Origin of the sequence: Humibacter sp. RRB41, from assembly GCF_022761015.1 — a bacterium.
In the GTDB taxonomy this organism is placed as follows: Bacteria; Actinomycetota; Actinomycetes; order Actinomycetales; family Microbacteriaceae; genus Humibacter.
The window spans coordinates 1-56089 of the sequence record NZ_JAKWJQ010000007.1; the positions used below are offsets into that span (position 1 = coordinate 1).

Below are 56089 nucleotides of genomic sequence, written 5' to 3' on the forward strand. Positions count from 1 at the left end.
ACTTTAAGCACAGCGACACGGTTCTTCGACACCCGCCAGCCTGTCGCATATGTCGCGACTCACCTGTCACGTATCACCTGTCACCTATGTCGCGACCCCCGGCACCTTCGGGCGCACACTGTGTTGAGACAGTAGAAACCCCCGGAATCATGCGGAAGTTGCACGTGAACCGGGGGTTTCGTTTTGCCCTGTGATAGGTCGATTACTCGGCTTATAGGCAAGAACGTGTGGATGGTCCGGGCGTGTCATGTGCGTCCTGCCCAGCCGGTTCGGTGCCAGAGGCCTTCTTCGGCGCTGAGAGCGGTGTCGTAGAGCGCGGGCCGGATGGGTTCGTCTGCCGGTGATTCGATGCGCTTCGGTGCGGGCTGGTGGGCGTGCTTGTGTGCCTGATCGATGGGGATCTCGTGGAGCAGCAGGTACCATTCCACGGCTCGGCGGCGGTGCTCGATGGGCATGCCTCGGTGGTGGCGGAGGAGGTGTCGGATCTGGGAGTTCAACCCTTCCAGGCGTGAGGTCGCTCGCGGGTTGCCGTGCTCGAGGTTGGTGAAGGTGTGTCCGGCTTGCACGGTTCGGTGCAGCACGGCCCAGGCTTTTCGGAGCCTGTGGTGGGTGTACCCGAATTGGCCGTTGTCGTACATGCTCCGCTCCCGGGTGAGGTGCCCATATTTCTGCCACCATGCTTCGAGTGTGAGCCGCCAGGTGATCGCGTCATCCACGCTGTGGACATCTGTCAGGGCGAGCGCGATCTGTCGGAGCGCCTTACCGGCGTGCAGGCGTGGTTTCCGTGTCAGTTCGCGGGTCACGTTCAACTGCAGATGGAAGATGCAGCGTTGGACCTTCGTGTCCGGCCAGGTTCGGGCGAGCGCGGAACGGATCCCGGAGCCGCCATCGGTGACCACGACCAGCGGTGGCGGGATCTGGGCGAACAGGGCTTCCCACGCGGCCGTGGACTCCCTCGCGGCCCACTGCCAGGCGATCACCGTTCCGGTCGCGGATTGCGCGATCAGCAGGCACCAGGACCCGATCCAGACTCCGTCGACGAGAACCGCGTCGTGGACTTCACCCGTGACGGGCATGCAGGGCTGAAGGGTCCAGCACCATGCGGTGTCGTGACGGAAGGAACGGCCCGTGCCGCCGCCGAGCTCAGCCTGGCTGGCCTTCCCGACCAGCCACGTCAAGAACCGGCGCAGCTGCTCACGTCGGGTGACGTCCGGACGCCGCCGCACCGATGACGCCCCGCAGTCTCGGCATCGCCACCGCTGCGTTCCCGCCGCAGTCATTCCGTTCTTCACGAGCAACGATCCGCATACCACGCAGTTCGTCTGATTCGAGGGATGGTCCACGCCTAAGAGTCATGGACCATGACCATCCACGTTCTACCCCGTGATTCCGCCGCTAGATCAAGAACCCATCCACACGTTCTTGCCTATAACCCGATTACTCGGCCTGTGTGTGCAGTGTGTGTGCACCGGCTCGCGGGACGAGCGTTATAGCCTGCACGCTTGATCAACGTGTGCGTAACGTGCCAGTTTCGACGTCGCCACCTCGGCTGCGTTTCGATTGCCCTATTCGCCAGAACCGCTGAACATCCCAGGTTGTTGCAGAATCGGGGTCGATGCCGTGCGCAGCCGCCCAAGGACGGACCGAATCACTTAGCAACTCATCGCTCATGTTCAATTCCTCCACTACATTGCCTGTGCCGAACCGTGAGCCAGTCCGGCGCAGGCAACACGTCGGGTCAGTGGTGGTAGATCCGTCCCCAGGCCAGCGCTGTCGCCTTGAAATCGAGCCCGTGATCCTCAGCGAAGTCGTCAACCTCGATGACGGTCGCCTGCGAAAGATCCGATCCACATTCGCGGATGGCAGCCTCTGCTGCGTCGCCGGGCTTGATCGTTTGAAGAATGAGGTCTGGCACGCTCAGGTTGCGTTCGAACGCGTCGAGCGCGATGTCGTGAATCGTCCAAGTGTCGTCAGGGGTACTCGAGACGTTGTTCGTTATGGTGTTCATGTCCGTTCCTTTCGCTAGTTGTGGATTGGTCCCCGGGTCTGTTCCAGCAGCCCGGGGACGTTCTTTGTTAGGCCCATTCGCCGGACTTGCAACGTTCGGCAGGTCCAAGTAGCGGGGGGATCCATCCTGCGCGCCTCGATCAACAGCCGACTGATGCACCCGCGTTGATAACCGAGCTGATCCGCGACGGTCTGGGTAGCAGGGCCACGCGTGTTCTGATAGCCCCTGGAATTCCGGTTGCTTTCACTGAGGATGAGAACTCACCAATACAGTTCGGGCTGTCTTCACCAACTCAGATGGCAAACTGACCGGCTAGTGCGGTTCTTCGCTGCCCGCCTGTACGCCGTCCCAACAATCCCCGCCAGACTGCGAAAAGTACGCTTGCATCATCGTGCAATCCCCGCTGACTACCGCGTTGTCAATGTAGAAGTCGAGGTCTGTGACGTTGGCGTTGTACGCCATGTACAGTCCAGGAACTAGTGCGACGACCTTCGTTGTCCCGGACATGTTGAACTCGTTCTGTGGTCGAGAATCGATGCTCGACACGTCAACCACCACCGGATACCCGGGAAACTTCGCTTTGATCTCCTGAACGAGAGACGATTCGACCGGCGGTAGCGGAGTGGGCGATACGGACGGCGTCTGTTCGGTTTCAGTCTTTGTCTTGGCGTTGTGTGCGGCGGTCGTGTGTGTAGCCGGGGATGCGACGACCTGGATGCACCCAGTCAGCCCGAGCGCCATCGTGAGAGCGATGATCGAGTAGGCGACGCTGCGTTTTCTCATAGGAGTCATCTACCGTGACGGTAACCCTGCAGGAGTCATCGCCGCTCGCCCACTTTCACGGGTCAGTGGCCGCGTTCATGAGCCGTGCGAAGCTGCCCATCCTTGTCCGTGAGACGTTGTGCACCACTCGGATGGCCGTTCGGCGGACCCGACCAGAATCCTTCAGGCTTCCAGTTGTCGTACAACACCAGTTCATCTGTACGCTCCAACGAATCGACCACGTTCATCAGTTGACGTTTCGCAGGGTCCAGATCTCACCTGATCAGCAAGTATCTGTCACCCTCGCGATGATGCACACGCTGAATCACAGCCTTCGGAAGCACCGGATCCGATCGCATCACCAACCACGTGTCAGCATCGAATCTAATCGGCCTGGGGTGCAACATACTTCGAATATACGTTCGACGAGATTAGTCCACAAGCAACCCCTACATTGGGGGCCCAGCTTCAGCCGGTTGCAGGGCCTCATGCCATAGTCTCTTCATACACACGAAAGGATCACGCATGTCCGCTGCGTCGACCCAGCCAATGCACAACACTGAAGTCAATCTCCCAACTGATCAGGAAATTCAAGACACGTTCGCCACCTTGGGCTTGCTCACGCCAGCCCCGGCCGGCTACAGCTACCTGTCCGCGTGGGGAGCAAACGATAGTGGCCACGTCTTTCAGGTGACTCGCACAACGACGACGGAGTCTCGTGACGCCTAGCTGGCCTGATGTCCAGACCGCAGTTCAACAGACTGGCAGCCCTTACGATGTTGTGCGGCGCGGTTATGTTGCGGATCTGGCGCTCTACACCGGCCGTAACGTAATCATCTACTACTCCGGCTGGCTCGAGAAACAGAGTCTGGTTGGGCAGGGGCTTACTGGTTACGAGATCAATGACAGCGATAAGACCGGCTTCATGAGTACGGTGCATGGTCTCGACCGTGATAAGGGCCTCGATCTTATCCTCCACACGCCGGGCGGGGATATTGCAGCCTGCGAATCGCTCGTTGATTATCTCAGGACGATGTTCGCAGGAGACATTCGCGTGATTGTCCCTCAACTAGCCATGTCTTGCGGGACAATGATCGCCCTATCTGCTCGGCAAGTGATCATGGGAAAACATTCCAGCCTCGGCCCAATTGATCCGCAGATTGGTGGGGTGCCCGCGCACGGCATAATCGAGGAATTCGATCAAGCGAAGAAGGAAATATCTGCCGATCCTTCTACGATTCCGGTTTGGCAACCAATAATTGGTAAGTACAATCCCACACTTGTGGGTGAAGCGGCAAAGGCGATTCGTTGGGCTCGCGATATGGTCGACATCTGGATGCAAACCGGAATGTTCGCGGGGCGCACCGATAAAGTGGATGCATCCAAGAAAGTGCTTGATGAATTGGCGGATCACGCATTAACGCTCTCCCACAGCCGTCATATCTCATCGTCTAAGGCGAAGAGCCTAGGAATTGTGGTCGTTGATCTCGAGAGTGACCCAGACCTTCAAGACAAAGTCCTAGCCATTCACCATAGCTGCACACAAACCTTGGCTGATACTCGCGCCTTTAAGATCATAGAAAACAATGCAGGGATCGCAGTGATCAGTGTGGTGAATCAGGTTCGCTGATATCGTCACCAAACACAGTGCTACGAGTCGGCCCCTGAACAAGCTGCCTCAATCGCGTCCTCTAGGTATCCCTCGAAGCTGTAGCCGCATATGACGCAGCGCATGAATCGGGTCTCTGGGTAACCTTCGAACGCCTCGTGCAGCCGGTACAGGTGTTTGCCAGTGTTCCACACGCTCGGATCCCACATAGTCGCAGGGATGCCGTCGCGTGATCGCAGATGCCAGGGAACGAACGCTGCCTCAGCATGGGAGTAGAGCCCCAATGGGGGATGTCGTGAACCAGCCGAACGTGGCTAGCATCCATCAAGGCCGATTCATAGCAAAGGAACTGATTTGAGCACCCCGGCAGGTTGGTACCCGGACCCATCGCGGCGTGGAAGGGTCCGGTTCTGGGACGGTGCCCGCTGGACCTCGCAGTATCGTCCAGCTGTCGCAAGCACAACCGTCTACGCACCGCCGCAGACTTTGCCCGCAGTACCCAATCCGGGGAGCGTCGGAGGATTTGTCTGCTCGCTGATCGGCGTCCTCTTCGTGGCACTACCCATTGTGTGTATCCCGCTCACGATTGTGGGAATCGTTCTCAGCTCGCGAAGGTTGCGGCACGTCCCGTTCGGGACCGGACGAGGGATAACGCTCTGGGGTTTATGGCTTGGCATCGTAGGTCTGGCAATCACTGTCGTCATTATGGTCGCAGCGATCCCGGGCGCGATTCAGGCGAACTTCTAACGGGCGCGCATCGCTGAAGCGATGGCACGGAAGCGTGCAGCGGACGGACACGCAGGGGAGTGAAGTGAACGCTGACATTCAGAAGACGCTTTGGCAGGCGCTTGCAGCCATCGTTCCCGCCGCTCTCGTTCTTGTCGGGCAACTCGCTGCTCGGGGTGGAGTGCCCCGGGCAATCAAGCGGCTTGATCAGTTGACGACGGTCTGGCAGTGCCTGCCAGACGCCAGCCCAGCCAAAAGGGATGTCCTGGTTGCCATCAACTCGCACGCGGCGAAATTGGTGGCCAAGGAGCGTCGACCTCTCAACCCCACGAATGTCGCCTTGACGGTGGTCTTTGCCGGGATATTGGGCTATGCCGCTTACTGGCTCGGCGTTTGGGCCATCTCGACTGGAGCTTGGTTTGCGTGGGCCGTCTTCGTTGTTGTGGGTGCCGGCGGCCTAATATTTGTGGCCGGGGCAATTGGGACGCTTCGGGATCCGAAGAAGGATCCCGTGAAGAAAAGCGACGGTGGCACGTAGCTTCATCTGTGTTCACGGTTGTGTGTGCACATCGTGGGAAACGCGCGTACGTCAGCGCGCACCAGGGCTCGGTTAGTAACCCCTAGCGCCCCGACTTTCCGCGATACAGGAGACCCTGCAACACCAGAGGACACCCCCCGCCTTGTCTCTACGGATCAGAAGGTTGGGGTTCGAATCCCTTCGGGCGCACACTGTGTTGAGACAGTAGAAAACGGCTCGCGAAAGCCGGCCGTTTTCGTTTGGTCAGGCCCGGTCTAGCTCCAGTCAAACGAATGAATCACGCCTGCGCCACGAGGAAGCCTCCGTTCCGCGGAGGCAGACCGAACCCACCCTCACGGCTCGAACGGCTCGAACACCAACGGCGGCGGGCTGATCACGGTCTGGTACCACGTCCACGATTCGCCCGAGAGTTGCTCGATCGCCACGTAGCACTGCTGCGACGCGGGCAGGCCGTTCAGCGCGACCGAGAGCGACTGCTGGCCGTTGATCGTTCGATTGCCGATTCCGCCTGCACTGGATGCCCCGTACTGGCTCACAGAGAAGACCGTCGACGTCTGCGCCCACAGATAGAACGTGAAGACATAGTTCGATGTCGCTGTGAGGCCGTAGGCGTCGGGCTCGAAATGGATCGAGACCGCCGGCGCCCGCGACGGGTTCACCGGGTAGTCGAAGCTCGCGTAGCTCGACGGCGCATCCGTCTGCACGATGGTCGCCTGAATAAGTGTTGTGTTCGTTCGGCCGCGGCCGATCGGATGCGCCACCGACAGGGAGTCGATGGGCGACGGAAAGAAGACGGGCGGCCGAACAGTGATGAGCTTCGACCATTCCTCAGGCGAGATGTCGCTCGCAAAGGCCGAGAAGTCGACCTTGTGGGTGTCCATGGCGCCCGCGAAATCATTCGAGGTTGCGTGTGACATGCGCGCAGCTTAAGTTCGCCGATCCGATGCCGCGACCCTCGGACAGGGGGGACTCCGCCGTGAACGGGTCGTCTCGCTACGAAGCGTCTCAGGGCGCCGGTCACTTCGGCGCGGTGATGAACCCTTGTTTCTTCATCCAGTCGAATGCGACGTCGGCGGGCTCCTCGCCCTTCACATCGACGAGGTAGTTCAGCTTCTGCTGCTCCGAGTTCGACAGCTTTCGTGAGATCTGATCGAACACCTGCTTCAACTGGGGATACTTCTTCAGCGTTGCCGTACGGAGCACCGGGGCCACGTTGTAGGCAGGGAAGAAGCTCTTGTCGTCGTCGAGCACGGTCAGCCCGAGCGCCTTGATACGCCCGTCTGTGGTGAACACCTCACCGAAATTGCACAGTCCACGATCGGTCGCCGTGTACACGGTTCCGGTGTCGAGCACCTTCACGTTCTTCGTCGGCACTCCGTCGGCCGCACCGAGGGTGAGGCCGTAGTGCGCGAGCATCGGTTTGAATCCGTCGGAGCGCGAGTTGAACTCCGACTCGACGCAGAACGTGCGTTCGCTCACCGGAAGTTCCTTCAATTGGGACAGCGAGGAGATATTGCCGAGTTTCGACACGGCCTCGGAGCGAACGGCCATCGCGTACGTGTTGTTCAGCTCGGCGGGCTGCAGCCAGGTGAGACCGTTCTCGAGGTCCGCGGCCTTCACAGCATCGAACTGCTTCGTCGGGTCCGGGATGCCCGCCGCATGTCCCAGATACGTGAGCCACGCGGTGCCCGTGTACTCCCACGTCATGTCGGCGCTGCCGTCCAACATGAGCTGGCGAACGGCGACGCTGCCGGGAACGTTGGTCATGTCGGTGACCTGGAATCCGGCCGCTTTCGCGGCAAGCACGGCCATCTTGCCGAGGATGATCTGCTCCGTGAAATTCTTCGACGTCACGGTGAGTGACGATCCCGCGGGTAGATCGTCGATGCGGTGGATCGAACCCGGCGCGACCGCCGGCACGAAGGCCGTCGCCGGTTGCAGGCCGCAGCCGGCAAGGGCGAGGGTGGATGCCAGTACCGCGCACAGCATCGCGGCGCGGCGGAACAGACTCTTTCGAGGCGTCTTCATGCTCAGAGTCCTTTCGGGCGGGCGTAGTGCTCGACGACGCGCCCGAGCCAGTCGATGAGCAGCGCGAGAAGGGCGGTGAGCAGCGCGCCGGAGATCAGCACGCGCGGGAGGAACAGGTTGACGCCGGTCGTGATGAGAAGGCCGAGGCCGCCGGCGCCGATGAACGTCGCCAGGGCCGCCGAACCCACCAGGAGCACGAGCGCCGTACGGATGCCCGCGAGCATGACCGGCACGGCGAGCGGCAGCTCGACACGCAACAGCACGGCGAACGCGGTCATGCCCATGCCCCGACCCGCTTCGACCAGCCGCTCGTCGACGCTCTGGATGCCGATCATCGTGTTGCGAAGAACCGGCAGCGCCGCATAGAGCACGAGCGCGACGACCGCCGCCCAGAATCCGAATCCGAGCCAGAAGGCCAGCAGCACGACCAGGCCGATCGCGGGAGCGGCCTGCCCGAAGTTCGCGAGCGTGAGGATGACGCCGCTCGCCCGCACGAACGGGCGTCGCGTCAGCAGCACGCCGAGCGGGATGGCGAGGACGAGCACGATCGCCGCGGACACGAACGTGAGAGCGAGGTGCTGGCCCGTATACGCCACGAGATCGGCGGGGTTCAACGTGCTTCGCTCGGTCGGGGACAGGTCAGCAGTCAGCAGCCAGACGACGTACGCGGCGAGAATGATCAGCACCACGATCGGCTGGATCAGCAGTCCGCGCCAGGTAGCGGGACTGCCGGCGGTCTCCGCGCGGGCGGCATCCGTCATACCGCGGCTCCCGACTGCTGGATCTCGATGGTGTCGGTGTTGAGCCCGACGGGCGCCTGAGCGGAGTCGCGCGCGTCACTGCGGGACTGCGTGATCGCATCCATGATCACTTCGACGTTGATGACTCCGACGAAGGCGTCGCGCTTGCCAGTCACGAGCGCGGCGCCGGCGTTGGACACCAGCATCGTGTCGAGCGCGTCGTTGAGCGTCGAGCTCTGCGCGACGATCGGCAGTTCCGGGTCTTGCGACTCCGAGATCGTCGCAAGGCGGGTGAGCTGGCGTTGCGACGGCCAGCTGAGCGGCCGATTCCGGTCGTCGAGGATGACGGCATGACCGTGGCCCGCCTCTTTCGCCCGTGCGAGCACGTCGGCGGCCTGCTCTCCCGGGTGTCCGATGATCGCGTCGGCGAGTTCGACATCCTTCACGCGATTGAGCGTGAGTTGCTTGAGCCCGGCTCCCGACCCGATGAAGTTCTCCACGAACTCGTTCGCGGGTTCGGCGAGGATGCGCTCCGGGCTGTCGTACTGCACGATGTGGGCGCCCTCGGAGAAGATCACGATCCAATCGCCGAGCTTCACGGCCTCGTCGAAGTCGTGCGTCACGATGACGATGGTCTTCTGCAGTTCTTCCTGGATCTTCAGCAGCTCGTCCTGCAGGCGCTGACGCGTGATCGGGTCGACGGCACCGAACGGCTCGTCCATCAGCAGCACGGGCGGGTCGGCGGCCAGGGCGCGAGCGACGCCGACGCGTTGCTGCTGACCCCCTGAGAGCTCTTTCGGGTAGCGACCCCGGTACATCTCCGGGTCGAGAGAGACCAGATCGAGCAGCTCGTCCACGCGGTGGGCGATCTTCTCCTTCGACCACCCGAGCATCTTGGGGACCAGAGCGATGCTCGCGCCGACGGTCATGTGCGGGAAGAGCCCTCCGGCTTGGATGACGTATCCCATCCGCCGCCTCAGCTCGTCGCCGCCGATGGACGTGACGTCTTCGTCACCGAGTTTGATGCGGCCCGCTGTCGGCTCGATGAGCCGGTTGATCATCTTCAGCGTCGTCGTCTTGCCGCAGCCGGAGGGGCCGACGAGCATCACGATCTTGCCCGCGGGAATCTCGAGCGTGATTCCGTCGACCGCGGCCTTGGCCTGGCCCGGGTAGCGCTTGGTGACCTGGTCGAGCAGGATGCTGCTCGAAGCGGCCTGATCGGTCTGGATGGCGTTACTTGCTGACACGGATACCTCGCGAGATGGTCAGGCGGCCGAGGCCGACGAGTAGAAGGTCGAGGATCAAGGCGAGAATGACCACGCCGATCACGCCGACCGCGACGGATTCGAGGGAGTTGGCACCGCCGAGCCTGGACAGTCCGGAGAAGATGAAGCCTCCGAGCCCGGGACCCAGCGCGTATGCAGCGACGGCGGCGATCCCCATCACCATCTGCGCCGAGATGCGCACTCCGGTGAGAATGATCGGCCACGCCAGAGGGAATTCGACGGTGAACAGGGTTCGCAGCCGTCCCATGCCGATGCCGCGCGCGGATTCCACGACCGACTGGTCGATGTTGCTCAAGCCGACGACCGCGTTGCGCAGAATGGGAAGTGCGGCGAAGAACGTCACCACGACCACCGACGGGGTGACGCCGAACCCGAGCGGGGCGATCAGAATGCCGATCAGTGCGAACGACGGGATCGTCAGGCCGACCGCCGAGACGCCGTTGGCGATCGAGCTGAACCGAGGGCTGCGATAGACGAGGAAGGCGACGAGCATCGAGATGACGATGGCCAGAACGAGCGACTGAACGACGAGGGAGAAATGCTGCCAGGCCGCGAACCAAATCTGGTCCCAACGGTCGACCACAAATCTCCACAGCATCAAATCGTCCTTCACACCGGTTTCGTATATCGCTCGTCAGCCGGCACCCGACGCCATACGCCTGTGACCGGACGGCCTAAACCATACGGGGTACCGTGGCCCCGGCGCACATCGAAGGGCGATGCCGGCAGCCTGTGAAGGGTTGAATCCTCGCCTGCACGAGGGGAGAAATCCCTGATCAGAGCCGGAACACTCGAGTTGCGCAAAAAGGCGGTGACGAGTTCGCCACGCGGAGGGCCAGACTTCGGGATTCGGCAGGCAGCCCGGAGGGGCAGCGCCCGATTCGAGCGCTGCCCCTCCGATGTTCTGCGCCGCGGTCGGCGCCTCGCTTTGTCAGGCCGGCGACTGCAGCCCGATCTGAAAGCGCACTGCGCCCTGTTCGTCGAGCTGGGCGTCGAGCACCTTGTCGCTCAGCGCGGGAGACGCGTTCTCTTCGATGAAGACTCGGGCGTCACCGCCGATGACGATCTGGTCGTCGGCCTCGGGTGCCGGTACGACGGTCACGGCGAACGCCTGACTGTTCTCTTCTGTGCTGCTGATGCGCAGACCCCCTTGGGGCGAATCCACCGTCTGCTCTGTGAGCGTCTTGACGATCGTGCTTGCGTTCTCGGTGAGGGTGAGCATGGGCTCTCCTTCCGGTAGCGGGCAATGAGTCGGCCACGATTCCGCAGGCCGTCAGCAGCCGCAACCCGTGTTCGCCGATTCTGCGCGGATGCCCAGGCTGGCCCCCGTTCAGGGGATGCGTTCACCGGGACTTCGAGGCCTTCGGCACGCCGAGCATCCGCCCGAGCAGCGACTGAAGAGGCCCGGTCAGCAGCATGACGAAGAGAGGCCAATAGCTGAGCAGAGGAAAGAGGACGGCAACGACGAGGGCGACGGCGAAGAGCAGTGCCATCGAGAGGTCCACGGCGATGCCGCTTCGCAGGTGCACGTCGGTGATGCCGTGGAACGAGGTATGTGCCCGTAGATAGAGGCGCAGGAGAAGGGTCAGCAGGCAGGTGACGATCATCGAGCCGATGTAGACGGCCTTCACGAACGTGTCGGTGTCCTTCATCGCACCGGACAGCGCGGTCGCGACGGGCAACCACACGATGGACAGCAACCACGCGATGTTCAACCACAGGAGTCCAGTCGAGACGAGTTTCACGCTTGCGAAGAGGCGGTGGTGATTCAGCCAGAACATCGCGATGATGACGAAGCTGAGCACGAAGCTGAGTAGCTGCGAGCCGTGATGGTCGAACCACCATGCCGCGCCCTTTTCGACAGCGACGTCGGAGGTCGCCGCATCCATCAGGGGCAGGATGAGCAGCGTCATCGCGATCGCCACGACGGCGTCGATGAACGCCTTGGCGCGCTCGGCACTGAACAGCCGATCCGAGATCCCGTCCGGTGTGTGCTCGCCTGCGACCTCTTCGCTCACGGCACCGATGCTATCCGGCACACGACGGCGAGGGGGCGACACGCGTAGTCCTCGACGGCGTGACGCACCCGGCAGGATGGTGCGGTGGAGTACTGCATCTTCGTCGAGCCACAGCTCGGCATGACCTGGGACCGACTGCTCGCCGCGGCGCAGGCATCCGAAAGGCTCGGCTTTCACGGGTTCTTCCGGAGCGATCACTACATCGCACCTGATCGGGAGTTCCGCGGCGATCCTGCAGTGTCGGATGCCTGGACCACGCTCGCCGGTCTCGCTGTGGCGACCGAACGCATCCGTCTCGGCACACTCGTGACGCCGGTCACATTCCGGCATCCCGGCGTGCTCGCGGTGCAGGTCGCGAATGTGGATGCCATGTCGGGAGGCCGCGCCGAGCTCGGCCTCGGTGCCGGGTGGAATGCGCCTGAGCACGAGGCGTACGGCATTCCGTTCCCGCAGAAGCGGTTCGGGCTGCTCGAGGAGTCGCTCGCGATCGTGACAGGACTCTGGGGCACGCCTGTGGGGGAGACCTTCTCGTTCGAAGGAGAGCACTACCGGCTCGATCGCGCGCCGGGGGCGCAGCGTGCGGTGGGAGACCGCATGCCGCTGATCATCGGCGGCGGCGGCCCGAAGCGCACTCCCGCACTCGCCGCCCGGTACGCGACCGAGTTCAACACCGGGTTCGTGGCGAACGATGTCGTCGCCGAGCGGTTCGGGCGCGTTCGCGACGTCGCCGTGGCATCCGGTCGCGACCCGCAGACGCTCGCGCTGTCCGTGGCGCTCACGGCCACGATCGGCACGACGACCGAGCAGGCGGATGCCCGCTCCCGCCGGCACGGCAGCGACCCGGTCGCGGATCGCGCGAGCGGTTTGCACGGCACGCCGTCCGACGTGGCCGAACGTCTCGCAAGCCTGCGCGAGCTCGGCGCTCGCCGCGTGTACCTGCAGGTGCTCGACGTCACCGATCTGGAGCAGCTCGATCTGCTGGCGGAGGCGACGCGGCTGGCTGCGTGACCGCCGAGCGTCTGCACCCTCAGTGTGCCAGAATCCCGAGCCCCACCACGACGAGGCCAAGGATGCCCGTGACCAGGCCTGAGAGGATCCGCCGCCAGAGGGGCCTGCGCCGTCTCAGCGCGGCGACGTAACCGACCACGGCGAGCATGCCGATGCTCACCCAGAGCGCGATGTAATACGCGACGTATTCGTCCAGCACGTGAACCGCCGCGAGAACGAGGAACACGGCAGGCAGCAGCATCGCCAACAGCATCCCTGCTGAGTGTCGAATCGCCTCGCCGAGCGCTGTGTGAACGGGAACGTCGGCGGGATCATCCCCGTTGTCCTGGTGCACGGCGACGGTGCGTGCGTATACGTGCGTGATCCAGAAGATCAGGGTGGTCGCGATGATGAACACGAGCACCTCGAGGTCGGTGTCGTACTCCCAGCCCACAGCGATGAGCGCGCTCACCAGCACGATTCCGTACACGGTGGCCTCGCTGCTGAACGCGGTCACGAAGAACCTCGCGAACCCCCCGGACCGCCCGTCGCCCTTCCCCATGTACGGGAACTTACCCTGACCCCGGGTGCGACGGTCTCCCCCATTCCCGGTCCACCGTGCTGCGGAGTGCCGCGCTATCGTGACAGGAGACCGCGAAGGGGGACGCATGTCGACGCAGTACAGCGATCGAGTTCCGATCGATGCACAGAGCGTGGACGCACCGCTCTCGCGGTTCGCCGTATTCCTCGTGGTCACCGTCGCGGCCGATTCGGATGCCCTCGCCACCGTGCGCGAGACCGTCTCCGGCATCGACGACCTGGTCAAGAACGTCGGCTTCCGCGATCTGGGCGGTCACCTGTCGTGCGTCGTCGGCGTGGGACGCAGGCTGTGGGACAGACTCGTTCCAAACATCCGTCCCTCCGAGCTCGAGGTGTTCGGCGAGGTGCGCGGCGACGTGCACACCGCGCCGTCGACGCCGGGCGATCTGCTCTTCCACATTCGTGCGGACCGCGTCGATCTGTGCTTCGAGCTGGAACGGCAGCTTCTGGATGCCCTGGGCGACGCCGTTCGCGTCGTCGACGAGACCCAGGGCTTCCGCTACTTCGACGTGCGCGATCTGCTCGGCTTCGTCGACGGCACGGCCAATCCGATCGGGCGTGAGCTGGGGGCGTCGGCGATCATCGGCGACGAGGACCCTGCGTTCGCGGGCGGTAGCTACGTGGTGGTGCAGAAGTATCTGCACGATCTGGATGCCTGGACGTCGCTGACCGTCGAGCAGCAGGAAGCCGTGATCGGTCGCACCAAGCTCGAGAACATCGAGCTCGACGACAGCGTCGAAAACCAGAAGGCCCACAAGACGCTGACGACGATCGTCGACGACGACGGCAACGAGCTCGACATTCTGCGCGACAACATGCCGTTCGGAAGTCCGGGATCCGGCGAATTCGGCACCTACTTCATCGGGTACTCGGCACGGCTCTGGGTCACGATGCGCATGATCGATCGCATGTTCATCGGCGACCCGCCCGGGTTCTACGACAAGATCCTCGACGCCTCGACCGCCGCGACAGGCACCACGTTCTTCGTGCCGTCTAACCCGGTGCTGCAGGCGCTGGGCGACCCCGGCGAGAGCAAGGGACCGGCCGACGGCTCCCTCGGCATCGGTTCTCTGCGACAGACATCCGACGGCGACACGGCCGCCGACGAAACGGAAGGAACGGCACCATGAGTGATCACCTGCTGCGCCGTCACGCGCCGCTGACCGATGCGGGATGGGCGTTGCTCGACTCTGAAGCATCCGCGCGACTGCCCGTCGCGCTCGGCGCCCGCAAGCTCGTCGACTTCTCCGGCCCACACGGCTGGGAGCACTCGGCGACGAACCTCGGCCGCGTAGGCGGGGTCGTCAGTGCGCCGGAAGAAGGTGTGATCGCCCGTGCCAGACGTGTGCTGCCGCTCGCCGAGGTGCGCGCGGACTTCGTGCTGCAGCGCGAGGAGCTCGACTCTGCCGATCGCGGCGCTGAGGATGTCGATCTCGGCCCGCTCGACGACGCCGCGGTTCGCATCGCCCGCGTCGAGAACTCGGCGGTCTTCAACGGATGGGATGCGCTCGGCATCATCGGCGTGCTGCCTGCCTCTCCGCACGAGCCGATCGTGCACACCGGCAGAGCGCAGGAGTACGACGACGCCGTGACTCAGGCCGTCGCTGCGCTGAAGCGCTCCGGTGTGGACGGTCCCTACGCGCTGGCGCTCGGACCCACGCTGTGGACATCCGTGATCGAGGCGAACGAGGGCGGTGGATACCCGCTCATCCGGCACCTGCGCGACATTCTCGGCGGTCCCGTCGAATGGATGCCCGGGCTCGACGGCGCCGTTGTACTCAGCCAGCGCGGCGGAGACTTCGTGCTCGAGGTGGGGGAGGACCTCTCGATCGGGTACTCGGCGCACGACGCCCAGAACGTGAGCCTGTACCTGGAGGAGTCGCTGAGCTTCCGCGTGAACACGCCCGAAGCCGCGATCGCCATCGTCATCGAGTAGGCGGCCCCTGGAGAGGATTCGTCGATGACGACGATCGATGAGCAGCGTGCGAAGGCGCTTCGCTTCCGTGCGCTCGTGACGGACGGACCCTTGGTCCTGGTCAACGCGTGGGATGCCGGCAGCGCCGTGCTCAGCGTGGCAGCCGGTGCGTTGGCGGTCGCCACCACCAGCGCCGGCATTTCGTGGTCGCTCGGACGTGGCGACGGCGAGCAGCTCTCCCGCGACGAGATGGTCGCCGCAGCCGCTCGCATCATCGCGGCGGTCGACGTTCCCGTGACAGTCGACGCTGAGGGCGGATACGGCCTCGAGCCGCATGCAGTCGCAGAGACGGTCGCCGCCGTGATCGAGGCGGGTGGCATCGGCGTCAACCTCGAGGATTCGGTCGACGGGCGGCTGCTCTCGCTCGACGCACAACGCGAGCGACTGGCGGCGGCGCGGGCCGCGGCATCCGCAGCCGGCCTGCCCGAGTTCGTCGTCAACGCCAGAACGGATGTCTACCTGCTCCCGGCCGAGAGCGGCGGGCACGGGCGTCCGTCACGACTCGAGCAGGCGATCGAGCGCGCTGTCGCCTACGCGGATGCCGGCGTCGACTCGATCTTTCCGATCGGCCTGTCGGCCCTCGGCGAGCTCGCGCAGCTGGTGGATGCCTCGCCGCTGCCGGTGAATGCGTCGGCCGGCCCTGGCGACCCGACGATCGGCGAACTCGCCGCCGTCGGGGTGAAGCGCGTCAGTCTCGGGGCATCAGTGGCCGAGGCCGCTTACACACTGGCGTTCCGTGCAACTCAGGATGCCCTCGGTGCCGGAACCTACGACAGGCTCGCCGGAACCGACGGCTTCTCGGCGCTCGACTCGCGCTTCGGCTGACGAGGTGCCCGCCGCAGGTGGTGATTGCGCCCGGAGGCATCCGGCATCGATCGATCGGAACCGTCTCGGGGTGGATCGGAGGGCGTTCCGGCCGCCGCCGACAGAAAGTCTGCGGCGGCCAGAATGCCCTGCAGTGTGATCGCCGACATGGCGATCAGCGCCTGGACAGCGAGTCGACGCCCGCCTGCCAAGCCCGTTCCCGGGCGAGGCGTTCGCGCTCGACGGTGTTGAGTCGCACGGCGCGACTCCTGTCGACCTCTTCTCTGGAGGGAGCGCGGTGCTCGCGCCTGCTCCACAGGACGAGCGCCAGACCGACTCGCATGGCGAGCCTGTCCAGCGGACTCGGCGGGTGCGAGCTGCGGCCTTGCGTCTCGGCGGCACGCTCGACGGTGGTCGAGGTGCGCGTGTCGAGAGTCTGCGTATTCATGGTGATTCCTCTGTTCGATGCACCGGTGGGTGCGTGGTGGAGATGGAGATGGAGATGGAGACAAGCCTGCGAACGTCGAAGAGCGATGCGCGCAGATTTCTGCGACGGGCATGCTCTGCCGAGAGCAGAGCCGCGTTCAGGGCGGCAGGGTGCGATGCGGCGAAAGCGGCCGATCCGCGACGAGGCCGCGAGCGTGCCGAGCGGCGGTTCGGCTCCTGACAGATCAGGCGACGGAGGGGTGCGGACTCAGTCCTGAAGGACTCGGGCCCCGAGAGTCGGGCCCACGAATGTCCGCACGGAATCCGACATCGAAACGCCGATCCGTCAGAGCGCGGGGATGGCCGCTAGCAGGCCATTCCGGCCGACGCACGACGGGCGCCGAGGACCACGGCCCCACGGAACGCAAAGGAGTGAGGCTGAATGTGCGTGATGGTGTCCATCATGACGTTCCCCTTTCGCGTTCTACTTCTGTCGCACGGCGCTTCTTTCGCACAGTGCTTGGCTCAAGCGCGATAACACTCGCGCGAGCCGGTTGGTGTGGTCAGCCGAAAACTCGGCCTTGGTCACGGTAGTGCAGCGTGGGTGGTGGGCACAAGCATCCATGCGGATTCATTCGAATCAGTGCCGACGGGCGCCTTCCACCTTGACTCGGATGACATAGAACCGCGAGGTGGCGGTGATGTAGAGCAGGTTGCGCTGCGGTCCGCCGAACTCGAGGTTCGACGCTGTCTCTGGCAACCTCAGCAGACCGAGCAGGATACCGTCGGAATCGTAGACGTGGATGCCTTCCTCGGTCGCGGCCCACACTCGTCCGGCGGTGTCGACGCGCAGTCCGTCGAAGACGGTGTCAGCTGAGCAGAACTCGCGACCATCGCCCAGCCGGGCGCCTCGAACCTCGAAGACCGTGATGGTTCGAAGCTCGCTGTCGCTGACATAGAGCAGCGACTCGTCGGGGGAGAAGGCGAGGCCGTTCGGCTGGGTCAGGGTGTCGACGACGGGAGTGAAAGGGGCATCCGGGTGCCAGCGGTAGACGTTGCGGCTGCCGATCTCCTCCTCGGAGCGGTGGCCTTCGTAATCGCTGAGGATGCCGTAGCTCGGGTCGGTGAACCAGACCGAGCCATCGGAGCGGGCGACGACGTCATTCGGGCTGTTGAGCCGCCGCCCGTCGAACGCGTCGGCGAGCACTCGCGTCGAGCCGTCGTGCTCGGTGCGCACGACGCGGCGGTTGCCGTGCTCGCACGTGACGAAGCGGCCCTCGGCGTCGACGGTGCGGCCGTTGGTGAATCCGGCGGGGTGCGCCCAGACATCCACTCGGCCGCTCAACTCGTCGTACCGAAGCACGCGATCGTTGGGGATGTCGCTGAACAGCACGAAGCGCCCCTGCGGCGAGTAGGCGGGGCCCTCGAGCCAACGGCCGTCGTCGAACAGGATGCGCAGCTCGGCGTCACCGCCGATGCTCGCAAAACGTGAGTCCCTGCTTTCGAACACCGCGGGTATGCGCTCCGTCGCCATGGGTCTATTACATCGCAGCGCGTCGGCCCAGCTCCCTGAGCGAGCGGAGCGAGTCGAAGGGCGCGGCACACTTCCTGCCGAGGCGCGCCGCTGACCACGTTGTAACAGAGCGTCACAGCGGGCCCCACGGAACGGGACATCGCTAGCGTTTCGGCGTGACTTCGACGAAAACAGAACTCAATGACGACGTTCCTGCCAACGATCCAGACGGTGACGGCACCAAGCGCAAACGCAGAGCACTGCGCTGGCTGACATCGTTCGGGGTGCAGATCATCGCCGGCCTCGTCGCCGGAGTGATCGTCGGCCTCATCGCGCGGAGTCTCGGCGGAACGGCGCTCGAGCCGAACTGGCTCACGACGACCGTGACGACCATCGGCAACTCTTATGTGTCGCTGCTGACCGCAGCCGTCGTTCCCCTCGTCTTCACCGCGGTGGTCAGCTCGATCGCGAATCTGCGCCGCGTGTCCAATGCGGCACGGCTTGCGGTGCAGACGCTCATCTGGTTCGCGGTCACTGCTTTCGTGGCCGTGCTCATCGGCATCGCGCTCGGACTCATCGTGCAGCCTGGAGTACACACGGGGGTGTCGAAGGCCGCAGAGGCGACGCCGAGCCACGTCGGATCGTGGTGGGCGTTCCTCACAGGCCTCATCCCGTCGAACATCTTCGGTCTCGGTGCCCAGTCGCAGGCGATCGGCACCGGCGCATCCACGGCGATCACGACGACGGTGTCGTTCAATGTGCTGCAGGTGCTCGTGATCTCGGCCGCGATCGGCATCGCGGCCCTCCTCGTCGGCAAGAAGGCCGAGCCGTTCCTGAACCTCACGTCGTCGGTGCTGGCGATCATCCAGAAGGTGCTGTGGTGGATCATCCGGCTCGCCCCGCTCGGCACCCTCGCGCTCATCGCCAAGGCCGTTGCCACGTATGGCTGGGATGCCCTCGGCTCCCTCGGCGTCTTCGTGATCGCGATCTACATCGGCCTGGTGATCATCCTGTTCGTCGTGTACCCGATCATCGTCCGCACGAACGGGTTGTCGATCAAGCAGTACTACTCGGGAGCATGGCCGGCCATCCAGCTGGGCTTCGTCTCTCGTTCATCGATGGGCACCATGCCGTTGACGGAGCGCGTCACGGAGCGGAACCTCGGCGTGCCGCGCGAGTACGCCGCGTTCGCGGTGCCGCTCGGTGCCACGACGAAGATGGACGGATGCGCCGCCCTCTACCCGGCGTTGGCTTCGATCTTCGTTGCGCAGTTCTACGGCATCCACCTGACGTTGGGCCAGTACCTGCTGATCATCGTCGTCGCGGTCATCGGATCCGCGGCCACCGCCGGCACGACTGGTGCCACGGTGATGCTCACGCTCACGCTCTCGACACTGGGTCTGCCGCTCGCCGGTGTCGGTCTGCTGTTGGCGATCGACCCGATCATCGACATGGGCCGCACTGCGATCAACGTGGCAGGGCAGGCGCTGGTGCCGACGATCGTCGCCAAGCGGAACGGCATCCTCGACCTCGGCCTGTACAACGCCGCGCGGGGACGTGATCCCTTCAACGACGACGACGTCGACGACCGTGAGGCAGCCGACTCCGACGCAGCCGGCGGACGATTGGAGCCGGCGAGCGCCTGACGGTCCACGTCGCTCGAGTTCGTCACGGATCTCGCTGAGGGGGCGGACGCACCTACGATCGAGTACGTGCGCAGGTCGACGTCCCGGATGCTCCGCGCGGCCGCGCTGGTCGCGCTCGTCGGTCTGCTCGGCGGGTGTGCGGCATCCGCACCGGCGGCGCATCACACGGCTACCACTCGGCCGACTCCCACCGCCTCGCCGACGCCTGCGCCCGTCGATCCGCTTGCCGGCATGACGCTGCAGCAGAAGGTCGGCCAGCTGTTCATGGTGGGCACCCAGGCGACGGCTGCCGACCCGACCACGCTTGCCGCCGTCGGCAGCCTGCACGTCGGCAACGTGTTCCTCGCGGGACGATCGCACGCAGGAACGAACGCCACCGCCGCGATCGTCAAGCAGTTCACGGCGCTTGCCACGCCGGGCGCGACCGCCGGACTTCCGCTTCTCGTCGCCACCGATCAGGAGGGCGGCGAGGTGCAGGTGCTGCAGGGTCCTGGCTTCGATTCGATGCCGACCGCGCTGCAGCAGGGAGCGATGTCGCCGTCGGCGCTGCAGAGTGCGGCTGCCGGGTGGGGGAGCCAGCTGGCGGCATCCGGTGTGAACATGAACCTCGCGCCGGTGGTCGACCTGATCGCGTCGCCGCAGTTCGCGGCGAACAATCCGCCGATCGGCGGTTTCGATCGACAGTTCGGGTACGACCCGGCCACGATCACGAGCCACGCGGATGCCTTCCGCGCCGGCATGCAGACCGCCGGCGTCGTTCCCGTGGTCAAGCACTTCCCCGGCTTGGGTGCTGTCACAGAGAACACGGACACGGATTCGGGTGTGACCGACACCACGACGACGGCGACGAGCCCCAGCGTCGGCGTGTTCAAGAGCGAGATCGACAGCGGCGCTAAAGCCGTGATGATGTCGACGGCGATCTACACGCAACTCGACCCGAAGTCGCCCGCGGTGTTCTCGCCAACGATCGTGACCGGCCTGCTGCGCGGAACGCTCGGCTTCGACGGGGTCATCATGAGCGACGACCTCTCCGCCGCAGAGCAGACATCGGCGTGGTCGCCGGCCGATCGGGCGATCCTTGCGCTGCAGGCGGGCGTGGACATCGTGCTCATCTCGGCGTCGCCCGAGTTGGCGGCACCGATGGTGGCGGCGGTGGTCGCGAAGGCGCAGGCAGACCCCGCATTCGCGAAGGTGGTGGATGCCGCGGCCCGCCACGTCGTCGACCTCAAGCGGCAGCAACTGCGGTAGCGCCACGAACCGCAGCCACTTTGAGCATCCAGCGCAAGTGGCCGTGATTGCGCGAAGTGACAGCGGATGAGGTCGGCGTGAGGCGGGGAGCGGGAGGGGTCTACGCGGGCTGCTGCTGCGTGATGCAGTGGATGCCACCGCCGCGCGCGAAGATGGCGCGGGCATCCACGCCCACGATCTCGCGACCTTCATATGCCTCGGCGAGAATATTCAGCGCGACCTCGTCGTTCGGGTCGTCGAACGTGCACGCGATCACGGCTTCGTCCAGCACGAGATGGTTCACGTAGCTGTAGTCGACGAAGTCCTCGTCATCGCGCAGCACCTGCGGCGCCGGCAGCTCGATGATGTCCCACTCCTCGCCGTCGGGAGTGCGTGAGGCGCGCAGAGTCTTGAGGATCTCGGCCGTGATCTTGCGGTCGGGATGCGAGGCATCCTGCTGGCTGTGCACGAGCAGGCGGCCGGGCGACGGGATCGTCGCCACGATGTCCACGTGCCCGCGAGTGCCGAATCGCTTCGAGTCGCGGTACAGCCCACGGCGCAGCCAGATCGGATTCGTCGCACCCAGCGTGCGTGCGAGCTCGGACTCGATCTCCTCCTTGGTCCGGTCGGGGTTGCGACCGGGGTCGAGCTGCACGGTCTGGGTCAGCAGCACCGTGCCGAGCCCGTCGACGTGGATGCCGCCCCCTTCGTTCACGAGGCTGCTCGCGACGCGAGTCGCCCCTGTTCGTGCAGCCACGAGGGCTCCGATCACGGAGTCGTTGCCCCACCGCGCCCACTCCTGGCCGCCCCAGCCGTTGAACCGCCAGGTGACGGCCCCGAGCCGCCCGCTCTCGTCGCGCACGAACGTGGGACCGATGTCGCGCATCCACGCGTCGTCGAGCGGAGCAGTGACGATGTCGATCTCGGTGGAGAGGTAGCGGCGGGCGGCGCCGAGGTCGTGCGGATCGACCACCATGCTGACCGGCTCGAAGCGCAGGATGGCGTGCGCCACCTCGCTCCACGCCGTGCGCGCCTCGTCGATGTCGTCGGCCGACTCGCCCAGGTAGCCTCCGGCCGGAGGGAACGCCATCCAGATGCGTTCCTGGGGTTCGGTCTCGGCTGGCATGCGCCACGTGGCGTCGCTGATCGAGAACGTCTCCGTCACCTCGACGATGTCGACGACCTGGCCTGCGGCATCCACCGCGAAGACCTCGGTCTCGACGATTTCGAACTCCGTCACTTCGCCGCCGGAGTCGACCGCGAAGACCTCGGAGTCGCTGCTCGACTCGCTGGGCGCCTCGTCGAGAGAGGCCTCGGGAGTCTCGTCAGGAGTCTCGTCGGCGACGTCGTCGGGTTGTGTCTGCTCGTCAGGTGTCATGGTTTCCCCCGACATCCATCCTCACCCATGCAGAGGGTCGAACGCGTCGCCCGATTCGGGTGTACCCGGCGGCTACCCTGCGCTCGACTCGCGCACGATGAGTTCGGGCTTGATGCGGCGGGTCACCTGGGCGCCCGTGTCGCCGCCGATCCGCTGCAGCAGGAGCGCGACCGCGAGCTCTCCGACCAGCTGGGCGGGAAGTCGAACGGAGGTGAGCGATGGCCTGATCCATTCGGCGTACGAGTGATCGCCGTTCCCGACCACGCGCACGTCTCGCGGGGCGGACAGCCCCCGATCGGCGAGCGCCCGCATGACGCCGAGGGCGAAGTCGTCGTCACCGGTGGTCACGCCGTCGGGCTCCACGCCGCGATCGAGCACGTCGAGGAACGCTCGGTAGGCCTCTTGGGCGCGCCAGTTCGTGCGACCGGACTCGAAGCGCCTGGTCGGTACGAGCACGCGCTGGCCGCTGGCACCAGGATGTTCGGCGAGGGCGGCGTCGAATCCGCGTCGACGCTCCTCGATGGTGCTGATCTGCAGGTCCTCCTCGAGGAAGACCAGGGAGCGGCATCCCTGGTTCAGCAGGTGCCGCACGGCCGCGTATTCGCCCGCCTCGCTGTCGACGCCGACGAAGTCGGATTCCAGGTCGTCGAGTGCGCGACTCACGACGACCAGGGGTACACCGGCCGCGCGCACCCGCGTCCAAGGAGCATCCGCGCCCTGAACGGGGATCACGATCGCGCCGGCGACGTCGGCGTCGACGATGGTGCGCGCGATGTCGTCCTCCTCCTGCTCGCTCTCTTCGGTGGTGAAGAGGTCGAGAGAGTAGCCGGCAGCGCGGGTGCCCGTTTCGATCGCGGCGAGAAGCTCGGCGCTGAAGGTGTGCGTCGGCGAGGGGATCGTGAGGGCGATCACCCGCGAGGTGCGGGCGGTCGGGTCGAAGGATCGCCGGGTGACGTATCCGATCCGGGCGGCCTCCTCGCGCACGAGGTCCCTCGTTCGACCGCTCACACCGTCCTTTCCCGTGAGAGCACGGGACACGGTGTTGACCGACAGGCCGAGATTGTCGGCCAGTTCGGCGAGCGTGCTGCGACTTGCCACTCCACAGCCTTTCCCTGAACCGTCAGAGCGTCACTCTAACGCGTCGCCCGATTCCGGCTCCGCCGCCGCATGCCGACGCTCCGCCGACCTATTCCTTGAGTGCGAGGTAGACGCGCACGAGGGGCGCGGCCGTCGCACCATCGATCAACGCGACCAGCCGGAGCCAATGCCCGAAATCGTGCACGGATGTCGTCACGATGCCGCTCGCGCTGCACTGGATCGCGGGGCTCTCGTGATCGACCCACGTGAGGCCATCCGCCGAGATCTGCGTGCGCAGCACGACGGAACCCTCGGGAGCGGGCTCGAGGAATTCCACGAACCATCTGGCCTCGGAAGCCCACGCTGCCTCGAATGGTTCGGTCGCCAGCTCGGCGTCGAGCACCGCGCCGCGTTCCAGCACGGCGGTCTGTGTCTGTCGCATTGCATTCACCAATCTGCCGAGATCACGACGGAGTCGAGGTAGAGGAAGTTGCGCTGCCCGGAGAGGGTTCGCACGGAGAAGTAGAAGTTGAGCAGGTTCTCGAGCGAGCCGTAGCGCTCCTCGTAGGGAGGCACGGGCACGGAACTCCAGTCCATGATCCGATCGTTCAGCTGCAGCTCGACGTTCTGCCGCTTCTCGGTGTCGATCACCCAGCGCAGGTAGTGCCAGTTGACCTTGGTGGGCACCTCGTTCATGCAGAGTTCCTGCTCGTCGCCGAAGTCGCGCCAGTCATCCGGATTCGGTGCCGTGAAGTCGGTGGCGTACGGGTAGTCGACCTTGCCCTCGAAGTGCTCGCGCGGCGTCGGCTCGGGAACGATCGGATACCGCCACCGTCGCAGCATGTTCCCGTCTTCGTCGGCGTTCTGGTACCGCGCGACGGTGTGGTAGCGCAGCCCCCCGTCGCCGCACAGGTCGGTCGCGACAGTGAAGGCGCCGAACTGGGCCTCCGACGGATGCCTGTTGCCGTCCCACTCCATATCGCCGAACGCGTTGTCGGCCTCGTCTCCGACGGTGGCCTCGGCCTTGTAGGCGATGTAGGCCTCGATCTGCAGCAGACCCCTGCCGCTCATCGTGAGCCGACGGATGGCGGTGGCAGTGTGCCCAGGGTACGGACGCGTCGCGAGCTTGAGTGCGTAGGTGCCGGACATGGCTCCGTGTGTTCCGACGTCGAAGAAGTCGCACGTGGACAACTGCGGCGGCCGGAAGTCGCGGAAGTGGCGATCGAGCGAGTGGAAGTCGCCGCGGCCGTCGTAGTTTCCGCCGAGTTCCACCCAGCCGTGCAGCCCCGTGTTGAAGTCGTCGTGCGCCAGGATGCGCGGCAATGGGTTGAATTTCGAGAGCTGCGGGTCGCTCGAGAGGATCGCGGAACGCAGATCCCGACCGACCTCGGTCGTTGTGGTTGCCATGATCGTAACGTTAGTACTAACGTGAAAAAAGTACAAAAACGTGTACTTTGAGTCAGGCCTGTTTAGGATGACTCGCACCCGACATGGAAGGTTCGGCAATGGCGCGGACACGCAGGATCAAACTCCCCACCCTGGCATCCACCGTGGGAACAGCCCTCGAGTGGTACGACTTCTCGCTCTACGGAACGGCGGCGGCGCTCGTTCTCCCCGCAGTGTTCTTTCCGTCGGGCGACCCGACGCTGGCGCTGCTGTCATCGCTGGCCACGTTCGCGGTGGGCTTCTTCGCCCGGCCGATCGGCGGTGTGATCATCGGCATTCTCGGCGACCGCTTCGGCCGCAGGCAGATGCTCTTCGTCACGTTGCTGTTGATGGCCGCCTCGTCGGTCCTGATCGGAGTGCTGCCGACCTACGCACAGGTCGGCGTCCTCGCGCCGACGCTGCTCGTGGTGCTGAGGGTGCTGCAGGGGCTCGGTGCAGGAGGCGAATACGCGGGAGCGATGCTGCTCTCGGCCGAACATGCATCAGATCACAACCGCGGACTGAATGCGTCGATCCCCAGCGTCGGCAATGCCGTCGGCTCGGTGATCGCCACAGCGATCTTCTTCCTGTTCCAGGGCGTGCTGCCGCAGGCGGCGTTCCTCGCGTGGGGCTGGCGCATCCCGTTCCTGCTCAGCATCGTGCTGGCGGTCGCCGGCATCATCATCAGGCTGCGGGTGACCGACAGCCCGGAGTTCACGGCTGCCGTCGCATCCCGCGGTGTCGTGCGCTCACGGTTCGTCGACATGTTCAAGCTCAGCGGTCGGCGAGTTCCGCTGGCGATGCTGATGAGCATCGCGCCCAACGTGCTGAGCTACCTGCCCTCGGTCTACGCCCTCACCTACCTGTCGACAGTGGTCGGAGCGCCGGCATGGATCGGTCTGGTCGGCATCATCATCGCGAACCTGCTGAAGCTCGTCACGATTCCGACGGCGGGATGGCTGTCCGACCGTTTCGGCGGCAAGCCGATCATGATCATCGGCTCGGTGGCAGGCGCTGTGCTCTTCTACCCGTTCTTCTTCATGCTCAACACGGGAACCCCGGTCGTCATCTGGGCAGCGTTGGTGATCATCTTCACGCTGTGCTGCGACATGACACTCGCTTCGCAGGCATCCCTGCTGTCGAACCTGTTCCACGTGCGAGTGCGCTACACGGCAGTAACGTTCAGTCGTGAGATCACCGGCGCCATCGTCGGCGGAACGCTGCCGTTCGTCGCGGCGTGGCTCACGGCGGCCTCCGGCGGTGCGCCGTGGCTCGTCTGCGTGTATTGCGGCATCCTCTGCGTGATCTGCGCGATCGGAACGGCGTTCCTGCCCAGCGCACGAAAGGCCCCGGAGACCGACTCGGACATCGGGATCGCCGTGATCCCGGTCGCCAACGCGAACTGACACGAAGCGAACAGAGACGAAGGAGTACGAACATGGGCAATCTCGCCGCAGTGATGACCGGCCTGAACACGATAGCGGTTCAGGAGCGTCCCGAAGCGACGGCGGGGCCGGGTGAAGCCGTCGTCTCGGTGATCGCGGTCGGCGTCTGCGGCTCGGATGTCTCCTACTTCCGCAACGGCCGAATCGGGCCGTACGTGATCGACGGCGACATCATCCTCGGGCACGAAGCCGCCGGCGAGGTGGTCGCGATCGGCGAGGGCGTGACCAACGTCGCGGTCGGCGACCGGGTCGCGATCGAGCCGAGCGTGCCCGACTGGACCTGCGCCCAGTGTCGCGCGGGGCGGTATCACCTGTGCCCGAACCTTCGATTCCTCGCCACCCCGCCCGTCGACGGGGCCCTGATCCAGAGGCTGACGATCGACGCCCGCACCCTCTTCCCGATGCCCGACTCGATGACGTTCGAAGAAGGCGCGCTCGCCGAGCCGCTGTCCGTCGGCCTGTGGGGATGCCACCGCGCCGGCTTGCGCCCTGGCGACGACGTGCTCGTCACAGGGGCCGGGCCGGTCGGACTGCTCGCCGCCGAGTCGGCCAAGGCACTCGGCGCAGGCACGGTCACGGTGACGGATGTCTCGGAGCCACGACTCGCGCTCGCCGCCGCCCACGGATTCGCGACCGAGCTCAGCGGCACCGCCACCGACGAGCGCACCTTCGATGTGCTCCTGGAGTGCTCAGGCGCACCGGGTGTGCTTGCGGAGGGTCTCGAGCGGCTGGGACCTGCCGGCCGTGCAGCGGTCATCGGCATCTCGAAGACGAACGCGGACCTTCCGCTCCACACGCTGAACTGGAACGAGATCACCATCGCCACCGTGAGCAGGTACCAGAACACCTGGCCCCTCGCGATCGCGCTGATCTCGTCAGGGCGCGTGAACCTCAGCGGCGTGCACACGCACAGCTTCCCGTTGTCACGGACTGCGGATGCCCTGGCGGTGGGCACGACCGATCCGACCGCGGTGAAGGCGATCATCTATCCGCAGGACGTCGGATGACCTCGACCAGCCTCCTGACGCTGCCCGGCCAATTCTCCCCGCTACCGAGGATTCTCGTGGCGGACGACTTCGACCTCGGCATGAACGGCTGGATGGACCTGCGCCCCAACTTCGTCGACGAAGGGTTCGCGGCGCACTCGCGCGAGCTCGACTTCGAGAGCTGGGGCTCGGTCATGCTGAGCTCGGCGACGTTCCCGTTCTCGGGCACCCACGGATCGGCATCCGGCACGTATTCGCTGCGGCTGGCGACCAGATCGGAAGCAGCCGGAGCGACCGAGAGGCCGGCATCCGGATCGATGAGCCTGGCCATCAAGCGGCTGTCGCGGCCGCCAAGGGCGACGAGGCTCAAGGTCGAGGCGTTGATCGCGTACACGACGGAACAGGATCGGCCGGGACTCGGTGTGGATGCGATGCGGGCATTCGGACTGTTCGTCGACCTGCAGGACGGCGAGCACCGGTACATGCCGGGCGTGCGTTACGTCAACGCGGTGGACGGCGCTCGGGTGCGGCGCTGGCAGTACTACACCGCGACAGCCGCGAGCGCCTCCGAGTGGAACTACGGGCAGCCGGGCTGGCATCAGCCTGGCGTCGATCCGCAATGGTTCGGGGAACGGCACGCGGACGGGTCGACCGCGGCCACCGCCTGGTTCGAGGGGCGGCCGCAGCAGCTCATCTACAACGAGACGGACGACAAGATCAACTGGATGCCGCTGGCGATGGAGGTCGATCTGGTCGCCCGCACGTACACGAGCTTCAGCGCGGGCGATCAGGAGTACAGCTTCCCGCCGGAATCCCGACCGACGCTCGCGCCGACCTACGACAACATCGGCGGGCTCGTGAACCCGGTGTTCTTCGTCGAGACCGACGGCGACCGCCGAGTGAGCCTCTACCTCGACTCCGTTGTGGTGTCGTACGCGACGACCGACGACGATCGGGCGGAGGAATCGCGATGAAGCAGTTCTACACGGCAGTGACGGATCTGCGGCGCCGTGTGACAGGCGGCTTCACGACGTTTCCGTACGAAGCGGGCTGGGCGGACGAGGCCACGTACTTCGTCACGATCGAGGAATCGTCAGCGGGCGCACTCGGCGTGCAGCTTGCCGTCCAGATCTCGGCGGACGGCATCCGATGGCACGACGAGGGCACCACGATGACCGTGGCGCCCGATTCGGCGGAGTTCGTACGGCTCACTCACTTCGGTGGGTTCCTGAGGCTCGCCGGAAGTATGGAATCGGCCGACGGGGGGCCCGATGCCTCGGCGGTCGTGACCGTGAGGCTGGCGCTCAAGGGCTGACACGCATCAGCAACGCCGTCCACACCTCGGCGCGATCGGCGAAAGTGTCAAAGTCACGGGCGAGCAGTCGCTCCGTCGAACGGATGCGCGCATGCAGCGTGTGCCGATGCACGCCCAGTTCGCGGGCGGCCGCGTCGTAGACGCCGTTGCGTTCCAGCCAGGTGAGCAGCGAGTGGGCGAGCACCCCGTCGGCGTCGTGCGCGGCCAGTGGGTTCAGGAGTACGGCGGCGCGGGCGCGGGCATCCTCGTCATCGAAGGGCAGGAGCGTCGGCAGCGCGTGGGCGTCGGCCGGGACGGTCGTCACTGCTGCGCCGAGCGCGGCGTCGACCTGCGTGCGCGCGCGATCGAGCCCGGTGACGGATGCCTCGCTCAGCCCGGCCTCACTGCCGAGTTCCTCGGCGAGGCGACGGCTCTGCTCGAGACCGTTCAGCAGCGCTCGCCGCAGGGCGGTTCGCGCCGACTCCAGCGCGTGCCCCTGCTCGAGGGCGAGTCCCGCGAGCGCCACGACGCTGGTCACCACCTGCTGGGCGGCCTGATCCGGCTCGTCCGGGCCGCCGTGCGCGAGCACGCCGAGCAGACGATCACTCGCCCCGATGGTCTGCAGCGCGATCACGGCGTCGGCCTCTGCGACGGTTGCACCGGAGCGGCGGTGGGCTTTGAGCATCCGTGTCGCCTCTGCCGTCACGACATCGCGGCCGGATGCCTGCAGCGCGCGGGCAGGGAACACGCGGTCGATCGCGCCGCCGGCATCCACCAGCGCCACCCACCTGCCGAGCTGCCTGGACAGCTCGGCGAGCGTCGCGTCGAGTCCATCGGGGCGGAGCGCGGCGAGCGACACGGCACGTTGGGCGGCCAGCGCCCAGGTGTTGCGCGCATACGCCTGTTCGGCGACGAGGTCGGCCGCGTACCTGGCGACGGCGATGAACGGTGTGCGGTAGGGCACGTCGAGCAGGGGCATCCCGTGCCGCAGGCAGGCGTCGACGAGGTCGGTGGGGGTGTCCCGGATGACCTCGGTGCCGAAGCCGAGGGCGACGACGCCGCGGTCCACGAGCCGGCTCACGTAACCGTCGTAGTCGGAATCGATCGGTTCGAACTGCGTTCCGGTGGTCAGGAGCACCTGGCCCGGCGTGAGGAACGGGGTCGGGTCGGCGAGATCGGAGCTGTGCACCCACGAGACCGCGGCGTCGAGTGCGCCGGTCGGCAGGGCATCCGCAGGAGTGAGCAGATCGAGACCTAGTTCTCGACGGGTCAGGAGCAGGCGGACCGTCGGCGCTGGCATGAATCGAGTGTACAAGCTGTCCAGTCAGCGCGATTGGAATGTACACAGTGGCCAGCGCCTTCGCTCGCGGCGCGGCCTAGCCTGAGGCTGCAGTCATCCTGAGCCTGCACCTGTTCGAGCAAGGAAGCGAGACGTCCATGACCGTCACCGACACCACGAGTGCAGCCATCGTCGGAGGGCCGGGGCTCCCGCAGGAGCGCCGAGTGGTCACCGAGATTCCCGGACCGCAGTCGCGCAGGCTGCTCGAGCGCAAGGCGCAGGCCGTCGCAAAGGGCGTCGGGCACAGCATCCCCGTCGCAACGGTCGCCGCTGGTGGTGGTGTGCTCGTCGACGCCGACGGCAACTCGTTCATCGACCTAGGCAGCGGCATCGCCGTCACAGGTGTCGGCAACTCGGCTCCACGGGTCGTCGAGGCCGTGCAGCGCCAGGTGGCGCAGTTCACGCACACCTGCTTCACGATCTCGCCGTACGACTCGTATGTCGAGGTGGCAGAGGCGCTCAACCGGCTCACGCCCGGCGACTTCGAGAAGCGCAGCGCCCTCTTCAACTCGGGCGCCGAGGCTGTGGAGAACGCGATCAAGATCGCTCGTCACTACACGAAGAAGCAGGGCGTCGTCGTCTTCGACCACGCCTACCACGGCCGCACCAACCTCACGATGGCGCTCACAGCCAAGAGCATGCCCTACAAGAGCGGGTTCGGACCGTTCGCTCCCGAGGTCTACCGCGTGCCGATGTCGTACCCCTACCGGGACGGCCTGACCGGCGCGGAAGCTGCCGAGCGTGCCATCAGCCAGATCGAGGTGCAGGTGCGCGCGGACAACCTCGCCGCGATCCTGATCGAGCCCATCCAGGGCGAGGGTGGATTCGTCGTGCCGGCCGAGGGCTTCCTGCCGGCGCTGCAGAAGTGGGCGAACGACAACGGTGTGGTGTTCATCGCCGACGAGGTGCAGACCGGCTTCGCCCGCACCGGCACCATGTTCGCCAGCGAGCAGTTCGGTATCGTGCCCGACCTCGTCACCACCGCGAAGGGGATCGCGGGCGGCCTGCCGTTGTCGGCGGTCACCGGGCGGGCGGAGATCATGGACTCGTCCCACGCCGGCGGACTCGGCGGCACCTACGGCGGCAACCCGATCGCGTGCGCGGCCGCACTCGCCACGATCGAGACCTACGAGCAGGACGGTCTCGTCGAGCGGGCCGCTGAGATCGGCACGCTGCTGACCGGCCGCCTGAACGCGATGCGCGCGGGCGACCCCCGCATCGGAGACGTGCGCGGACGCGGGGCCATGATGGCCATGGAACTCGTCGACCCCGCCACCGGACGACCGGATGCCGCACTCACCTCCCGCGTGCTCGCCGCGGCGATCGCGCAGGGCGTCGTGCTGCTCACCTGCGGCACCTACGGCAACGTGATCCGCTTTCTGCCGCCGCTGGCGATCAGCGACGAACTGCTGAACGAAGGACTGGACATCGTATGGAAGGCGCTGACCGATGCTGAGTGAGACTGCACTGCTGGCAGACGTACCCGACGGGCTGTACATCGGCGGCGAGTGGAAGGCCGGGGAGCGGCCGAGCGAGCTGACGGTGTTCGATCCGGCGACCGGGCGCGCGCTGAAGACCATTGCGGATGCCGCGCCGGGGGACGGCATCCGTGCCCTCGATGCGGCCGTGGCGGCCGCCGATGCCTGGGCGGCCACCGCTCCCCGAGTGCGCGGGGAGATTCTGCGCCGCGCCTTCGACCTGCTGCAGCAGCGCGCAGACGACTTCGCTCTGCTGATGACGCTCGAGATGGGCAAGCCGCTCGCCGAGGCGCGAGGTGAGGTGACGTACGGCGGCGAGTTCTTGCGCTGGTTCAGCGAGGAGGCCGTGCGCATCTCCGGTCGCTACGGCGTGAGCCCCGAGGGCACCGGTCGCATGATCGTGTCGCAGCATCCTGTCGGGCCGTGCTATCTGATCACGCCGTGGAACTTTCCGCTCGCGATGGCCACGCGCAAGATCGCGCCGGCGCTTGCCGCGGGCTGCACCGTCGTCGTGAAGCCGGCAGAGCTGACGCCGCTCACGACGCTGTACTTCGCCAAACTGATGGCCGACGCCGGACTGCCGGCCGGCGTGCTCAATGTGATCACGACCACCACGTCGGGCGCCGTGTCGGAGCCGATCATCGCGGACTCGCGGCTGCGCAAGCTCTCGTTCACCGGCTCGACGCCGGTCGGACGCAGGTTGCTGCAGCAGGCATCCGAGAACGTGCTGCGCACGTCGATGGAACTCGGCGGCAACGCACCGTTCGTCGTCTTCGACGACGCCGACCTCGACAAGGCGGTCGACGGCGCGATGCTCGCGAAGTTCCGCAACATCGGCGAGGCCTGCACGGCGGCGAACCGGTTCATCGTGCACGAGTCGGTGGCGGAGGAGTTCGCGACGAAGGTGACCGAGCGGGTCCGCGCGTTCAAGATCGGACGCGGCACCGAGGACGGCGTCACGATCGGACCTTTGATCGACGGCAAGGCCGTTGCGAAGGCATCCGAGCTGGTGAACGATGCCGTCTCGCGCGGCGCGAAGCTGCGCGTCGGTGGATCTGCCGTGGCAGGCGACGGCACGTTCTTCGAGCCGACAGTGGTGACGGATGTCGTGTCGGGCAGCGAGATTCTGCGCGAGGAGATCTTCGGACCGGTGCTGGCGATCGTGCCGTTCACCGACGAGGACGACGCCGTGCGCCTCGCGAACGACACCGAGTACGGACTGGTGAGCTACGTCTTCACGAAGGACCTGGCTCGCGGACAGCGCATGATCGAGCGCTTGCAGACCGGAATGATGGGCCTCAACGTCGGCGTGGTGTCGAACGCCGCCGCACCGTTCGGCGGTGTGAAGCAGTCCGGCCTCGGCCGTGAGGGCGGTCTCGAGGGCATCCACGAGTACCTCTCGACGAAGTACACGCTGACGCCGAACCCGTTCGCCTGAGGTTCGCTCCTCCATCCGTCCCCCACCATCCGTCCCCCACCATCCGCGCCAGTTTGCGCAGACACGCGGGCCATCAGCGGCCGCGGATTCCGCAAACGACCGCGGAACAGGTTCGTCAACCACGAAAGAGACCACCATGAGCGCTATCGAGCGCGACGTCGTCGTGATCGGGGCCGGGGCATCCGGCCTGACCGCGGCGTACGAGCTGACGAAGGCCGGCCACAGCGCGGTCGTGCTCGAGGCGCGCGACCGCGTCGGCGGCCGCCTCTGGACCGACACGATCGACGGCGCCATGCTCGAGCTCGGCGGCCAGTGGGTGTCGCCCGAGCAGGATGCCCTCAAAGCCACGCTCGCCGAGCTCGGCCTCGAGCGCTACTCCCGTTACCGCGAGGGCGACAGTGTCTATGTCGACGTCGACGGCAGGGTGAGCCGGTTCCAGGGCGAGATCTTCCCTGTGCCGCCTGCGACCGAGAGGGTGATGGTCGAGCTCATCGAGAAGCTCGACGCGATGGTCGCCCACGTCGACCCGAACCGCCCGTGGGAGACGCCGGACGCCGAGGTGCTCGACCGCATCTCGTTCACCGCGTGGCTCGCGCAGCAGACGGACGACGTTGAAGCGCGCGACAACATCGCACTCTTCATCGCCGGCGCCATGCTGACGAAGCCGGCGTACTCGTTCTCGGCGTTGCAGGCGTTGCTGATGGCGGCATCCGCCGGCAGCTTCTCGCACCTGGTCGACGCGGACTTCATCCTCGACGAACGGGTCGTCGGCGGGCTGCAGCAGGTGCCGATCCGGCTCGCCGAGCGACTCGGCGAGGATGTACTGCTGAGCAATCCGGTGCGCACGCTGCGGTGGGGCGACGACGGTGTGACCGCGATCACGGATGCCGTCGAGGTGCACGCGAAGAAGGCGATCCTCGCCGTGCCCCCTCACCTGATCAGCCGGGTGAGCTTCGATCCGCCGTTGCCGCGCTTGCAGCACCAGATGCACCAGCACCTCTCGATGGGATTCGTGATCAAGGTGCACGCGGTCTACGAGCGCCCGTTCTGGCGGGATGCCGGCCTCTCCGGCACCGCCTTCAGCCCGTACCAACTCGTGCATGAGTCGTACGACAACACGAACCACGGCGACTCGCGCGGCACGCTGGTCGGCTTCGTCTCCGACACGAACGCCGACGATGTCTTCCGTCTTTCGGCCGAGGCGCGCAAGGCGCGCATTCTGGAGTCGATGGCGCACTACTACGGGCCGGAGACGTTGAACCCCGTCGTGTACTACGAGAGCGACTGGGGCACGGAGGAGTGGACCCGTGGCGCGTACGCGGCGAGCTTCGACCTGGGCGGACTGGCACGGTGGGGGGCAGACCTGCGCGAGCCCGTCGGGCCGATCTGGTTCTCGTCCAGCGACCTCGCTGGCGAGGGTTACCAGCACGTGGACGGCGCGATCCGCATGGGGCGCCGCACTGCTGAGGCGATCGCCGGGCTGCTGTAACCGCCCCATCTCCCTCCCGCCGGCCCGCTAGGGTCGACGCGTGGGGGAGAAGACACGCAAGCCGTGGTATCGGCGCGGGGGCGTCATCACGGGAGCTTCGATCGTCGTCGTTCTGGGACTCGGCACGCTCTTTTCGTTCGTGAGTCCGTGGCCGAGCTCGCTCGCGATTCGCACGATGTTCGAGCTGAACGCCCGCCAGACCGTGGTGGTGATGCAGAAGTACGTGCCGGACAGCGGGGTGAAGGAGCGCGCGAACATCGCCTACACTCCCGGTGGCTCCTCCGACACCACGTTCGATCTCTTCGCGCCGACCGGACCGGTGACGCCGCGCACCACGGTGGTGTGGATCCACGGCGGCGCCTGGATCTCGGGCGACAAGCGCAACGTCGATCCGTACGTGAAGATCATCGCGTCGCACGGCTACACGACCGTCGCGCTGAACTACACGGTGGCGCCGGAGGCGCAGTATCCGGTGGCGTTGAAGCAGCTGAACACGGCGCTCGGATACCTCGTGACGCACGCATCCGAGCTCGGCATCGATCCCGACAGCATCGTGCTCGCCGGCGATTCGGCCGGCGCGCAGTACGCGGCCCAGCTCGCGGCCATGGCGACGAATGCGTCGTATGCGCACGAGGTGGGCATCCGTCCCGCCCTGAACGCGGATCAGCTCAAGGCGACCGTGCTGAACTGCGGCATCTACAACGTTGCGCAGATTCCGTCCGCGCCCGGTATCGGCGGATGGGGCTTCCGCACCGCGTTGTGGGCGTACTTCGGCACGAAGGATTGGTCGAACACGGCCGGCGGCAAGGAGATGAGCACGATCGACCACGTGACGAAGGACTTTCCGGCCACCTGGATCTCCGGCGGCAACGACGACCCGCTCACGGCCGGTCAGTCGAAGCCGATGGCCGCCAAGCTGAACGACCTCGGCGTGCCCGTCACCCCCGTGTTCTACCCGAAGGATGAGACGCCGCCGCTGCATCACGAGTACCAGTTCCACCTGAACGATGCTGCGGCACGATCGGCGCTGAACTCGACGATCGCGTTCTTGGGAACGGTCAGCAAGTAGCCGGTGTCAGGCGGATGCCGTGGCGCGCGCCGTGAGCGCCTCGTTCACCGGCGCGAACGCCACTCTGTCGAATACCAGCTCGATGTCGGTGATGAGTCCGTCGTCGACGTGCACGTTCTCGACGCAGACGATTCCACCCGCAGGTGTGTCCGTCACGAAGTCGTAGACGACGCAGGCGTGCGAGCCGTTCGCGTAGACATCCCGGATGTCGTTGCGCACGAGTGCCGGCAGGAGCCGATTCAGAGCAGCGAGCCATTGAGCCTTATCGGATCGGCCCGCCCCGACACGAGCCTCGAGAGACGCGGCCAACAGGCCCTCTACGGTGTCGAGGTCGTGGGATCCGACCGCTTCGATATATGAGCGGGCGACGCCCGCAGGTGTTGTCGTGGTCATGTCTGCACTCTAAATACAAATGAACATGAGTACAAGGGTGACATTGTGGATGGTAGGGTTCGGGTGTGAGCGCGGATGTCGGGGGAGCAGCCATCGACCGCGGCCTGCGTGCGCTCGCCGACGGCAACCGGCGCGCGATCCTCGCCGAAGTGCGGGACCGGCCCTGCGCGGTCGGCGACATCGCCGGCACGCTCGCGCTCTCGCAACAGGTCGTCTCCCACCACCTGCGGGTGCTGCGCGACGCGGAGCTTGTGGAGGAGACCCGCGACGGCACGCGCCACCTCTTCGCGGTGCGAACGGACGGGCTGGCCGCGGTGCGCGAGTATCTCGACGGATTCTGGCCGGCACAACTCGCCCGGCTGAAGGCAGCGGTGGAGGGCGAGCCGGCGGGCGAGCGAAAGAGCGGGCATCCGGATGCCTGACTTCAGCACGTCCATCGACATCGACGCCGCGCCCGACGTGGTCTTCGACTACCTCGTCACGCCGCAGGGCGTGACGGCGTGGATGGGCGAGCACGCGGTGCTCGACGCCCGCCAGGGAGGGCGATTCGACGTGGACATCGCGGGCTCGCCGATCCGCGGGGAGTACCTCGAGGTGGAGCGCCCGCGTCGGGTGGTCGTGTCGTGGGGCGTGCTCGGCAGCGATGACCTGCCGCCAGGCGCATCCCGCGTGACGTTCGAGCTTCGCGAGATCGTGGGCGGAACTCGGGTCGAGCTGACGCACACCGGGCTTCCCGATGCCCGCCTCGCCGGACACCGTTACGGCTGGGCGCACTTTCTGCCGCGGCTTCGGGCGGCCGGGTCGGGGCATCCGCTCGGGCAGGACGACTGGCGTCCCTTGTCCCCCTCGACCAGCGATACGAGTCGTCAGGGGACCGGGATCGCGTAGACCTTGCGGATGTGGTCGGCGACGCGCCAGATCGTGCGGTCGCCGTTCGCGAAGTGGATGACGTCGCCGACTCCGACCTCGAGGCTCTGGCCGCTGTCGAGGAACTCGACGGTGGCGGATCCCGCGATCACCACAGACACCTCGTCGATCTCGGTATCGCTCATCGCGCCCGCCGTCATCTCCCAGACACCGATCTCCGTGCCGTTCAGGTCGGACAGCACGGCCTCACCGGTGGTCGGCGAGCCCTCGACGACCTGCGCGGGGTCGACCGGCGTGAAGACGAGCTCGGCATCCAGTGCGTTCATGTCTCCATCATCCTCGTGCGCTGCGAACCGAGGCGAACCGGGGTCAGGAGTCGAAGCCGAGGCCCACGGCATCCATCGTGCGCAGAAACAGATTGCGCTTGCCGTCGTGGTGGTCTGCCCGATCGAGCGCCCACCGCATCATGTTGACGCCGGCGGATGCCACGGGCTCCGGCGGGAACGGAATCGGCTTCGTGCGCACCATCTTCAGCTCGGTGCGCTCGGTGTGGATGCCTGACAGCAGGTCCAGCATCACCTCCGCACCGAAGTGCGTGGCTGCGACACCCAGCCCGGTGTACCCGGTCGCGTAGGCGATGCGCCCGTCCCGCGCCTTGCCGTAGAACGCGCAGAACCGGCTGCACGTGTCGATCGCGCCGGCCCACTTGTGGGTGAACTTCAGACCCTCGAGCTGCGGGAACGTCGTGAAGAAGTGCTCGGCGAGCCGGCGGTGCGTCGTTTCGCGCACCTCGTACTCGTCGCGCACACGGCCGCCGTAGTGGTAGACCGCGTCGTATCCGCCGAACAGGATGCGGTTGTCGGCACTCAGCCGGTAGTAGTGGAACTGGTTGGCGCTGTCGCCGAGCCCCTGCCTGCCCTGCCAGCCGATGGCATCCAGTTGGGCGTTCGTCAGCGGCTCGGTCATCAGCACGTAGTCGTAGACCGGAACCGTGTAGAGCCGGTTTCGCTTCAGCAGAGACGGGAACACATTCGTGCCGAGCGCCACCTTCTTGGCGCGCACCACCGCGGCCGACGGCCTCCCGGTGAGATCGCGGGCGGAGACGTGCACGTCGACACCCTCTGCCGCGCCCTCACCCCCGGCACGCACGCCGGACGTGACCAGCTCGGTGACGGGGGTGTTCTCGAAGAGCTGCACGCCGGCATCCGCGCACGCTCGCGCGAGAGCCCGTGCCAGCTTTGCAGGGTGCACGATGGCGCCGTCCTTCGTGTGCCACAGACCGGCCAGATAGGTCGGCGAGTGCACGGATGCCTGCATCGCCGCCTCGTCGAGGAACACGGCGTCGTCGCCCGCGCCCTCGCGCAGCCACTCGACCTGGTGCGGTTCGATGGCGAGATCGATGGATCCGTTGCGTTCCCAATCCGCGTCGAGCTTCAGGTCGCGGATCGTCGCCTCGATCGCATCGAGGTTCTCGCGGCCGAGGCGCGCAAGCTGGTCGTACTCGTCGGGGAACCGAGTGCGTCCGTTCTCCTCGCCGTGCGTAAGGCTCGATTCCGCGAAACCGCCGTTGCGGCCCGATGCCGCCCATCCGATCGTCTTCGCCTCCAGCAGCACGACCGTGGTGTCGGGGTTGCGGCGCTTGGCGAGCAGGGCCGTCCAGAGGCCGGAGTACCCGCCGCCGACCACGACGAGGTCGGCCGTGGTGCTCGAGGTGAGCGACGGGTAGGCGTCGCCGGGGGCATCCTCGAGCCAGAACACACCCCTGGCGGTGCCTGCCAGAGCGTGATCGACGGTGGCGGCGCTCGGGCGCTGGCGCTCGAACACTGTTGTGCCCATGGGATGCCTCACTCGGCTCGTTCTGCGCCGGCGACTCTCGCCGGCGCGGTTGCGTGGTGGCTGCGCGTGTCTCGACACCGCTGCCTGTGTCCATTGTCGCAATCGCCGTGATGCCCTGCTCGCTGGATTCAGTCGCGAATCGACGGAGTTCCGGCCGATCCGTCCGCCGTCGCGGCGCGACGGACCTGCGGTACCGTGCGATACGAGGAGTGGAGGGATGCCGTGCCAGTGGTCTCGCGCAGCAGTGACGGCATCCCGATCGTCGCCTACGCCCTGGCGGACCGGGAGGGCAGGATGCTCGCCACGCGAGACGCGCGCACCGTCTTCTACGCGGCATCCACCGTGAAACTCGGCGTGATGCTCGCCGCCGTACTGGCCGCCGAACGCGGCGAGCTGAGTCTCGACGACACGCTCGAGTGTCGACACGAGTTCGCCTTCGACCCCACGCTCGAACCCGGGAGCCGTGACGGTGAGACGTTCGTGCTCGACCCGGACGACCGCGACCCTGAATTCCCCGCCGACGGGGCGCGGGCATCCATCGCTGACCTGGTGACGATGATGATCCGGCGCTCGTCGAACGAGGCGACGAACGTGCTTTTCGACCGACTCGGCGCCTCCGCGATCGCCGGGGCGTTCCGGCTCTGCGGCGCGACGAGCACGCGCATGCAGCGGCGCATCGGCGACGCGCGAGCCGTGCGCGCAGGACTCACCAACGAGACGACCGCTGAGGATCTCGTGCGGGTCATGGCCGGCATCGTGGGCGGTCGGATGACGACGCAGCGGAGCGGGGACTGGATGCGCGAGGTGCTTGCCGGGCAGGAGCATCCGCGGATCGGTTCCGTCGTGCCGGCCGGAACGCCGTGGGGCTCCAAGTCGGGAGACGTGCCGGGCGTCGAGCACGACGTCGCCTTCGTCGGGGAGCCGCGCTCGCGGCGGTTGCTCGCCGTGTGCACCCGCGGGTTCGAACCGGAGCAAGGGCGCGAGGTCATCCGGGCGGTCGCGCAGGCGTTGCTGCGGTAGGCGCCGTCGGACATCCCTCGGACCGATTCGCGCACCGCCACGCCGTCGGGCATTGACGGCGGTCCTGTCGTGGTGGTAGCCCAGAGGGTGGTGTCCCCCGTTCGGGGCACCAGGATCGTGGCGGCCCCCGACAGGGCCGACCTCGCCCAACGAAGGGATGGCACAGTGGCCAGCGCACGTCGTGAACGAGTCGGCTCTCGCCGAGGGGATGCTCCACCGCACGCACCACGTCGGCGCTGGGTCGCGTGGGTGATTCCGCTTGCGATAGTCGGGATGTTCGCACTCGCGCAGCCTGCCGTCGCAGCGACGCCCACCGACACCTCGTCCGCGGCTGCGGCGACGGCATCCACTCCGAGCACGGCCGCCCTCGGCGACACGATCGCGAAGATCGCCCTCAGCCAGGTCGGCAACGGTGACAACCCGGTGGCGACGAGCTTCTCCGGCCTCAACTGCAATCCCTACACGACGATGGTCGCGGGCTTCTCCGCCAATTCCAACGGCTGCGGCTACGACTCGACGTTCAAGGTGCGCAACTCCAACGAGAACTGGTGCTCCGACTTCGCCAAGTGGGTGTGGCAGCAGGCCGGCGTGACGCAGGACATGAACACGATCAATGCAGCGGCATCCAGCTTCTATCAGTGGGCGCTCGATGACGGCCAGACCCCGCAGGCGGATGTCGGCACCCCGGCCGTCGGCGACGCCGTCGTGTTCTTCGGCTCCGGCGCCATCAGCGCCACCCGCTACGCCGACCACGTCGGCATCGTCTCTGCGGTGAACGCCGACGGCACGGTGGACATGGTCAATGGCGACTTCCTCGCCGCGACCAACGTTCACGTCGAGCACGACACGAACCTGAACCTCACGACCTTCGCGGCGAACACCTGGGGCGCCGGCGAGCAGTGGGTGCTCGTCTCCCCGCCGACCGCGGCCCAGAAGGCGATCCCGCACGCCACGATCTCCGGTGCGAGCACCGCGGTCACCGGAACCGAGGCATCCTTCCACGCCAGCGCGGCCGAGAAGGGCGGAAGCATCACCGCCTATTACTGGACCTTCGGCGACGGGCGCACGACCAACGCCACCGGAGCCGACGTGACGCACGTGTTCTCCACGCCCGGCGTGTACACGATCACAACGACGGCGACCTCGAACCTCGGCACCATCGTCACTCAGCGCAAGAACGTGACGGTACTGGCGGCATCCACCAGTGTTGCGGCCGTGCCCTCGACCGCCACCTGGTATTCCAGCTATCCGGTGTCGTACTACCGGTTCGTGCGCTCCTCGAGCGGTCTGGCAGCGGATGTCTGGAACGGCGCGAGCTGGCTGCAGGTCGCCGCGGCAGGAACCCCGGCATCCACCGGGGCGATCGCTGCGCTCGCGTATCCCGACGCCGCAGCCGACTCCGCAACGACCCCGCACGCGTTCTATCGTGCGGCCGACGGGACGCTGGCGGAGACGTACTTCGACGGAGCCGACTGGGTGAGTGCGACGCTGCCGGGCACCCCGGCGGCGGGCGGCGACGTGGTGGCCGCGGCGACGGCATCCGGACCGGCGGTCTTCTTCGTGGATGCGAGCGGCCGGCTCGCCGAGACCAGCCAGCAGTCCGGAACGTGGTCGACTCGCACGCTGTCCCACTCGTCGTTCCGCGCTGCACCCCTTACGCTCGCCGAGACCGCTGACGGTCCGAGCATCTTCGCGCTCGGCACGACGGGGCAGCTCACGGTGACGTCGCAGGCGGGCAAGGCGTGGCCGACGAAGACACTGCAGGTGACCACGGATGCGAAGAATGTCTCTCTCGCCGCCGTCACGACCCCGTCCGGTCAGGCCGCGGTCGTCGTGTCCGGTGCGCGGACGCCGGGACGTCACGGGACCGCCGGGCTCGTCGAGCTCACGCAGAAGTCCCGCGGCGCATGGAGTTCGTCGACGCTTCCCGGCAGTCCGGCCACTGGCAGCGCGGTGTCGGCCGCGAACTACCTGCAGCCTACGGCGGTCTCGGGAGTGCTCGGCACGTTCGCGCAGCCGCCGGGGTCGCTGAGCGCGTCGGGGCCGAAGCATCCGCTGGGCACAGCGATCGCCTATCTCGGAGCGAACGGAACCCCAGCCGTCACGTACAACGACGGCACGGGCTGGCATGCAGCCCCGCTGCCGGGGACGGCGACGGCCGTGACCGGCATCAGTGCCTTCCCGGTCGCGCATCAGCCGATCCAGGTCTATCTCGACACGGCGTCTGGTCCGGCGATGGACACCACCGGCGACACGGCTCCGCCGAGCGGGCCGTGGACGACGGCGTCGTTGCCGAGCACGCCGGCATCCTTCGCGGATCGCGTGCTGCTGTATTCGGCTGGACCGGATGACCAGAGCGCTGCCGATGCGGCAGCGGACGCCGCTGGACTCCCGCAGAGCCAGGTCACCACGTCGTTCGCCGTGGCGTGGGCGGCGACCCTGTCGGGTCAGCAGCTGGTGATCACGGTCGGACAGGCGGCGACGAACGCACTCGAGTACAACACGTGCGGGTGGGCGAATCCGTCGGCAGTCGACCCGGGCAGCACGCCGTTCGACTACGTGACCGCACCGCGCACGACGCTGCCCGGCGCGACGCTCTACGCCAACGGTGCTGCGGCGACCGCGTCGCAGAACCAAGAGCGGGCCACCGACCTCGCGTACTACGCGGTGCACGGCGCGCTCCCTTCGGGCGAGACCACGGCACCGGCCGCAGCGCGCTCGGCGCGCACCTGCCTGGGCGCGGCGAACTGAGGCCGCCCCCGCTGGTCGAGTAGCGCGCCGCGCAGCGGCTCGCGTATCGAGACCCTCGCATCGGCGGGTCTCGATACGCGTCGCCTGCGGCGGCGCTACTCGACCAGCGGGTAGCGGAGGGGCTGTGAGCCTCACGCGAGCTCGAGGTTCGCCATCATCCCCATGTCTTCGTGCTCCGCGTTGTGGCAGTGGAAGAGGTAGCGACCGCTCCAGCCCTCGAACCTCGTGATGATCTCGACCGCTTCACCCGGCCGCAGCGACACGGTGTCCTTGAGTCCGGTGTCATGCGGCAGCGGTTCGTGCCCGTTGCGTGTCAGGATGCGGAACCCGACAAGGTGCAGATGCACCGGGTGGTCCGCGTCGGCGATCAGCCGCCACACCTCGACATCGCCGAGGGCGGTCGTGACGTCGGGACGATCGGGGTCGAACGGCTTGCCGTCGATCAGCCAGCCCTGGCCGGAGCCCATGCGTCCTGCGCGGAAGGCGAAGTCGCGCACGGCAGAGGCATCCGATCGCCGCCACGTCGGCAGGTCGGTGGCGAGCGTGTGCGGAATCCGGCTGCCGTCGGTCGCAGCGCGCGCGACGCGGAACGCCATCACGTCCCTGGTGCGCCCGCTGCCGAGCGTGTTGACGAGCCTGACGCGGGAGCCGATCGGCATGCCCGTGAAATCGATGACCACGTCGTAGCGCTCAGCCGGGGCGATCGGAACGGCACTGAGCGTCACCGGCGTCGCGAGCAGACCCTGGTCGGCACCGATCTGCACCAGGTTCAGCTTGCGTCCGTCGTCGGTGATCGCCTCGAGGTTGTACTGCCTGGCGTTCGAGGCGTTCAGGATGCGCAGCCGATAGCGCGCCGCATCGACCTCGTGCACCGGCCACGGTGCGCCGTTGACCAGGATGACGTCGCCGAACACTCCGCCGACGTAGCGCTCCTCGACCCCCGGCCTGCTCTTCAGCGTCGGGTCGAGCGCTGGATAGGCGAGGTCGCCGTCGGCGGCGAACGCACGGTCCGTGATCATCAGGGGAAGCTCGCGGTCGCCAGCGGGCAGCCCGAGACTCTGCTCGTCATCGTCGCGGATGATGTGCATGCCGGCGAGGCCTCGCCAGATCGCCGGCGCGGTGAAGTCCATACGGTGATCGTGGTACCAGAGCTGGGTCGGGCGCTGCTGCGACGGGTACGTGTACTCGCGGTGCAGCCGCGTGACGACAGCGCGCGGGTCGTGCATGCCGCTCATGGCATCCATACCCGTCATGCCGTGCATGTCCGACATGTCGTGCATGCCGCTGGAGGCATTCGCTTCGCTGCCGGCGACTCCGCTCCAGCCGTGGGGGAGCACGAGGTCGGTCGGGTAGCCGTCGGAGCTTGCCGGTGTGTGCCCGCCGTGCAGATGCACGACCGTCGGCACAGGCAGCTCATTGCTGTGCTCGATGGTCACGGGCCGGCCGCGCCGTGCCTCAATGGTGGGTCCGGGAAAGGTGCCGTCATACGTCCACAATCGAGAACTCACACCGGGCAGGATCTGGGTGCGCACCTCGCGCTGCGTCAGCTCGTACCGGTCGACGCCGCCCGTTGTGCTCACCGGCTTCAGCACGGCGGGGATCGGCAGCGGAACCGTGTACGGACTCGGCAGCGGGACTCGGCTGATGAGCTGCGCCGACGTGCTCGCCGGTCTCGTGCCGAGGACGGCCGCGGTCGAGAATCCGGCCGCTGTCATCAGACCGAGCGATCCGCCGATGCCCAGCAGCTGACGTCTGGTCAGACCGCCACGATCACGCTCGCGCATCGCCGCTCTCCTGCTTCGCGATGGGGCGACGCCAGACCGTCACGAACTGCATGACGAGTGCGACGACGATCCCGACTCCGAGCGGGATGTGCAGCCACAGCGGACCGTGTTCTCCCACGTAGTACTGCAGGGTCTCGGCCACGGCGACGCCGATCGACATCGGGAGCGCCCAACGCACGCGTAGACGCACGAACACCACGATCGCGACGATCAGCTGTGCGTAGCCGAAACCCGTGACGACGTTCGCGCCCATCTCATGCCAACCCAACGCGTCGAAGTCACCGGAGAGGTACACCCCGGCGAACACCGGCTGCGCAACGACCGCGACCAGGTGCAGCGTGACGACTACGCGGAACACCCACCCGCTCGGCCAGGTGCGGGTTGCGGATGCCCGTATCGTCGTCACGGCTCGGCTGTCGGCTCGAGGTCGGTCACACCCTGGCCGGTGCGGAAGTCGAGCGGCACGGATGCCTGGTCGTGCACGATCAGCCACTCGCCGTCGATCTTGCGGAAGCAGAACGTTCCACGCACCCACATGCCGTCGGTCGTGGCGCCGTTCTTCAGTGTTCCGCTGATGCGGCCGAAGCCGTGGGCGAAGGCCACGACGTCTCCGACCTCGACCGCGAGGTCGCGGAGTTCGTAGCTCAACTCGTCGAACATCGCGAACGCGTTCACCCAGTTGCGCATCTTCGCGTCCCGTCCGACGTGCTGCAGCGGCGGCTCCACGTCGAAGGACACGACATCCGCCGAGTAGATGCGGCTGAGGGCATCCAGATCCTTTTCGTGGAGCTTCTGGATGAGTGCATCGATCTGGGCGCGGATCTGTGCCTCGTCGGCCGCGCGTCGGGCATCCGTCGGTGTCTGCTGTTGTGTGGTCATCGTTTCGTTCCTTCGTCTGGTGTGCGTCGTGCGGTAGCGGACAACGGATATGACACGCGTCGGAGCCGGAATGTCACGCCCGGTTCGTCGCGGCAGTGTTCTGGCGCGTAGCCCTGACCGCTTGCTGGGGCCGCGGACCGCCCTTGGGCCAGGGCAGAAGTCCGGGCCGACGGGACTCGATGCGGATCCTGCGTACGCTGAACCAGCTCGTGAACTCCTTGTACGCCACGCCGAGAGGGCCGGTCAGGCTCATGTTGGTCGAGCTGTCGTCCTTGTGAGCGAATTGGCGCACAGCCGCACGCCTTCCGAGGCTCACGCAGGATCCGGTCAGGGCGACGTCGAGGAGCTTCGGCTCGCTGCCGGCGACGCGGCTCAGCACCGTGTCGGCGGCCTGGGCGCCGAGCGGGCCGGCGGCCTGACAGCTCATGCGCACGGGGTGGCCGGACGGTGCCGCGGCGTCCCCGGTCGCCACGATCCGATCGTCGTCGACGCTCGTGAGCGTCTCATCGGTGAGCAGCCGGCCCAGGTCGTCGGTGGTCAAGCCGCTCGCCGCCGCCAGTTGCGGGGTGCCGAATCCCGTGGTCCAGATGGTCAGGGCGCTCGCGCGCACCGTTCCGTCATCGAGCACCACGGCGTCGGACCGCACCTCGGTCACCTTTTCGGACTCGAACACCCACACGTGATGCCGCTCGAGCCACGTCGAGATGTACCGACGGCTCGCCGCGCTGAACGACGCAGCGATCGCGCCCCCGCCGACGAGCGTCACCCGGTGTCCCTGCTCGGCGAGTTCGGCCGCCGTCTCGATGCCGGTCAAGCCGCCGCCGACCACGGTGATCGGGGCATCCTGCGGCAGCGTCTCGAGCGCGGCACGGATGCGTCGAGCAGACTCGAGTTCGGCGACGGATACGGCGAAGTCACGGGCGCCGGGCACCGACGACGGGATCGACCCGGTGCTGCCCACCGCGTAGATCGCGTAGTCGAAGTCGAGCGTGTCGCCGGATGCCAGGTGAACCGTGCGCGCGCGGGTGTCGATGCGCGTCGCCGTGTCGACGACGAGCCGCACGTCGTCGGCGAGGATCGTGTCGAAGCCGACGGTGGCATCCCTTGTGCCCGCGGCCAACTGGTGCAGACGAACGCGCTCGACGAACTCCGATCGGGGATTCACGAGTGTGATGTCGATGTCGTCGCCCAGCCGGAGGTGGTTCGCGGCAAGTGCCCCGGAGTAACCGCCGCCGATGACGACGACCTTGTGACGCTTGTTCTTCTCGGATGCCGTCATGACGACGTTCCCTTCGCTCGGTCGCCGTGTGCTTCGCGGCGTCTCACTACACCGACAGCACAACGTCGCCGAACGTCAGGAGATCGACCTGGCGAGGGTGGAACCTGACGAATCGGGCTGCTGTGCTGTCGTACCTATGAGGGAAGAATGCGTTCAGAGGGAGTCGACGAGATCATGACCACGAAGTCCGAGCCTGCGAAGTCCGAGAACGGCGGATCCGGACAGGGAGCTTCCGGCGACCGTGCGTCCGGGCACGGTGAGGACCGGCCTGATCGCGGCTCCAATGTCGTCGATGACACCAGGCGACAGCTGATCGGCCTGGCATATCGGCTGCTGGGCTCCCTGGCAGACGCCGAAGACGTCGTGCAGGAGGCGTACGAGCGCTGGTACGAGATGTCGCCGAAGGAACAGGATGCCATTCGATCGCCGGCCGCCTGGCTCACGACGGTGACCAGCCGGCTCTGTCTCAACGTGCTGTCGTCAGCCCGCGTGCGACACGAGAGCTACGTGGGGGAATGGATTCCCGAGCCCGTTCCCGGGTCGACCCAGTGGCTCACCGGACGGTCGGGCGGCGCCTCGGTCGACCCGGCCGATCGGGTCACGCTCGACGAGTCGATCAACATGGCGTTCCTCGTCGTGCTCGAGTCGTTGACACCCGCCGAGCGTGTGGCGTTCATTCTGCACGACGTGTTCTGCTACTCGTTCGGAGAGGTCGGCGAGATCGTCGGGCGCTCGCCGGGGGCGTGCCGTCAACTGGCCTCGTCGGCGCGCAAACGCATTCGCGATTCGCGGACGCCATCGGCGCCGACCGCCCAGCAGGCGAGCCTCGTCAGGGACTTCAAGGTGGCGTGGGAGGCAGGCGACATCGACGCCTTGGTCGGCCTGCTCGACCCGGACGTCACGGCGACCAGCGACGGAGGCGGACGCGTGAACACCGTGCTGCACCCGATCGAAGGCATCGATCAGATCGTCCGTTCGTTCGTGAAGCTGAAGGACGTCTTCCGCGACCTGATCATCTCGGAACGCACGGTCAACGGGCAGCCCGGTCTGATCGCCCAGCGCGATGGTGTCACGGTATCGGTGTATGCGTTCGAGGTGGAGGGAGATCGCATCAAGCGCATCTGGACGATCCGCAACCCCGAGAAGCTGAAGCCCTGGATGTGAGCATGGGCTACTCGACCGGCGAGAAGTCGATGATCCCCAGGCCCGGCTGGTCCGACATCGTGACGGTCTCTCCGTCGTAGCGGATGCCGCCCAGCACGGGCGACTCGCTCATCCACAATCCCGCATCGAGGTCGTGCGCCATGCCGGCCGCCGAGCCGTCGACCGCCGCAGCGACCGCAGCGGCCGCGGCGATGCCCACCTGGCTCTCCATCATGCAGCCGACGATCGTGGCGATGCCGGCGCTCGCGGCAAGGTCGCGCACGGCGAGCGCCTCGCGAATGCCGCCGGTCTTGGCGAGCTTGATATTGATCAGGTCGGCCGCGTGGCGGGCGATCACCTCGCGGGCGTCCCTGGTCGTCCAGACGCTCTCGTCGGCGAGCACCGGGGTGTCGACGTGCGCCGTCACGAACGCGAGGCCGTCGAGGTCGTCACGATGCACCGGCTGTTCGATGAGCTGGACCGCGAGGCCGAGGTCTTCCCACGCGCGGATGATGTCGACGGCCTGCTCGGGCATCCATCCCTGGTTCGCGTCGGCGCGCAGCGTGATCTCGCGGCCGACGGCATCCCGCACGGCACGCATGGCGGCGACGTCGTCCGCGCCGGCACCCACCTTGAGTTTCAAGGTGTGGAAGCCGGCATCCCGATGCCGGACGGCCGTCTCGACCAGCTCGTCGATGCCTGCGGCCTCCGCGACAGCCGACAGCGTCATGTCGGTGCGCACCCGGGCAGCGGATGCCCCGAGCAGCGCGTGCAGCGCGACTCCCGCCTGCTGCGCCGCGAGGTCGTAGATCGCGCAGTCCATCGCCATGCGGGCGGCGGAGTTGCGCACGGCTGAGCGCTCGAGGGCGAGACTCGCGCCGGCGGGATCGTCGATCGGCATCCCGACGACCGCCTCGCTCAGCGGACCCTCGACCGCGGCCGTCACACTCTCCGGGCTCTCGCCCGTAACACGCCAGCTCGTCGGCGCCTCGCCCCATCCGCTGCGACCGTCACGGTCGACGACTTCGACGAGCATGGCGTCGATCGATGTCGCGGTGCGAACGGCGGTGACGAACGGCCGCACCAATTGGACCGTTCTGCGGTGGAGCCGAACCTCGGCGATCGTCGTCATGGCACCTTCGTTTTCTGCGAGTCGGCAGGCGGGGATGTGTGCTGGTTGAACGTCACTCGAGGCCGAGACCGGCGGCGACGGCCGAATGGATGCGCGCCGCGCGTTCGGCGGACGTCCCGGCTGTCGCGTCGAGCAGCACAGTCTGTACCGCGGCGGCGCTGGCGCCCACGAACGCTCCGGCCAGGCCGGCGGCTTGGGCGGCATCCAACGCCGGGAATCGGGCGACCAGCGCGTCGCCGATCGCTTTGACGCCCTCGAGTTGGGCGAGTGCACCCCGCGCGCGCACGGCAGGCACGGAACCGACCAGCCGCAGCCGTAGGACGGCCCGTTCGTTCACGAGGTCCTCGTCCGAGTCGGTCGACGCTTCGTCAAGGGCACGAAGCAGAACGCGGGCGGGCTGCTCATCGTCGGCCGCCTCGCCGATGATCCGCACAGCGAGCTCGGTCCGGCCGTTGCCTGCGCCGAAGAGGAGCGCGTCTTTACCCGCGAAGTAGCCGAAGAACGTGCGCGTTCCGATGTCCGCCGCCGCCGCGATATCGGCCACGGTCGTCTCGTCGTAGCCCTTCGAGGCGAAGAGCTCGACTCCGGCCCTGATGATGCGCTCGCGGGTCTCGTTGCGTTTGCGCTCGCGCATCGGCTGCTGGGGTGCGGGTGCCGGTTGCTGCTTCACAGTGCAATTCTAGCATTCGTTGCTAGATTGCACTCGATGCGAACACGCATTGAGTGCAAAAATGTTGAGGAGACATGATGACACGCAGGGCGTTGATCTCAGGGGCCGGCATCGCCGGCTCGACCCTGGCCTGGCAGCTGGCAGGCAGAGGCTGGGACGTGACTGTCGTCGAGAAGGCGACCGGCCAGAGATCAAGCGGCAATCCGGTCGATGTACGAGACGACGCGTTGCGGATCGTCGAGGGAATGGGCGTCGGCGACCGCATCAGGGCGGCCGCAACGAGCGTGCAACGTCTCGTGCTGGTGGATCGTGACGGGCGTCGCGTGGCAGCGGTACCGGCATCCGCTGTCGGAGGGTCGAAGCAGAGCGTCGAGGTGCCGAGGGCGGAGCTCGCCGGCGTGCTGCTCGATGCGGCCGCGACCCGAGCCGACGTGCGATTCGACGATGCCATCGCCGCGATCGAGCAGTCTGCGACGGGCGTCACCGTCGAGTTCGAGTCCGGCGGCACCGGCGACTACGACCTGGTGGTCGGATCGGACGGCCAGCACTCGCGCGTGCGTGCGCTCGAGTTCGGCGCGGAGGAGCGATTCGCCCATCGCCTCGGCATGTTCGTCGGAACCGTCTCGGCGCCGGGCGCCGAGGTCGACCCCGCCGACATGGTCATGCTCGGTGTACCGGGAAGATCGTTCAGCCTGCACCCGTCGAACGGCATCCCGATCGGCGCCTTCATCTTTCACAGCGACCGCGAGTACGACCATCGCGACGCTGCGCAGCCCGCGCAGATCGTGACGCATGCCTACGCCGGCCTCGGATGGCGCGTGCCGGAGTTCGTCGAACGGTTCATCGCCGCCGATGACGTCTACTTCGACGCGGTGACGCAGATCAGGCTCGACTCGTGGTCGACGGGCCGGGTCGGGCTCCTCGGAGATGCAGCCTCATCGGTCTCACTGTTCGGCGACGGCTCCAGCCTCGCGATCGTCGGAGCGAGGACCTTGGCAGACGCCGTCGCCGCGCATCCCGATGATCCCGCAACGGCCTTCTCGGAGTACGAACGGCGGCACAGGATGCTCGTGGCACCGAAGCAGCGCGGCGTACGCACCGCCGCCGGCCAGGTGGTGCCGAGGACTGCCCTCGGGCTCGGCACCCGCAATCTCGTGCTGCGCATCATGCATATGACGCGAATGCAGAGCACCCCGCTGGTCGAGTAGCGCCGCCGATGGCGACGCGTGTCGAGACCCGGCTCGCACGCCGCGACAGGTTCAGTTCACGGCACCAAGATGCGCGGCGAGGAACGCGAACACCTGTGTGCGCACATCGGAGTGATCCAGCAGCTGGATGCCGTGATCCGACCCCGGCACGACGGTGAGGGTGCTCACGCCCGGAGGGGCTTCCTTCTGGAACTCCTCGTTCGACGAGGTGGAGTCGAACGGGTCGTGATCCGCCGTCACGAACAGCGTCGGGCAGCGCAGCTTCGCGGCGGACTTCGCCACGTCTTCGCCCTCCAGGTACTGCTCGGCCGAAAGCGCGACGAGCGCTTCGGGCGGAGTCTTCAACGCTGCGGCGGCGATGATCGAGGCCTTCGCACCCTGCGATCCGCCGAGAAGGGCCACTCTCTGCGCGCCGTGGGATCGCATCCACGACGTGATCGCTTCGGCGTTGTCGTCGGCGGGCCCCAGGTAGTCGTACAGCACCACCTCGTCTCCCTGCGCGACGAGCGTGTCGGCGAGGTCTTTCCAGCCGCAGAGGTCCTGACCGCTCTGGTTGGAGACGACGACGGCGCGGTGCGACGTACCGAGAATCTGCACGTCGATGCCGTCGACGGTGACCGCGCGAACGTGCTGTTCCTCGGCGAGGCAGGGTGCGACGGATGCCACAGGTGAAGACGTCGCGGCGGTCGTCGTCGCGACGTGCGGGCGCGCAGTGGCGGAGCATCCGTTCAGCGAGAGTGCTGAGATGCAGACGACGAGCATGGTGAGCATGCCGGCCTTGGCGCGCTTCATCCTCCGATGCTATTCCCGCCTCGCTACGTGATCGACAGGGGACGGTCGAGCGTGAATCACGGGGGAATCGGGCGATTCGTCCGCGCGGGGTGACCGTGGGCATCCGTCGTCAGCAGAATGGTGGGATGACGTTTCGTCGCGTTCGGCGACGGGAAGGCAGGGCACGATGACGAGCACGCAGACCGTGACGACAGGATCCGGCTACGACGACGCAGAGCTGCAGGCGAAAGCCCGCGACCACCTGTGGATGCACTTCGCCAGGCAGTCGGTGATGGAGGACGGCTCAGGCGTGCCCATCATCGTGCGCGGCGAGGGACACAAGATCTGGGACATCCAGGGCAGGGAGTACATCGACGGACTCGCCGGACTGTTCACGGTGAACGCCGGTCACGGCCGCAAGCGGCTGGCAGAGGTGGCCGCCAAGCAGGCGGAGCAGCTGGCGTTCTTCCCGATCTGGTCGTATGCGCATCCGTCGGCCATCGAACTTGCCGACCGGCTCGCCGGCTATGCGCCGGGCGACCTGAATCGCGTGTTCTTCACCACCGGTGGCGGCGAGGCCGTCGAGACGGCGTTCAAGCTCGCGAAGTACTACTGGAAGCTGCGCGGCAAGCCGACGAAGCACAAGGTGCTGTCGCGTTCCATCGCGTATCACGGCACGACGCAGGGAGCGCTTGCGCTGACAGGCATCCCCGAGATGAAGCAGATGTTCGAGCCGCTCACCCCAGGCGGGTTCCGGGTGCCAAACACCAATTTCTACCGTGCGGCCGAACACGGCGCTCCGGCAGACGATCTCGAGGCCTTCGGCCAGTGGGCCGCGAACCGCATAGCGGAGATGATCGAGTTCGAGGGCCCGGACACCGTCGCCGCGATCTTCCTCGAACCGGTGCAGAACGCTGGCGGATGTTTCCCTCCGCCTCCCGGATACTTCCAGCGCGTACGCGAGATCTGCGACGAGTACGACGTGCTGCTGGTCAGTGACGAGGTGATCTGCGCCTTCGGCCGCATCGGCAGCATGTTCGCGTGCGAGGAGCTCGGCTACCAGCCAGACATGATCACCTGTGCCAAGGCGATGACGAGCGGATACTCGCCCATCGGCGCCTGCATCGTCAGCGACAAGCTGTACGAGCCGTTCAAGCACGGCGAGGCATCCTTCCCGCACGGGTACACGTTCGGCGGGCATCCCGTCTCGGCGGCCGTTGCGCTGGAGAATCTCGACATCTTCGAGGAGGAACGCCTCAACGAGCATGTGCGCGAGAACTCACCGCTGTTCCGTGCGGAACTCGAGACGCTGCTCGACCTGCCGATCGTCGGCGACGTGCGCGGCGCGGGCTACTTCTTCGGCATCGAGCTGGTGAAGGACAAGAAGACGAAGGAGACGTTCAACGACGAGGAGTCCGAGCGTCTGCTGCGCGGATTCCTGTCGAAGGCGCTCTACGACGCCGGGCTGTACTGCCGAGCGGATGACCGTGGAGACCCCGTCATCCAGCTGTCGCCGCCACTGACCATCGGGCCTACCGAGTTCGCGCAGATCCGCGAGATTCTGCACGGCGTGCTGACGGAGGCGTCGAACCGGCTGTAGTCCAACCGCACGCCCCCGTTCCGGTCGCGCAAATTGGGATAGTTGCACTCCGATTCCAACAATTTTCGCGACTGGGACGGGAACGGCGGGGTGGATGGGGAGAACTTCTGCGGCGTCTCCTCGTTCGATGGGACCGTCGGTCCATGGGAGCCGAACGTGGTCTTCCGCCGGAGCTCGGCGGGACCTTCAGTGTGGCGCGTGCGCTGCGTATGGGAATTTCCTACGAGCGCCTCAGAGCGGCGGATCTCGCACGCCCCTTTCACGGTGTGCGACGGCCTACAGGGGAGGCGTATTCCGACGACGACATCGATCCCTACGAGCGGCAGCGCCGATCCCGCATCGTTCGAGCTCGCGAGTACCTGCCGCGGATGCATCCCGATCATTTCTTCAGCCACGAGACTGCGGTATCGATCTATCGCGGCCCGCTCCCCCTGACGTTCACAGAGCTGAACGACCTCGTGCTGGGTGCCGAACTCGGGTTACATGTGAGCGCCGTCGGCCCGGTCGCATTGCCGAGGACGGCTGGCGTCGTGCGCCATCGTGCGCACTCGGGTGTCGTTGTCACAAAGCGCGATGGGTTGCGTGTCACGTCGGCGGCGTCCACGTGGGCGAGCCTCGGAGCGCTGTCCTTGCCCGATTCGATCGCCCTCGGCGACTTCTTCTGCCGCGCGTGGCGGACGGGATTCGGGCGGCCGAACGCCGGAAGGCCGCCACTGGCGACCGTCGCCGATTTGCGGGCCGCGCTCGCGACCGGACGCAGGAGGGGCGCGCCGACTCTGCGCGCCGCGATCGAGCTGATTCGTGAAGATTCCTGGTCGCCGAGGGAATCGCGCGTGAGGTACGAGCTGGTGAGCGCAGGCCTTCCTGAGCCCGAGTTGAACGTGGATGTCTTCGACGAATCGGGCCGATTCCAGGGCTGTGTCGACATGCTCTACCGTCGGCAGCGCGTGATCGTCGAATACCACGGGATGCTCCACCGCGACACGTGGGCGGCCGACGTCGAACGCATCGCTGCGTTCCGCGACGCGGGATGGACCGTGATCGAGGTGACGACGACGTTGCTCGCGAACCCGACGGAGCTCGTGCGAAGAGTGTCGAAAGCCCTGGCTCGTCGCTGAAGCAGCCCCGCCTCGCTTCTCCGTTCCGGTCGCGAAACTTGGTGGCAGACGAAGCCCGATGCCACAGATTTCGAGACCGGAATCGAGAAGAGGGATTACAACCGCTTGCGCATCACCCAGCGCTCGCGGCCGCCGCTGTGCGCCGTCGTCTTGACGGCACGCTCGAATCCGGATGCCTCGAACAGCGACGTGGTGCCGACGTAGCCCGAGATGATGTCGACGCGACCGCCGCCTGGAGCGTCCACCTCGATCGGATACCCCTCGATCACGGCCGCCCCGTGGTCGCGCGCGTGACGCACCGCGCCGTCGAGAAGCGTGTGCATGAGGCCCTGGCCGCGATACGGGGGACGCACGACGAAGCAGACGGTGCTCCAGGCATCCTGATCGTCGACGAACGGGATCGTGCGCGAGTTCATCAGGCGGCGATAGGTGGAGCGCGGCGCGACGGAGCACCATCCGGCCGGCTCGCCATCGACGTACGCGAGAACGCCTGGGCCGGGCTCGGACTCGCATTCGGCCTTCATGTATGCGCCGCGCGCGTCGCCGGGAACGCTGGTGTCGCGGTAGGACATGCACCAGCATCCGTTGCCGCCGGGCTTCTTCACGCCGACGACCTCGTAGAAGCCGTCCCAGTGACCGGTGGCGGCAACCACCTCGATGTCGGCGCCTTCCAGCGCGATGCGCTTCACCACGCTTCGAGCGTACGTGCGGCCACCGACTCTCGACCGCTTGCGAGCCTCCGATTGCAACCACTTCGTGCAACCGCAGCCAGTTCAGCCGGCTGCACTTGCACGAAGTGGCTGCGGTCGGGGGCGGGTCGGTCGGCGGGGCGGGTCAGTCGGCCAGCAGGGAGTCGATGAGTCCCGGGAATCGATCGTCGAGCTCGGCCCGCCGCAGCTGGATGTCGTGCTGGCGCCCGTTCACGAGCCAGCGGATGAGCCCTGCCTCGCGCAGTGTCTTGAAGTGGTGAGACAGCGTGGACTTCTGCACGTCGAAGCCCCACGTGTCGCGGGACTTGGGCTGAGGCTTGCCGTCGGCGATGCGCCGCACGATCTCGAGGCGGATCGGATCGGCGACGGCACGCAGCACATCGATGAGCTGAACGTCGGCCATGTCGGGAACCGGATAGTTCTCGACGTTCCAGTGCTCGGGATCGACGTCTGACGGATGCTCGTTCGTCGCTGCGGTCTCCTCGGCCACGTGATCCTCCGAAAAAATAGTTTGACGAACATCGAACCATCGGTCTACGTTGACCGTATGACCGTCATCGAACAATCATATCGCGGTTCGACCGTTCGACTGCTACTTCTCGGGTTGTCCATGTTCATCGTGGGCACCAACGCGTTCGTCATCGCGGGACTGCTGCCGCAGATCGCCCACGATCTCGGCGCCGGCCAGGCTGCCGTCAGCTACTCCATCACCGTCTACTCGCTTGTCGTGGCGGTGGCATCGCCCATCGTGTCGATCGTCATGTCCCGGGTGCCCCGCGGCATGCTGATGGCCGGCGGCGCGCTGCTCTTCGCGGCTGGCGCTGCCATCGCGGCATCGAGCGACACGCTCGCGCTCTTCGTCATCGGACGACTCGTCGCCGCACTCGGTGGGGCAGCGCTCGTGCCGACTGCCGCGGCAGTCGCCACCGGCCTGGTGCCGCCCGAGCGACGAGGCCGGGCTCTCGCGGTCGTCGGCGGCGGTTTCACGCTCGCCGTCGCGATCGGCTCACCCCTCGGCACCGAACTCGGCAGCCTCTCCGACTGGCGGGTGCCGATGTGGTGCCTCGTCGCCATCGGCTTGCTGGTCACCGTGGCGATTCCGTTGCTGTTCCGCGGCATGCCGACTCCGGCGAGTGTTCCGCTGCGACGCAGGCTCGCGCCGCTTGCCGATCTTCGAGTGCTCGCGACCCTCGGAGCGGCGCTGTTCGTGACCACCGGATTCAACGTGGTTTACATCTTCTCGGCCGAGGTGGCGCACGTGGCCACGGGCGGCTCCGGCGCGCTGCTCGCCGTGCTGCTGCTGGTCTACGGGGTGGCGGGCATCCTGGGCAATGCCGCTGCCGGACCGCTCACCGACCGGGTCGGAAGCCGCACCACAGCCGTCATCGGCCTCGGAGTGCAGATCGTCGTACTGCTGGCGCTGGCTGTTCTCGCGTGGTCGTTCGCGGCATCCGTCGTCGTGTTCTTCGTCTGGGGCGCGGTCGCTGCGGCGTTGAGCATTCCGGTGCAGCACAGGCTCGTCGCCATCGAACCGAGCCAGGCGCCTGTCACTCTCGCGTGGTTCTCGACGGCGATGTACCTCGGCATCGCGATCGCCCCGCCGCTCGGCAACGCGTC

General features: G+C 66.6%; 56 protein-coding genes (1 of these 56 cut by a window edge). 26 read left to right on the forward strand and 30 right to left on the reverse strand.

What is annotated here, in order from left to right; translation table 11 throughout:
- Nucleotides 1-245 precede the first annotated feature (245 nt).
- The 3 genes from MJ603_RS16055 to MJ603_RS16065 form a co-directional block, all read right to left on the reverse strand.
- Nucleotides 246-1343 (reverse strand): IS1249 family transposase, encoded by a 1098-nt coding sequence (locus MJ603_RS16055; protein WP_308220610.1) that lies wholly within the window; start codon nt 1341-1343, stop codon nt 246-248.
- Nucleotides 1344-1738: 395 nt separating this feature from the next.
- Entirely contained in the window at nt 1739-2008 is a 270-nt protein-coding gene (locus MJ603_RS16060; protein WP_243064764.1) for a hypothetical protein, read from the reverse strand.
- Between the two features lie 312 nt (nt 2009-2320).
- Nucleotides 2321-2791, reverse strand: coding sequence for a hypothetical protein (locus MJ603_RS16065; RefSeq protein WP_243064765.1), 471 nt, complete (start codon nt 2789-2791; stop codon nt 2321-2323).
- Nucleotides 2792-3488: 697 nt separating this feature from the next.
- Here MJ603_RS16065 and MJ603_RS16070 point away from each other — a divergent pair.
- The 3 genes from MJ603_RS16070 to MJ603_RS16080 all read left to right on the forward strand — a co-directional run bounded on the left by MJ603_RS16070 (nt 3489) and on the right by MJ603_RS16080 (nt 5643).
- A complete protein-coding gene (locus tag MJ603_RS16070) occupies nt 3489-4400 on the forward strand; it encodes an ATP-dependent Clp protease proteolytic subunit (protein ID WP_243064766.1) in 912 nt (303 codons plus the stop codon).
- Nucleotides 4401-4733: 333 nt separating this feature from the next.
- Nucleotides 4734-5126 carry a DUF2510 domain-containing protein gene (locus tag MJ603_RS16075; protein WP_243064767.1) on the forward strand — a complete coding sequence of 131 codons (393 nt, stop codon included), beginning with the start codon at nt 4734-4736 and terminating at the stop codon, nt 5124-5126.
- A 64-nt stretch (nt 5127-5190) separates the two neighbouring features.
- The gene (locus MJ603_RS16080; RefSeq protein ID WP_243064768.1) at nt 5191-5643 is read left to right on the forward strand and encodes a hypothetical protein; all 453 of its coding nucleotides are present in this window, start codon (nt 5191-5193) and stop codon (nt 5641-5643) included.
- 332 nt (nt 5644-5975) lie between these two features.
- Here the strand turns inward: MJ603_RS16080 and MJ603_RS16085 are convergent, their stop codons facing one another.
- From MJ603_RS16085 to MJ603_RS16115, 7 genes are all read right to left on the reverse strand, one after another.
- Nucleotides 5976-6560: a hypothetical protein gene (locus MJ603_RS16085; protein WP_243064769.1), complete on the reverse strand. Its 585-nt coding sequence runs from the start codon at nt 6558-6560 to the stop codon at nt 5976-5978.
- Between the two features lie 100 nt (nt 6561-6660).
- Nucleotides 6661-7671, reverse strand: coding sequence for a glycine betaine ABC transporter substrate-binding protein (locus MJ603_RS16090; RefSeq protein WP_243064770.1), 1011 nt, complete (start codon nt 7669-7671; stop codon nt 6661-6663).
- 2 nt (nt 7672-7673) lie between these two features.
- Complete coding sequence (locus MJ603_RS16095; protein ID WP_243064771.1) at nt 7674-8432, reverse strand: ABC transporter permease; 759 nt, start codon at nt 8430-8432, stop codon at nt 7674-7676.
- Nucleotides 8429-9658, reverse strand: coding sequence for an ATP-binding cassette domain-containing protein (locus MJ603_RS16100; RefSeq protein ID WP_243064772.1), 1230 nt, complete (start codon nt 9656-9658; stop codon nt 8429-8431). The genes MJ603_RS16095 and MJ603_RS16100 overlap by 4 nt, the downstream gene beginning before the upstream one ends.
- Nucleotides 9645-10295 (reverse strand): ABC transporter permease, encoded by a 651-nt coding sequence (locus MJ603_RS16105; RefSeq protein WP_374230950.1) that lies wholly within the window; start codon nt 10293-10295, stop codon nt 9645-9647. The genes MJ603_RS16100 and MJ603_RS16105 overlap by 14 nt, the downstream gene beginning before the upstream one ends.
- 333 nt (nt 10296-10628) lie before the next feature.
- Nucleotides 10629-10919, reverse strand: a complete 291-nt coding sequence (locus MJ603_RS16110; RefSeq protein WP_243064773.1) for a Fe-S cluster assembly protein HesB — start codon at nt 10917-10919, stop codon at nt 10629-10631.
- A 121-nt stretch (nt 10920-11040) separates the two neighbouring features.
- The gene (locus MJ603_RS16115) at nt 11041-11715 is read right to left on the reverse strand and encodes a TMEM175 family protein (protein WP_243064774.1); all 675 of its coding nucleotides are present in this window, start codon (nt 11713-11715) and stop codon (nt 11041-11043) included.
- A gap of 84 nt (nt 11716-11799) precedes the next feature.
- On the opposite strand from MJ603_RS16115, the gene MJ603_RS16120 reads away from it, so the two are divergent.
- Complete coding sequence (locus MJ603_RS16120; protein WP_243064775.1) at nt 11800-12723, forward strand: TIGR03560 family F420-dependent LLM class oxidoreductase; 924 nt, start codon at nt 11800-11802, stop codon at nt 12721-12723.
- Between the two features lie 19 nt (nt 12724-12742).
- Here MJ603_RS16120 and MJ603_RS16125 read toward each other — a convergent pair whose 3' ends face one another.
- Nucleotides 12743-13219 carry a hypothetical protein gene (locus tag MJ603_RS16125; protein WP_243064776.1) on the reverse strand — a complete coding sequence of 159 codons (477 nt, stop codon included), beginning with the start codon at nt 13217-13219 and terminating at the stop codon, nt 12743-12745.
- Nucleotides 13220-13370: 151 nt separating this feature from the next.
- Between MJ603_RS16125 and MJ603_RS16130 the strand changes: the two genes are divergently transcribed.
- Genes MJ603_RS16130 through MJ603_RS16140 form a run of 3 tightly spaced genes read left to right on the forward strand, consistent with a single transcriptional unit; the run spans nt 13371 to nt 16102 of the window.
- Nucleotides 13371-14432: a Dyp-type peroxidase gene (locus MJ603_RS16130; protein ID WP_243064777.1), complete on the forward strand. Its 1062-nt coding sequence runs from the start codon at nt 13371-13373 to the stop codon at nt 14430-14432.
- Entirely contained in the window at nt 14429-15238 is an 810-nt protein-coding gene (locus MJ603_RS16135; RefSeq protein ID WP_243064778.1) for a family 1 encapsulin nanocompartment shell protein, read from the forward strand. The genes MJ603_RS16130 and MJ603_RS16135 overlap by 4 nt, the downstream gene beginning before the upstream one ends.
- A 24-nt stretch (nt 15239-15262) precedes the next feature.
- Complete coding sequence (locus tag MJ603_RS16140) at nt 15263-16102, forward strand: isocitrate lyase/phosphoenolpyruvate mutase family protein (protein ID WP_243064779.1); 840 nt, start codon at nt 15263-15265, stop codon at nt 16100-16102.
- A 154-nt stretch (nt 16103-16256) separates the two neighbouring features.
- On the opposite strand, the gene MJ603_RS16145 is transcribed toward MJ603_RS16140, so the two are convergent.
- Complete coding sequence (locus MJ603_RS16145; protein WP_243064780.1) at nt 16257-16529, reverse strand: hypothetical protein; 273 nt, start codon at nt 16527-16529, stop codon at nt 16257-16259.
- A gap of 618 nt (nt 16530-17147) precedes the next feature.
- The gene (locus MJ603_RS16150; protein ID WP_243064781.1) at nt 17148-18041 is read right to left on the reverse strand and encodes an SMP-30/gluconolactonase/LRE family protein; all 894 of its coding nucleotides are present in this window, start codon (nt 18039-18041) and stop codon (nt 17148-17150) included.
- 239 nt (nt 18042-18280) lie between these two features.
- On the opposite strand from MJ603_RS16150, the gene MJ603_RS16155 reads away from it, so the two are divergent.
- The gene (locus MJ603_RS16155; RefSeq protein WP_243064911.1) at nt 18281-19666 is read left to right on the forward strand and encodes a dicarboxylate/amino acid:cation symporter; all 1386 of its coding nucleotides are present in this window, start codon (nt 18281-18283) and stop codon (nt 19664-19666) included.
- 66 nt (nt 19667-19732) lie between these two features.
- Nucleotides 19733-20914, forward strand: coding sequence for a glycoside hydrolase family 3 N-terminal domain-containing protein (locus MJ603_RS16160; protein ID WP_243064782.1), 1182 nt, complete (start codon nt 19733-19735; stop codon nt 20912-20914).
- A gap of 100 nt (nt 20915-21014) precedes the next feature.
- On the opposite strand, the gene MJ603_RS16165 is transcribed toward MJ603_RS16160, so the two are convergent.
- The 4 genes from MJ603_RS16165 to MJ603_RS16180 all read right to left on the reverse strand — a co-directional run bounded on the left by MJ603_RS16165 (nt 21015) and on the right by MJ603_RS16180 (nt 24755).
- Complete coding sequence (locus MJ603_RS16165) at nt 21015-22019, reverse strand: agmatine deiminase family protein (protein ID WP_243064912.1); 1005 nt, start codon at nt 22017-22019, stop codon at nt 21015-21017.
- A gap of 324 nt (nt 22020-22343) precedes the next feature.
- Complete coding sequence (locus MJ603_RS16170; RefSeq protein WP_243064783.1) at nt 22344-23369, reverse strand: LacI family DNA-binding transcriptional regulator; 1026 nt, start codon at nt 23367-23369, stop codon at nt 22344-22346.
- Nucleotides 23370-23457: 88 nt separating this feature from the next.
- Complete coding sequence (locus tag MJ603_RS16175) at nt 23458-23790, reverse strand: hypothetical protein (RefSeq protein WP_243064784.1); 333 nt, start codon at nt 23788-23790, stop codon at nt 23458-23460.
- A 5-nt stretch (nt 23791-23795) separates the two neighbouring features.
- The gene (locus MJ603_RS16180) at nt 23796-24755 is read right to left on the reverse strand and encodes a DUF6772 family protein (RefSeq protein WP_243064785.1); all 960 of its coding nucleotides are present in this window, start codon (nt 24753-24755) and stop codon (nt 23796-23798) included.
- Between the two features lie 98 nt (nt 24756-24853).
- Between MJ603_RS16180 and MJ603_RS16185 the strand changes: the two genes are divergently transcribed.
- The 4 genes from MJ603_RS16185 to MJ603_RS16200 are packed head-to-tail and all read left to right on the forward strand — an operon-like array spanning nt 24854 to nt 28519.
- Entirely contained in the window at nt 24854-26179 is a 1326-nt protein-coding gene (locus MJ603_RS16185; RefSeq protein ID WP_243064786.1) for an MFS transporter, read from the forward strand.
- A 32-nt stretch (nt 26180-26211) separates the two neighbouring features.
- Nucleotides 26212-27225 carry an NAD(P)-dependent alcohol dehydrogenase gene (locus MJ603_RS16190; RefSeq protein ID WP_243064787.1) on the forward strand — a complete coding sequence of 338 codons (1014 nt, stop codon included), beginning with the start codon at nt 26212-26214 and terminating at the stop codon, nt 27223-27225.
- Nucleotides 27222-28178 carry a DUF6772 family protein gene (locus MJ603_RS16195; protein WP_243064788.1) on the forward strand — a complete coding sequence of 319 codons (957 nt, stop codon included), beginning with the start codon at nt 27222-27224 and terminating at the stop codon, nt 28176-28178. Before MJ603_RS16190 ends, MJ603_RS16195 begins: the two co-directional genes overlap by 4 nt.
- The gene (locus MJ603_RS16200; protein WP_243064789.1) at nt 28175-28519 is read left to right on the forward strand and encodes a DUF6385 domain-containing protein; all 345 of its coding nucleotides are present in this window, start codon (nt 28175-28177) and stop codon (nt 28517-28519) included. The genes MJ603_RS16195 and MJ603_RS16200 overlap by 4 nt, the downstream gene beginning before the upstream one ends.
- Here the strand turns inward: MJ603_RS16200 and MJ603_RS16205 are convergent.
- Nucleotides 28509-29798, reverse strand: a complete 1290-nt coding sequence (locus MJ603_RS16205; protein WP_243064790.1) for a PucR family transcriptional regulator ligand-binding domain-containing protein — start codon at nt 29796-29798, stop codon at nt 28509-28511. The genes MJ603_RS16200 and MJ603_RS16205 overlap by 11 nt on opposite strands.
- Nucleotides 29799-29935: 137 nt before the next feature.
- On the opposite strand from MJ603_RS16205, the gene gabT reads away from it, so the two are divergent.
- The 4 genes from gabT to MJ603_RS16225 all read left to right on the forward strand — a co-directional run bounded on the left by gabT (nt 29936) and on the right by MJ603_RS16225 (nt 35311).
- On the forward strand, nt 29936-31297 hold the full coding sequence (gene gabT, locus MJ603_RS16210) for a 4-aminobutyrate--2-oxoglutarate transaminase (RefSeq protein ID WP_243064791.1): 1362 nt from the start codon (nt 29936-29938) through the stop codon (nt 31295-31297).
- Entirely contained in the window at nt 31287-32753 is a 1467-nt protein-coding gene (locus MJ603_RS16215) for an NAD-dependent succinate-semialdehyde dehydrogenase (protein WP_243064792.1), read from the forward strand. The genes gabT and MJ603_RS16215 overlap by 11 nt, the downstream gene beginning before the upstream one ends.
- 136 nt (nt 32754-32889) lie before the next feature.
- A complete protein-coding gene (locus MJ603_RS16220) occupies nt 32890-34242 on the forward strand; it encodes an NAD(P)/FAD-dependent oxidoreductase (protein ID WP_243064793.1) in 1353 nt (450 codons plus the stop codon).
- Nucleotides 34243-34282: 40 nt separating this feature from the next.
- Complete coding sequence (locus MJ603_RS16225) at nt 34283-35311, forward strand: alpha/beta hydrolase (protein ID WP_243064794.1); 1029 nt, start codon at nt 34283-34285, stop codon at nt 35309-35311.
- A gap of 6 nt (nt 35312-35317) precedes the next feature.
- Here MJ603_RS16225 and MJ603_RS16230 read toward each other — a convergent pair whose 3' ends face one another.
- A complete protein-coding gene (locus tag MJ603_RS16230) occupies nt 35318-35704 on the reverse strand; it encodes a nuclear transport factor 2 family protein (RefSeq protein WP_243064795.1) in 387 nt (128 codons plus the stop codon).
- 65 nt (nt 35705-35769) lie between these two features.
- Here MJ603_RS16230 and MJ603_RS16235 point away from each other — a divergent pair, with 65 nt between their 5' ends.
- Together MJ603_RS16235 and MJ603_RS16240 are read left to right on the forward strand one after the other, a co-directional pair.
- On the forward strand, nt 35770-36126 hold the full coding sequence (locus MJ603_RS16235) for a helix-turn-helix transcriptional regulator (RefSeq protein WP_243064796.1): 357 nt from the start codon (nt 35770-35772) through the stop codon (nt 36124-36126).
- Entirely contained in the window at nt 36119-36592 is a 474-nt protein-coding gene (locus MJ603_RS16240) for an SRPBCC domain-containing protein (protein ID WP_243064797.1), read from the forward strand. The genes MJ603_RS16235 and MJ603_RS16240 overlap by 8 nt, the downstream gene beginning before the upstream one ends.
- Here the strand turns inward: MJ603_RS16240 and MJ603_RS16245 are convergent.
- Entirely contained in the window at nt 36571-36897 is a 327-nt protein-coding gene (locus tag MJ603_RS16245) for a cupin domain-containing protein (protein ID WP_243064798.1), read from the reverse strand. The two genes, MJ603_RS16240 and MJ603_RS16245, sit on opposite strands and share 22 nt — an antisense overlap.
- 43 nt (nt 36898-36940) lie before the next feature.
- Entirely contained in the window at nt 36941-38407 is a 1467-nt protein-coding gene (locus tag MJ603_RS16250; RefSeq protein ID WP_243064799.1) for an FAD-binding oxidoreductase, read from the reverse strand.
- Nucleotides 38408-38629: 222 nt separating this feature from the next.
- Between MJ603_RS16250 and MJ603_RS16255 the strand changes: the two genes are divergently transcribed.
- Nucleotides 38630-39427 (forward strand): serine hydrolase, encoded by a 798-nt coding sequence (locus MJ603_RS16255; protein ID WP_308220612.1) that lies wholly within the window; start codon nt 38630-38632, stop codon nt 39425-39427.
- 273 nt (nt 39428-39700) lie between these two features.
- Nucleotides 39701-42178: a PKD domain-containing protein gene (locus MJ603_RS16260; protein ID WP_243064801.1), complete on the forward strand. Its 2478-nt coding sequence runs from the start codon at nt 39701-39703 to the stop codon at nt 42176-42178.
- A 131-nt stretch (nt 42179-42309) separates the two neighbouring features.
- On the opposite strand, the gene MJ603_RS16265 is transcribed toward MJ603_RS16260, so the two are convergent.
- From MJ603_RS16265 to MJ603_RS16280, 4 genes are all read right to left on the reverse strand, one after another.
- Nucleotides 42310-43962: a multicopper oxidase family protein gene (locus tag MJ603_RS16265; protein ID WP_243064802.1), complete on the reverse strand. Its 1653-nt coding sequence runs from the start codon at nt 43960-43962 to the stop codon at nt 42310-42312.
- On the reverse strand, nt 43949-44368 hold the full coding sequence (locus MJ603_RS16270) for a hypothetical protein (protein ID WP_243064803.1): 420 nt from the start codon (nt 44366-44368) through the stop codon (nt 43949-43951). Before MJ603_RS16270 ends, MJ603_RS16265 begins: the two co-directional genes overlap by 14 nt.
- On the reverse strand, nt 44365-44841 hold the full coding sequence (locus MJ603_RS16275; RefSeq protein ID WP_243064804.1) for a nuclear transport factor 2 family protein: 477 nt from the start codon (nt 44839-44841) through the stop codon (nt 44365-44367). The genes MJ603_RS16270 and MJ603_RS16275 overlap by 4 nt, the downstream gene beginning before the upstream one ends.
- Nucleotides 44842-44914: 73 nt before the next feature.
- Nucleotides 44915-46120 carry an NAD(P)/FAD-dependent oxidoreductase gene (locus MJ603_RS16280; RefSeq protein ID WP_243064805.1) on the reverse strand — a complete coding sequence of 402 codons (1206 nt, stop codon included), beginning with the start codon at nt 46118-46120 and terminating at the stop codon, nt 44915-44917.
- Between the two features lie 147 nt (nt 46121-46267).
- Here MJ603_RS16280 and sigJ point away from each other — a divergent pair, with 147 nt between their 5' ends.
- The gene (sigJ, locus tag MJ603_RS16285) at nt 46268-47284 is read left to right on the forward strand and encodes an RNA polymerase sigma factor SigJ (RefSeq protein ID WP_243064806.1); all 1017 of its coding nucleotides are present in this window, start codon (nt 46268-46270) and stop codon (nt 47282-47284) included.
- Nucleotides 47285-47291: 7 nt separating this feature from the next.
- On the opposite strand, the gene MJ603_RS16290 is transcribed toward sigJ, so the two are convergent.
- Together MJ603_RS16290 and MJ603_RS16295 are read right to left on the reverse strand one after the other, a co-directional pair.
- Nucleotides 47292-48395: a dipeptide epimerase gene (locus MJ603_RS16290; RefSeq protein ID WP_243064807.1), complete on the reverse strand. Its 1104-nt coding sequence runs from the start codon at nt 48393-48395 to the stop codon at nt 47292-47294.
- Between the two features lie 52 nt (nt 48396-48447).
- On the reverse strand, nt 48448-49065 hold the full coding sequence (locus MJ603_RS16295; RefSeq protein WP_243064808.1) for a TetR/AcrR family transcriptional regulator: 618 nt from the start codon (nt 49063-49065) through the stop codon (nt 48448-48450).
- A 74-nt stretch (nt 49066-49139) separates the two neighbouring features.
- Between MJ603_RS16295 and MJ603_RS16300 the strand changes: the two genes are divergently transcribed.
- Complete coding sequence (locus MJ603_RS16300; protein WP_243064809.1) at nt 49140-50273, forward strand: FAD-dependent oxidoreductase; 1134 nt, start codon at nt 49140-49142, stop codon at nt 50271-50273.
- A 51-nt stretch (nt 50274-50324) separates the two neighbouring features.
- Here MJ603_RS16300 and MJ603_RS16305 read toward each other — a convergent pair whose 3' ends face one another.
- The gene (locus MJ603_RS16305) at nt 50325-51065 is read right to left on the reverse strand and encodes an alpha/beta fold hydrolase (protein ID WP_243064810.1); all 741 of its coding nucleotides are present in this window, start codon (nt 51063-51065) and stop codon (nt 50325-50327) included.
- Nucleotides 51066-51231: 166 nt separating this feature from the next.
- Between MJ603_RS16305 and MJ603_RS16310 the strand changes: the two genes are divergently transcribed.
- Both MJ603_RS16310 and MJ603_RS16315 read left to right on the forward strand, forming a co-directional pair.
- Entirely contained in the window at nt 51232-52644 is a 1413-nt protein-coding gene (locus MJ603_RS16310; protein ID WP_243064811.1) for an aspartate aminotransferase family protein, read from the forward strand.
- A 143-nt stretch (nt 52645-52787) separates the two neighbouring features.
- Nucleotides 52788-53762, forward strand: coding sequence for a DUF559 domain-containing protein (locus MJ603_RS16315; RefSeq protein ID WP_243064812.1), 975 nt, complete (start codon nt 52788-52790; stop codon nt 53760-53762).
- A 95-nt stretch (nt 53763-53857) separates the two neighbouring features.
- Here MJ603_RS16315 and MJ603_RS16320 read toward each other — a convergent pair whose 3' ends face one another.
- Both MJ603_RS16320 and MJ603_RS16325 read right to left on the reverse strand, forming a co-directional pair.
- Nucleotides 53858-54454 carry a GNAT family N-acetyltransferase gene (locus tag MJ603_RS16320; protein ID WP_243064813.1) on the reverse strand — a complete coding sequence of 199 codons (597 nt, stop codon included), beginning with the start codon at nt 54452-54454 and terminating at the stop codon, nt 53858-53860.
- Between the two features lie 142 nt (nt 54455-54596).
- On the reverse strand, nt 54597-54962 hold the full coding sequence (locus MJ603_RS16325; RefSeq protein ID WP_243064814.1) for a helix-turn-helix transcriptional regulator: 366 nt from the start codon (nt 54960-54962) through the stop codon (nt 54597-54599).
- Between the two features lie 57 nt (nt 54963-55019).
- Here MJ603_RS16325 and MJ603_RS16330 point away from each other — a divergent pair, with 57 nt between their 5' ends.
- Nucleotides 55020-56089 carry the 5' portion of an MFS transporter gene (locus tag MJ603_RS16330; protein WP_243064815.1) on the forward strand. It continues 172 nt past the right edge of the window, so only the first 1070 of its 1242 coding nucleotides appear in the window; the start codon lies at nt 55020-55022; the stop codon falls past the right edge of the window.

What these genes read in the sequence shown, in the direction of transcription:
- MJ603_RS16095 (WP_243064771.1), bottom strand. Translation starts at nt 8,432, where the DNA reads ATGACGGATGCCGCCCGCGCGGAGACCGCCGGCAGTCCCGCTACCTGG.
- MJ603_RS16090 (WP_243064770.1), bottom strand. Translation starts at nt 7,671, where the DNA reads ATGAAGACGCCTCGAAAGAGTCTGTTCCGCCGCGCCGCGATGCTGTGC.
- MJ603_RS16300 (WP_243064809.1), top strand. Translation starts at nt 49,140, where the DNA reads ATGATGACACGCAGGGCGTTGATCTCAGGGGCCGGCATCGCCGGCTCG.
- MJ603_RS16060 (WP_243064764.1), bottom strand. Translation starts at nt 2,008, where the DNA reads ATGAACACCATAACGAACAACGTCTCGAGTACCCCTGACGACACTTGG.
- MJ603_RS16145 (WP_243064780.1), bottom strand. Translation starts at nt 16,529, where the DNA reads ATGAATACGCAGACTCTCGACACGCGCACCTCGACCACCGTCGAGCGT.
- MJ603_RS16315 (WP_243064812.1), top strand. Translation starts at nt 52,788, where the DNA reads ATGGGAGCCGAACGTGGTCTTCCGCCGGAGCTCGGCGGGACCTTCAGT.
- MJ603_RS16130 (WP_243064777.1), top strand. Translation starts at nt 13,371, where the DNA reads ATGTCGACGCAGTACAGCGATCGAGTTCCGATCGATGCACAGAGCGTG.
- MJ603_RS16305 (WP_243064810.1), bottom strand. Translation starts at nt 51,065, where the DNA reads ATGAAGCGCGCCAAGGCCGGCATGCTCACCATGCTCGTCGTCTGCATC.
- MJ603_RS16220 (WP_243064793.1), top strand. Translation starts at nt 32,890, where the DNA reads ATGAGCGCTATCGAGCGCGACGTCGTCGTGATCGGGGCCGGGGCATCC.
- MJ603_RS16165 (WP_243064912.1), bottom strand. Translation starts at nt 22,019, where the DNA reads ATGCCAGCCGAGACCGAACCCCAGGAACGCATCTGGATGGCGTTCCCT.
- MJ603_RS16275 (WP_243064804.1), bottom strand. Translation starts at nt 44,841, where the DNA reads ATGACCACACAACAGCAGACACCGACGGATGCCCGACGCGCGGCCGAC.
- MJ603_RS16110 (WP_243064773.1), bottom strand. Translation starts at nt 10,919, where the DNA reads ATGCTCACCCTCACCGAGAACGCAAGCACGATCGTCAAGACGCTCACA.
- MJ603_RS16290 (WP_243064807.1), bottom strand. Translation starts at nt 48,395, where the DNA reads ATGACGACGATCGCCGAGGTTCGGCTCCACCGCAGAACGGTCCAATTG.
- MJ603_RS16245 (WP_243064798.1), bottom strand. Translation starts at nt 36,897, where the DNA reads ATGAACGCACTGGATGCCGAGCTCGTCTTCACGCCGGTCGACCCCGCG.
- MJ603_RS16185 (WP_243064786.1), top strand. Translation starts at nt 24,854, where the DNA reads ATGGCGCGGACACGCAGGATCAAACTCCCCACCCTGGCATCCACCGTG.
- MJ603_RS16175 (WP_243064784.1), bottom strand. Translation starts at nt 23,790, where the DNA reads ATGCGACAGACACAGACCGCCGTGCTGGAACGCGGCGCGGTGCTCGAC.
- MJ603_RS16135 (WP_243064778.1), top strand. Translation starts at nt 14,429, where the DNA reads ATGAGTGATCACCTGCTGCGCCGTCACGCGCCGCTGACCGATGCGGGA.
- MJ603_RS16085 (WP_243064769.1), bottom strand. Translation starts at nt 6,560, where the DNA reads ATGTCACACGCAACCTCGAATGATTTCGCGGGCGCCATGGACACCCAC.
- MJ603_RS16230 (WP_243064795.1), bottom strand. Translation starts at nt 35,704, where the DNA reads ATGACCACGACAACACCTGCGGGCGTCGCCCGCTCATATATCGAAGCG.
- MJ603_RS16260 (WP_243064801.1), top strand. Translation starts at nt 39,701, where the DNA reads ATGTTCGCACTCGCGCAGCCTGCCGTCGCAGCGACGCCCACCGACACC.
- MJ603_RS16250 (WP_243064799.1), bottom strand. Translation starts at nt 38,407, where the DNA reads ATGGGCACAACAGTGTTCGAGCGCCAGCGCCCGAGCGCCGCCACCGTC.
- MJ603_RS16310 (WP_243064811.1), top strand. Translation starts at nt 51,232, where the DNA reads ATGACGAGCACGCAGACCGTGACGACAGGATCCGGCTACGACGACGCA.
- sigJ (WP_243064806.1), top strand. Translation starts at nt 46,268, where the DNA reads ATGCGTTCAGAGGGAGTCGACGAGATCATGACCACGAAGTCCGAGCCT.
- MJ603_RS16190 (WP_243064787.1), top strand. Translation starts at nt 26,212, where the DNA reads ATGGGCAATCTCGCCGCAGTGATGACCGGCCTGAACACGATAGCGGTT.
- MJ603_RS16280 (WP_243064805.1), bottom strand. Translation starts at nt 46,120, where the DNA reads ATGACGGCATCCGAGAAGAACAAGCGTCACAAGGTCGTCGTCATCGGC.
- MJ603_RS16200 (WP_243064789.1), top strand. Translation starts at nt 28,175, where the DNA reads ATGAAGCAGTTCTACACGGCAGTGACGGATCTGCGGCGCCGTGTGACA.
- MJ603_RS16150 (WP_243064781.1), bottom strand. Translation starts at nt 18,041, where the DNA reads ATGGCGACGGAGCGCATACCCGCGGTGTTCGAAAGCAGGGACTCACGT.
- MJ603_RS16205 (WP_243064790.1), bottom strand. Translation starts at nt 29,798, where the DNA reads ATGCCAGCGCCGACGGTCCGCCTGCTCCTGACCCGTCGAGAACTAGGT.
- MJ603_RS16180 (WP_243064785.1), bottom strand. Translation starts at nt 24,755, where the DNA reads ATGGCAACCACAACGACCGAGGTCGGTCGGGATCTGCGTTCCGCGATC.
- MJ603_RS16240 (WP_243064797.1), top strand. Translation starts at nt 36,119, where the DNA reads ATGCCTGACTTCAGCACGTCCATCGACATCGACGCCGCGCCCGACGTG.
- MJ603_RS16065 (WP_243064765.1), bottom strand. Translation starts at nt 2,791, where the DNA reads ATGAGAAAACGCAGCGTCGCCTACTCGATCATCGCTCTCACGATGGCG.
- MJ603_RS16195 (WP_243064788.1), top strand. Translation starts at nt 27,222, where the DNA reads ATGACCTCGACCAGCCTCCTGACGCTGCCCGGCCAATTCTCCCCGCTA.
- gabT (WP_243064791.1), top strand. Translation starts at nt 29,936, where the DNA reads ATGACCGTCACCGACACCACGAGTGCAGCCATCGTCGGAGGGCCGGGG.
- MJ603_RS16215 (WP_243064792.1), top strand. Translation starts at nt 31,287, where the DNA reads ATGCTGAGTGAGACTGCACTGCTGGCAGACGTACCCGACGGGCTGTAC.
- MJ603_RS16105 (WP_374230950.1), bottom strand. Translation starts at nt 10,295, where the DNA reads ATGCTGTGGAGATTTGTGGTCGACCGTTGGGACCAGATTTGGTTCGCG.
- MJ603_RS16140 (WP_243064779.1), top strand. Translation starts at nt 15,263, where the DNA reads ATGACGACGATCGATGAGCAGCGTGCGAAGGCGCTTCGCTTCCGTGCG.
- MJ603_RS16265 (WP_243064802.1), bottom strand. Translation starts at nt 43,962, where the DNA reads ATGCGCGAGCGTGATCGTGGCGGTCTGACCAGACGTCAGCTGCTGGGC.